Genomic DNA, 41,714 nt, shown 5'->3' on the forward strand with positions numbered 1-41,714 from the left:
CTCTGCCGGGTGGCATTTGCCTTGATGAAAAATCAGAGCGAATACCAGCCGAAGCCTATGTTGCAGGGTTGCCCTGCAACATAGAATCTCCCACATTGGGTTTTTGTGGTAGTTCAGGGTAAGTGGATCAAGGCTATGGCTTCTTGAACACGTAGAACAGATTCGGCTCGCTCACCAGATACAGGTTGCCATCATCGTCCATGGCGAGGCCTTCGGCCTGGGGCACGGTTTTTTGCAGGCCCTGGCGGCCCTTGCTCAACGACAGCGTGCTCAACGGCCGGCCGTCGATATCCAATTCGATAATCAACCGCGACTCCTCGGACAGCGCCAGCAAATGGCCGCTGCGTTCGTCGTATTGCAGGCTTGAGAGGTCGCGTACGAACAGCCCGGCATCGCGCTTGGGGTTGTTGATCACATGGACTGCGTAGGACTTTTCCGGATTGTGGTGAGGAAACCCATGCACTTCATAAATCAGCATCGGGTCGCGTTCCTTCGCCACGAACAGGCGTTTGCCCACCGAATCGTAGGCCAGTCCTTCGAAGCCCTTGTTGCCGCTCATGTGCACGCCCAGGGTCATCTGTTCGGCTTCGGCGGCGTCGAGGAATTGGGTGTCGTCTTCCAGGCGAATCTTGATCAGGCGCTGCTGGCGCTCATCGGTGATGACGTAGATGTCTTCGCTGATGAATTCCACCGCCTCCGGATCGCCAAAGCCGATCAGGGCGATACGCCGCAAAATCTTGCCGTCCAGCGACAACTCGACCAGCTCGGCATTTTTATTGGTGACGGTGAACAGGCTCTTGCGGATCGGATCGAACGTCAGCGCTGAAACGTCATCGTCCAGGCCGTCGATCACCTGCGCCTCGACCGTGACCCGGTATTGGTCCAGGGCGATGGCCTGTTCGCTGGTGGTTTGCCAGAGAGTGTTGAGGTTGAACCAGGCGCGTTCGAACAGGCGCAGGTGCTGGCCGGCGGCGATCAGGAAGATCAGCACCAGCGCCAGCAGTATCAGGATCAAGGGTTTTGGGCGGGCGAGTCGACGCATGTTGGGTGGCTCGAATAAGAACAGGTGCGTGGAATACCACGGCTGCCTGAACTGAAGCTTAATGGCTGTGTGCCACACCCTACAACGAAGGAAGATTTACCCTACAGAGTTAGTGCTGTCAGCGCTGTTTTTCGAAACGATAGAACAGATTCGGCTCGCTGACCATGTACAGATTGCCGGTCTCATCGACGGTGACGCCTTCGGCACGAGGGATTGTGTCTTTCAAGCCGTTGAAGCCGCCCAGCAAGGTCATGAAGCTGACCTGCTCGCCTTTTTCGTCCAGTTCCAGCAACAGATGCGAGTCGGCCGAAAGCACCAGCATGTGCCCGGTGCGCGGATCGATCGCCAGTGCCGATAGGTTGCGCAGGTCCAGTTCATTGCTGACATGGATCTGCTTGTCGCCCTTGAGCGACTGGCTGCCATCGCTTTTCCAGGTGAACAGCGCTGGCGGGCGTTCTTCTCCGAGCACCAGTTGCTGGTTGCGCGGATCCCAGACGATCGCTTCGAACCCTTTGTTCTGGTTCTTGGATGGGCCGAGATCATAGTGAGGGAAGTCGGCATTGTTCAGTTCGCGGGTATCGGCACCAACGTGGACGATGGTCAGCGTGTGATTGCGTTCGTCGGTGATGGCCAGCAGGCCGTTTTCCATATAAGCCACGCCCTCGGGGTTGCTCCAACCCACCAAGGGCATCTTGCGCAGCACGTCGCCTTGCAGGGTCAGTTCCACCAGGAACGGGTGCTTGCCCATGACGGCGAACAAGGTCTTGGTCTGCGGGTTGTAGGTCACATCGGACGCCTCGTCCTTCTCCATGCCGGGTAGTGGCTTGGCGTCGATCACGGCGTGGTAGTCCGGCAGCCAGATGCTCTCCTGGCGCTGGACTGGGCTCTGGAAGTGTTCCGATAGCCAAAGCAGGCCGCGGTCATCCCAATGCATCGCAAACGCCAGGCCATAGGCAGCGACCACCGCCAGCAGCGACCAGGCATACCAGGGCAGGGCGAAGCGGGAGCGGCGGGCAGGTTTGGTGGCAGGCAGTGCTTGGGTTTTGGCCATCGGGGAATGCGTTCCAGAAAATTCGGCTAGGGGAGTGGCTGGCTCAGATGCCGCATTCCCCGGAATTATCCGGATGGCATGTGAAAAAAACGGTAAATGATGGGGTAGAACTCAACCCATCCCCTGTGGGAGCCGAGCTTGCTCGCGATAGCGGTGTATCAGCCAACATCAATGCTGGATGTGATGGCCTCATCGCGAGCAAGCTCGCTCCCACAGGGGGGGGCGCAGGTGTAGCCGTTAACGAACGCTGCTTTCGAAGCGGCTCGCCCCCGGCAACTCCAGTACCAGTTCATCGCCTGCATTCAACGGCCCGACGCCCGCCGGGGTGCCGGTGAGGATCACGTCGCCGGCCTGCAGCGAGAAGCAGCCGGCCATGTACTGGATCATCGGCACGATGGGGTTGAGCATCAGGCTGCTGTTGCCGTCCTGGCGCACTTCACCGTTGATGGTCAGGCGAACGGGGATGTCGGTCAGGTCGGCAAAGGTGCCGCTCGACACGAACGGTGCGAGCACCGCTGCGCCGTCGAAGGACTTGGCAACCTCCCACGGCAGGCCCTTGGCCTTGAGTTCGGCCTGCTTGTCCCGCAGGGTCAGGTCCAGGGCCGGGGCGAAGCCGGAGATCGCGTCCAGTACTTCTTCAACGCTGGGCTTGGTGGACAGCGGCTTGCCGATCAGTACGGCGATTTCCGCCTCGTAGTGCACCGAGCCACGGTCGGCAGGAATGCTGAAACCGCCTTCCAGCGGCACCACGCAACTGCCCGGCTTGATGAACAGCAAGGGTTCGGTGGGCACCGGGTTATCCAGTTCCTTTGCATGTTCGGCGTAGTTACGGCCAATGCACACCACTTTCCCTACCGGGAAATGAATACGTGTACCGTCGACATACTGGTGCTGATAGCTCATTACCGACTCCTGCTTCTGGGATTCATCAGGTGTTTTTAGGCGTCAAACCGCGAAAATCTTGCCCGGGTTCATGATGCCGTTCGGGTCGAATACCGCCTTCACCGCTTTCATGTATTCGATTTCCACTGGCGAACGACTATAGGTCAGGTAGTCGCGCTTGGTCATGCCCACGCCGTGTTCGGCGGAAATCGAGCCGTTGTACTTCTCGACGGTTTCAAAGACCCATTTGTTCACGGTCGCGCACTTGGCGAAGAACTCATCCTTGCTCAGGTTTTCCGGCTTGAGAATGTTCAGGTGCAGGTTGCCGTCGCCGATGTGGCCGAACCAGACGATTTCGAAATCCGGGTAGTGTTCGCCGACGATCGCGTCGATTTCCCGCAAGAAGCCCGGAACCTTGGAGACGGTCACCGAGATGTCGTTCTTGTACGGCGTCCAGTGGGAGATGGTTTCGGAGATGTATTCGCGCAGCTTCCACAGGTTCTGCAGCTGGGTTTCGCTCTGGCTCATCACGCCGTCCAGCACCCAGCCTTGCTCCACGCAATGCTCGAAGGTTTCCAGGGCGTGGTTGGCGACTTCTTCAGTGGTGGCTTCGAATTCCAGCAGAGCGTAGAACGGGCACTCGGTTTCGAACGGTGCTGGCACGTCGCCGCGACCGAGGACCTTGGCCAGGGCCTTGTCGGAGAAAAACTCGAAGGCGGTCAGGTCCAGCTTGCCCTGGAAGGCGTGCAGCACTGGCATGATCGAATCGAAGTCCGGCGTGCCGAGCACCATGGCGGTGAGGTTTTTCGGCGCACGGTCCAGGCGCATGGTGGCTTCGACCACGAAGCCCAGGGTGCCCTCGGCGCCGATGAACAGCTGCCGCAAGTCGTAGCCGGTGGCGTTCTTGATCAGGTCCTTGTTCAGCTCCAGCAGGTCACCCTTGCCGGTGACGACCTTCATGCCCGCCACCCAGTTGCGGGTCATGCCGTAGCGAATGACCTTGATCCCGCCGGCATTGGTGCCGATGTTGCCGCCAATCTGGCTGGAACCGGCCGACGCGAAGTCTACCGGGTAGTACAGGCCATGTTCTTCGGCCTTGTTCTGCAGTTGTTCGGTGACCACGCCAGGCTGGCAGACCGCGGTGCGGTCGGTGAGGTTCACGTCGAGCACCTGGTTCATGTAGTCGAACGACACGACCACTTCGCCGTTGGCCGCCACGGCGGCGGCGGAAAGCCCGGTACGTCCGCCCGATGGCACCAGGGCGATTTTGTGCGCGTTGGCCCAGCGCACGATGGCCTGGACCTGTTCGGTAGTCTTGGGAAAGACGATGGCCGAAGGCGCAGGGGCAAAATGCTTGGTCCAATCCTTGCCGTAAGCGTTCAGGGAGTCGGCATCGGTCAAGACCTTGCCAGGCTCAACCAGGGTCTTCAGCTCATCTATCACGGCAGGATTGGTCATCGACAGAACTCTCGAACAATTCATGGTCATCCTGAGAACGCTTCACGTCGCAGGAATGAGTGTTTAGCGGGGTGCATATGCTAGCATACCGACCCCGCAGCGTAGTGCCCAACGGCTGTTCTGCGGCGACGGCTGTCACGCCGGTCGGGCCAGCATGCGCTGTCCGATTCCCTGCCATTTTTCTCCGGGACACAGGTTTACGCAGATGAGCAAGACTTCTCTCGATAAGAGCAAGATCAAGTTCCTTCTTCTCGAAGGCGTCCACCAATCGGCTGTCGACGTCCTCAAGTCGGCGGGCTATACCAGCATCGAGTACATCACCAGTTCTCTGCCGGAAGCCCAGCTCAAGGAAAAGATCGCCGATGCTCACTTCATCGGCATTCGCTCCCGTACCCAATTGACCGAAGAGATCTTCGACCACGCCAAGAAACTGGTGGCGGTCGGTTGCTTCTGCATCGGCACCAACCAGGTTGACCTCAACGCGGCGCGCGAGCGCGGTATCGCGGTGTTCAACGCGCCGTACTCCAACACCCGTTCCGTTGCCGAACTGGTGCTGGCCGAAGCGATCCTGCTGCTGCGCGGCATCCCTGAGAAGAACGCTTCCTGCCACCGTGGTGGCTGGATCAAGAGCGCGGCCAACTCCTTCGAAATCCGCGGCAAGAAGCTGGGTATCGTTGGCTACGGCTCGATCGGCACCCAGTTGTCGGTATTGGCTGAAGGCCTTGGCATGCAGGTGTTCTTCTACGACACCGTGACCAAGCTGCCCCTGGGCAACGCCACCCAGGTCAACAACCTGCACGAGTTGCTGGGCATGTCCGACATCGTGACCCTGCACGTGCCGGAAACCGCTGCCACCCAGTGGATGATCGGCGAGAAGGAAATCCGCGCCATCAAGAAGGGCGGGATCCTGATCAACGCCGCGCGTGGCACCGTGGTCAAGCTCGACGCCCTGGCCGACGCGATCAAGGACAAGCACCTGATCGGCGCCGCCATCGACGTGTTCCCGGTGGAGCCACGCTCCAACGACGACATCTTCGAAAGCCCGCTGCGTGGCCTGGACAACGTGATCCTGACTCCGCACATCGGCGGTTCAACCGCTGAAGCCCAGGCCAACATCGGTCTGGAAGTGGCGGAAAAACTGGTCAAGTACAGCGACAACGGTACTTCGGTATCGTCCGTGAACTTCCCGGAAGTGGCTTTGCCGGCACACCCTGGCAAGCACCGTTTGCTGCACATCCACGAAAACATCCCGGGTGTGATGAGCGAGATCAACAAGGTCTTCGCCGAAAACGGCATCAACATTTCCGGTCAGTTCCTGCAGACCAACGAGAAAGTCGGCTACGTCGTGATCGACGTCGACGCCGAATACTCGGACCTGGCGCAAGAGAAGCTGCAGCACATCAACGGCACCATTCGTTGCCGCGTGTTGTTCTAAGCAGGCCTGGCTTGCAATAAAAAAACGGGAGCCTCGCAAGAGGCTCCCGTTTTTTATTGCCTGACACTGGGGGCAACATGAAACCCTGTGGGAGCAAAGCTTGCTCGCGATAGCGGTCGTCCAGTTGGCATCCATGTTTGATGGAACACTGCTATCGCGAGCAAGCTTTGCTCCCACAGGTGTTTGTGTTGTATCAGCCGGTGCTGTTACTTCACATCCACCGTGATTTTCTCGGACACGATCGACGGATCGAACGGCATGTGGCCGCTGTCGCCCAGGATCAATTGCAGGGTGTGCTTGCCCGGGGCCAGTTTGATGGTGGTTTCGGTTTGTGCCTTGCCGAAGTGCATGTGATGCGCGTCGGTCGGAATCGGCGCGCCGGCGGCAGGCAGTTCATCGACATCGATGAGCAAATGGTGATGGCCAGTATTCTTGGTCACATCGCCCGCCGGAGCCAGGGCGATGTTCTTGACGCCGAACTTGACCTTGAACTCTTGGGCGACGGTGGCCCCGTCTGCCGGGGAAACGATGAACACTTCTGCACCTTTGGGCGCCGGGGTCGCGGCGGTTGCCAGCATCGAAGCGCCCAGTAACAGGCCGGCCAACGCAGCACGAGACATAAAGCTTTTCATTTTTTTCTCCAGTTTTTCCATGAAATCCGCCTGGCCATGACAACTTCATGACCAATCGTTGTCGAAGCCTGCAACAACCATAGCAAAGCGAGCCTGAAACGAGCGTCGCTTGTATAAATACAAAGGAGTGACCATGCGCTTTCTGCCTGGCCTGATTTGCCTGCTACCCCTTTTGAGTCCACTGGCTCATGCCGAACTGATCGATGACATCAATGACCGTGGCGAACTGCGCATTGCCCTCGAGGCCAACACCGCGCCCTTCAACTTCAAGGAAGACGGCAAACTCACTGGTTTCGAAGTGGAGCTGGGCGAAATGCTTGCCAGTGAACTCGATGTACGCCCCGACTTCGTGGTCACCGATGCCGGGGACCTGCTGAGCGGGGTGGAGAGCGGCAAGTACGACGTCGCCATCAACCACATAGCAATGACCCCGGAACTGGCGGAACGTTTCGACACCAGCGCCGTTTACAGCCAACCGGATGCACAACTGCTGGCGAGCAAGGATGAGACGCCACGCCCGTTGGTCATGGCGCAGTCATTCCAGCCAGAAAAAAAGATCGAGCCGGCGCCGAGCCTGGTGATTCCGTTCCAGAAGGGCAACCCGGCGTTCAAGGCCAGCCTGGACAACGCCCTGACGCGTATCAAGGATGACGGGCGGTTGGAGAAGTTGTCGCAGAAGTGGTTGGGTCGGTAGGAGCTGACGAGTGCAACGAGGCTGCGATCTTTCCAAGGACGCTTGAATCTCAAGCGAAAGATCGAAAGATCAAAAGATCGCAGGCTTCGCCAGCTCCTACGGGGATTGGTCTTCAAACCTTACGCCAGACACTCGCCAACCAAGGCTGTTGCTCCCGCGGCAGCCCAGCCGGTCGGTAGTAATGCTCCAGTTCCACGAAGCCTGCGTCGCCAAGCAGCGTGCGCCAGGCCGCGAGGTCGTGGTAGGCGCCGAAACGCTGGCCGTTCCAGCCCTCCTGGTTTTCGCCTCGCGGGTTTGAGCTGAACAACACGCCGCCGGGCTTGAGCGTGGCGTGCAGTTGCTTGAGCACCCGAGGCAGTTCCTGGACGGGCACATGAAACAGCACCGCGTTGGCGAAAATCCCGTCAAAACGCTCGGCCGGCAGGTCGAGTTCCAGGAAGTCCTGCTGCCACACCTCGCAGCCGCTGTCCTGGCGCGCCATCCGGGCAAACTCTTCTGAACCGTCGAGGCCGACCGCCACATGGCCCAGGCCGGTAAACGTGCGCAAGTCGCGCCCCGGGCCGCAGCCGAAATCCAGGATGTGCAACGGTGCCTGGCCCTGGATATGGCGCAGCAAGGCGTCGATGTTCTGGCTCACATCGTGATCGCGGGTGCCTTCGCGAAAGCTTTCTGCCACGGCGTTGTAATGGCCCAGGGTCGTGGCGGTGATGGCGTGCAGGTCTTCGGTGGTGTGCTTCATGATTGGGGGCTTGAGTGGGGAGCGTCAGGTGACTATACCGCAAGATCATTGGTCTACCTGTGGGAGCAAGCTTTGCTCCCACAGGTCACTGCTCCCCCGGGTCAGCGCTTGTTCAAGCCGCGCGCCAAGCGGTCGCCGCCCAACTGGATCACCGCCACCAACGCCACCAGCAACACGATCACCGTGAGCATGATCTGGCTGTCGAAACGCTGGTAGCCGTACCGATAGGCGATGTCGCCCAGGCCGCCAGCACCGATCGCTCCGGCCATGGCCGAAGAGTTGATCATGGTCACCAAGGTGATGGTAAAACCGCCGACGATGCCCGGCAGCGCTTCGGGCAGCAACACATGCCAGACAATGTGCCAGCGCCGGCAACCCATGGCCTGGGCCGCTTCGATCAGGCCATGGTCGACCTCCCGCAGGCTGACTTCGGCGATGCGGGCAAAGAACGGTGTGGCGGCGATGGTCAGCGGTACCACTGCGGCCCAGACGCCATAGGTGGTGCCGACGATCAGCCGGGTGAACGGGATCAATGCCACCATCAGAATCAGGAACGGTATCGAGCGGAACAGGTTCACGAACGCGCCCAGGGCTCGGTTCAAGACCGGCGCTTCATAGATCCCGCCCTTGTCGCTGGTCACCAGGATCACCGCCAGCGGGATGCCCGCCAACAACGCAATCAGCGACGACACGCCGACCATCAGGAACGTGTCGATGAAACCCTGCAACAACCGATCAAACCACATGACCCAGCACCTCTACCCGTTGCGCCCAATTGCCCGCCCGTTGCCGCAGTTCCTCGGCGCCCCACGACGAACCGCTCACCGCCAGCAGCAATTGCCCCAGCCCGTGGCCCTGAATTCGCTCGATGCCGCCGTGCAGCAGCCGCACCTGTCCACCGAGGGCGCTGAACAAGGCGGCGAGATCTGGCTCTTCACGATCGATGCCGGTGAATTGCAGCCGCAGCACGGTCGCCGCATTCGCCGACGCCGGCTGCACCTGCAAGCGGTTTTGCAGTTCTTCCGGGATGGCGTGTTGCAACGGCGCCAGCAGCGTCCGACTGACCTCGTGTTGCGGATTGCCAAAGACTTCCCAGACCGGCCCCTGTTCGACGATCCGCCCCTGTTCGAGCACCACCACCCGGTCGCAGACTTCGCGAATCACCGCCATTTCATGGGTGATCAACACGATGGTCAGGCCCAGCCGGTGGTTGATTTCGCGCAGCAGGCCGAGGATCGATTGAGTGGTCTCCGGGTCCAGGGCCGAGGTGGCTTCATCGCACAACAAAATCTGCGGGTCATGCACCAGCGCCCGGGCAATCCCCACCCGCTGTTTCTGCCCGCCCGAAAGTTGCGCCGGATAGGCCTTGTGCTTGCCTTGCAGGCCGACCAGTTCCAGCAGCTCGCGGACTTTGCGCTGGCGTTGCTCCTTGGGCACGCCGGCGACTTTCAGCGGCAGCTCGACGTTCTGCCACACGGTCTTGGCCGACATCAGGTTGAAGTGCTGGAAGATCATGCCGATGCGCCGGCGCAGTTCCACCAGGCGGTCTTCATCGAACTCGCCGATGTCTATCTGATCGATCAACACCCGGCCACTGGTGGGTTGTTCGAGGCGGTTGATGGTGCGGATCAGCGACGACTTGCCGGCGCCGCTGCGGCCGATGATGCCGAACACCTCGCCGCGCTGGATCGCCAGGTCGATGCCTTGCAGCGCGGCGACCGGACCCTGGGCGCCGTTGTAGGTCTTGCCCAGGCCGATGAAGCGCACATGGGCACGGTTGAGCTCCGGATGCAGTTCGGTGTGTTCGGCGCTCTGGGGCGTGGGGGCTTCGTGTCGGAATCGAGCGTTGACGGCGTTCATGTCAGCCTTCCCAACCGGCTTGGTAGAGCTTGCCGTGGGCCTTGTCCAGGGCGGCGCGCACGGCTGGCGAGTGTTGGTAGATGTCGACGAACTTGATCAGCCGCGGGTCGTTCTTGCTCTTGGGCTGGATCACGAACTGAATCACGTATTCCTTGTGATCGAGGCCGTCGAACAGCAAGGCGGAGCTGGCATCGAAGGTCTTGGCCAGGCGGATGTAGGCGGGATAACCCTGCACCAGGTCGGCGTCTTCATAAGCGCGCACCAACTGCACGGCTTCGACTTGCAGGATCTTGAGCTGCTTCGGGTTGGCGACGATGTCGTCTTCGGTGGCCTTGTAGCCGACGCCCGGCTTGAGGCTGATCAGCCCGGCCTTGGCCAACAGTTGCAGGCCGCGACCGCTGTTGATCGGGTCGTTGGCAATGGCGACGCTGGCGCCTTCTGGCAGTTCGTCGAAGCTTTTGTATTTTTTCGAATAGAGGCCGACGTTGTTGATGATCCCCGGCGCAAAGGGCACCAGGTCGAACCCGGCGGCGGCCTTGGCATTTTCCAGGAATGGAATGTGCTGGAAGTAATTCACGTCGATATCGCCGGAGGCCAGGCTGACGTTGGGCGCGATCCAGTCGCTGAACTCCACCAGCTCGACCTTCAAGCCTTGCTTGCCGGCTTCTTCGACGGCCGCCTCCAGGGGAATGGCGAACGCGGCGGTGGTGCCGATTTTCAACGGCGCATCGGCGGCAAACAGCGCCGAGCTGAACAGGCCGAGGGCCAGGGCCAGGGTTTTGACTGGCAGGGTCAGGAAGTGCTTGGTCATGTCGGGTATTCCAGTCATTGATTAATTGAGCCATGTGCCTTTGTGGCAAGGGAGCATGTCCCCTCCGCGCCTGTAGGAGCTGTGTAGGAGCTGTGTAGGAGCTATGTAGGAGCTGTCGAGTGCAACGAGGCTGCGATCTTCCCAAGAACACTTGAATCTCAAGCGAAAGATCAAAAGATCAAAAGATCAAAAGATCGCAGGCTTCGCCAGCTCCTACAGAACCAAGCACGAGCAAGCCCCCTCGCTACAGGGTCAGTGCCGGTAAGTCGAACCGATGTGTTGCTTGGGTAGATGGGCCTCTGCGTGAAACAGCTTTTCACGCAGGGTGCCGTTGTCGTATTCGGTCTTGTACGAGCCGCGTCTCTGCAACTCGGGGATCACCAGGTCGATGAAGTCCACGTAGCTTTGCGGCGTGACGATGCGGGTCAGGTTGAAGCCATCAAGGCCGGTTTCGCCGATCCAGGACTCCAGCTCGTCGGCCACCTGTTCGGGCGAGCCAACCACCGTGATGTAGCGACCGCCCAGGGCGTGTTGCTCAAGCAATTTGCGCCGGGTCCAGTCGTTGTTCTGCAAGGTCTTGGTGGCGGACTGGATGGCGTTGCTCTTCACGTACTGGATCGGCTCATCCAGTTCGTACTGGGAAAAATCGATCCCCGTCGACGCGGAAAAATGCGCCACCCCGGCCTCGGCGCTGGCGTAGCTCAGGTACTCGGCATGCTTGGCCCAGGCGGCCGCTTCGGTCTCGCCGACAATCACGTTCAGGCCCATGAACACCTTGATGTCCCCAGGGTTGCGCCCGGCCTCTACGGCGCTGGCGCGGACCTTGTCCAGCTGGGCCTTGGTCGCTGGTTTGTTCTGGCCGCTGATGAATACGCACTCGGCATGCCGCCCGGCGAACAACAGGCCGCGCTCGGAACTGCCGGCCTGGAACAGCACCGGCGTGCGCTGGGGCGAGGGTTCGCACAGGTGATAGCCCTCGACCTGGTAGAACTCGCCCTGGTGCCGGACCTTGTGCACTTTCTCCGGTCGGGCATAGATCCGCTGCTCGCGGTCGTTGAGCACCGCGTCGTTTTCCCAACTGCCCTCCCACAGTTTGTAGAGCACTTGCAGGTATTCGTCGGCCTGGTCGTAGCGGCGGTCATGCTCGACTTGCGCGGTCAGGCCCATGGCCTTGGCGGCGCTGTCCAGGTAGCCGGTGACGATGTTCCAGCCGACCCGACCACGGCTCAGGTGGTCGAGGGTGCTCATGCGTCGGGCGAACAGGTAGGGCGGTTCGTAGGTCAGGTTGGCGGTGAGGCCGAAGCCGAGGTTTTTCGTCACGGCGGCCATCGCGGACACCAGCAGCAACGGGTCGTTGACTGGTAGCTGGATCGACTCCTTGAGCGTGACATCCACCGACTGTTGGTACACGTCATAGACCCCGACGATGTCGGCGATGAACAGCCCGTCGAACAATCCGCGCTCGAGCAATTGCGCGAGGGCGGTCCAGTATTCGATCGTGTTGAACTGGGTCGAGGTGTCCTGGGGGTGGGTCCACAGGCCGTGATTGATGTGCCCGATGCAGTTCATGTTGAACGCGTTGAGCAGGATCTTTTTCTTGCCGGCCGCCATCAGATAGTCCCCCGCAGCGGCGGTTTTTCATCGTTGAGGTAGAAGTTGCCCACCGCGTGGTATTTCCAGCGCATCGGGTCATGCAGGGTGTGCACCCGGGCGTTGCGCCAATGGCGGTCAAGGCCATGTTCGGCCAGGGTCGCCTGGCTGCCGGCCAATTCGAACAGCGTGCTGCTGGCGGCCAGGGAAATTTCGGTGCTGATGGCACGGGCTTCGGCCACGGCCACCGAGGCAGCGGCGACTGTGTCGGCCCGGGTGTCGGCCTGGGCTCGGTCGAGAAACTCACCGGCGCGCTCCAGCAGGGCTTCGGCGGCGTGCAGGCGGATGCTCAGTTGGCCGAAACTCTTGAGGGTGTGCGGGTCTTCGGTGGCGACGTCGCTGGTGGCGTCGATCCAGGGGCGGGTTTTATTGCGGACAAAATGCAGGGCGTCTTCATAGGCGGCGCGAGCGATGCCGGTGTCGATGGCGGCGTGGAGAATCTGCGCCAGCGGCCCTACCGGTGTGGGGCGTTCGAAGGCGCTCTGGAAGGGCACGATGTCGGCGGCGGCGACATACACGTCTTCGAACACCACCGAACCACTGCCCGTGGTGCGTTGGCCAAAACCGCTCCAATCGTCGATCACCGTCAGGCCCTGGCTGTTGCGAGGAACGAACGCCAGTTGTTGCACGCCATTTTCATCCACCACCGATGTGGGGATGCGCTGGGCGTAGATCGCACCCGTGGCGTAGAACTTGCGACCGTTGATGCGATAGCCCTCGCCGTCGCGGCGCAGTTGGGTGATGCGGTCATGGGCAGTCTTGGTGCCAAGTTCGGCCAGGGCGTTACCAAAGCGCTGGCCGGCGAGCACTTCGGCATACAGGCGTTGTTTTTGCGCTTCGCTGCCGTTTACCCGCAGTACTTCCAGGGCGTAGAAATGATTTTGTGGGATCTGCCCCAGCGAGCCGTCGGCCTGAGAAATCAGTGCGATGACCTTGGCCAGGGTGACGTTGGAAACACCGGCACCGCCATAGACCTTGGGCACGCTGATGCCCCACAGGCCCGAGCGGGAGAAGGCCTCCAGTTCCGGGTATGGCAGACGGCGCTCGCTGTCGCGCAGGGCGCTGTCGCGCTTGAAGTCATCGGCCAGGTCGCTGGCCACGATCAGGGCTTGTTCATCGCTGGTGATCACCGCGACGTGTTGAGAAAACGTCATGTACTGCTCCAGAGCTCGGGTCGTCAGATCCAGGAATGCCGGGCCGGCAAGGTGTCGTTCAGGTGGTAGGCGCCTACCGCGTGATACTTCCAGCGCACCGGGTCGTGCAGGGTGTGGACCCGTGCGTTGCGCCAATGGCGATCGAGGTTGAATTCGGCGAGGGTGGCGCGGCTGCCGGCCAGCTCGAAGAGTTTTTCGCTGGCTTGCAGGGCGATCTCGGTGGTGAGCACTTTGGCCTCGGCCACGGCAATCGAGGCGCGGGCGGCCGATTGCGCCGTGATGGGGGCGGCACTGACCTGATCCAACACCTGTCCGGCCTTGCGCAGCAACGCTTCGGCGGCGTGCAGTTCGATTTTCAGTTTGCCGATGTCGGCGATCACGTAGAGGTCGTCACTGGCTCGGTCGACCTTGGCATCGATCCAGGGCCGGGCCCGTTCGCGAACGAAGGCGATGGCGTCGTCGATGGCACCACGGGCTATGCCTGCATCGATGGCGGCCTGGATCAGTTGGGAAATCGCGCCTTGCACGCCGGGTGTTTCGTTGATGCGCCAGTTATCCAGAACCAAGTCGGCATCCACCCGCACATTGTTCAGCAGCACGGTGCCGCTGGCGGTGGTGCGCTGGCCGAAGCCCGACCAGTCGTCGACGATCCGCAAGCCCGGGGTGCCGCGCCGCACGAACGCCAGCACCTGGCGGCCCTCGTCATTCAGCGCCTTGACCGCGACCCAGTGGGCAAACAGCGCGCCGGTGGAATAGAACTTCTGGCCATTGATGACAAACCCGTCACCGTCGGCGGTGATCCGAGCCTTCAGCTCAAGGGTATTGCGAGTGCCGCGTTCCGGCCCGGCGTTGCCGATGCGCCAGCCTTCGAGCACGCTCTGCAAGAGGATTTTTTTCTGCCGTTCGGTGCCGGTGCCGAGAATCAGCTGGAGTACGCCGAACTGGTTTTGCGGGATCTGCCCGAGGGCCGGGTCAGCGGCGGAAATGATCGCGAACACGTCGGCCAGGGTGACGAACGAAACCTGTGGACCGCCGTATGCCCGGGGAATGGCGATGCTGCCCAGTCCGCTGCGGGTGAATTGCTCGATTTCTGCCCAAGGCAGCTTGCGTTGCTGGTCACGCCGCGCGGCCTGCTGACGGGCGACCTGCGCCAGTTCATGGGCCGCTTTGATGGCCTCGGCATCGTTGCGCAACACCTTTGCGGGCAACAACAGCGGTGCGATATCCAGGTCGCTCTGGACTTTTGCTTGCGCCAGATCCGACATTACAGCCACTCCGTGGCTGCAGGCAGTGCCTGGGCATATTGCACTGGGGTGATTGTGTTTCGTTCCATACCCACCTCACATCTCAAGAAACGCCGCGATGAATGCGGCGAGCGAAAATCAAGAATGTCCGGTGGTCCGGTGCATATACCCTAAGCGTGTATAGATTATTTTTGAACTAACTTTTAGGAATATAAATAGAGGGCTTTTGCCGAGCGATGTTGTGGCGAGGGGATTTAGCGAAACGTCGCACCGCCCCTCGCCACAAAAGCTCCCCCATAGGGTTCACTTTCGGCGACTCGGTTCGGCCGCCATGAGACTCTCTGTCAATGGTTTTTTCAGGTACGGATTGGCGCAACCGATCTTCAATGTCCGTGGCGGTGCCCAGTGGGAGTTGTTGCCCACGCGGTCGAGGATGCAGTAGGTCACTTCCAGGCGCAGGTCTTCTCCTGCCTCCAGGATGATCTGCGGCGGGACCCAGATATTGATTGGCTGGCCGACTTCGCTGGCGGTGATCGCTGGCAAGTCCATGCGTACATCACCCCAGCGCAGGGTCACGGCATCGCCGGCGGCCATGTTCAGGTAGGGTTCGATGGTCAGCGGTACGCCGCGCTTGATCTGGTTGGGGTTCACGCCCTGGCGTCGGATAGTGCCGGGAATGCGCACTGGTGCCAGGCCCTGGTTTTCATCGCCGCTCAGGGCCGACGGCTGCCCGCCGGGGCAATCGAGCTTCGCGTGTACCCGTTGCTTGGCGGATAGCGCCGGCCCACGCCCGACCTGCATCACCCGATAGTGGATGCGCGAAGTCCCATCGACGATGAAACTCTCCGGGACTCGCAGGGTGACGCTGTCTTGTACATCGGCCTGCGACAGCAAGCGCGAGCCGACGTAGCAGTTGTCCCAGAACAGTTCGATCAGGTCACCTGCATCCATACCAGGGTAGGGCGCAATGGCAACCTTCAGGTGAGCGGCGTTGGCGATATTGATGCCGGTAGGGTGGGCGTTGGCCAGGGAGGGGGCGGCCAGTTCAGGACTCTTCGACTTACATGTCATGGTGTTCTCCTTGATGCTTGAAAACTAAGTCCGTTTCGGGAAGATCAACGGCGATGACTAATCGCGACCTATCTTATGTGTGCAGCCATATAGGCTAGGCTGCGCCTAGTCACTGTGCAGAAAATAAATAATGTGCATCGCCTGTTGGTCACTAGTGTCCTGTTTCGCAAATACGTTTCTTTTTTGGCGAGTGGCTGTTGTCGTCAGGCAAGGCGCCGCGACGAGTCATAGCCCGCTATGGCGAGGAGCGGCAACGCAGCATGACGACAACAGACGCCGTCAAAAAGGAACAGTATTTGTGATACAGGACACTAGATAAGGGCTCAATAGTTTCAGTGTCAATAGAGGCACTTGCTTAATAGTTCATTGTGAAAGGCTTCAGAAATATCCTACGCATTCATGTTAATAATGCGCGGCTTCACAAGCCCTTTTCCCAGGCCCGCAGGTTTCTGAAAAATGCTCGAAAGAGCGTCTTGAGACTAAGCAGGAAAGCGCTGGGCTGAAGGGGAGTGTTACGAGAGGTCTGTCCTTGCCGTACATAAAACGGTCGAGGATGTTGAGTGGGGCGCAAGTTGCAAGTTGTTTCGTTACAGCCAAGTTTATGGCGGCAGTGTCTTGAGTGTGTTGCAACGGCCTCACTTCCATCCCTGGAAGTGATGACGCTGTCCATAACTTACTGGGCGCCGTGTCCGGCGGAGAGGAACTTGCTGAGGAACTGTCGCGTGCGTTCTTCCTTGGGTGCTGCAAACAAGGCCTTGGCTTCGCCTTGTTCGACGATCACGCCTTTGTCGAAAAACACCACGCGGTTGGCCACGTCCCGGGCGAAGCCCATTTCGTGGGTCACGATGACCATGGTGCGTTTTTCTTCGGCCAAGCCGCGAATGGTTGCCAGCACCTCGCCCACCAGTTCCGGATCCAGGGCCGAGGTCGGCTCGTCGAACAGAATCACCGCCGGCTCCATCGCCAACGCCCGGGCAATCGCCACGCGCTGTTGCTGGCCGCCGGAAAGGCGCCGAGGGTAGGCGTCTTCCTTGCCGGCCAAGCCGACCTTGGCCAAGAGCTTGCGCCCCAGGGCTTCGGCTTCTGCGCGCGGAATCTTTTTCACCACCAGCGGGCCTTCGATCACGTTCTCCAGCGCGGTGCGATGGGGAAACAGATTGAAGTTCTGGAACACAAAGCCCACCTGCTGGCGCAAACGGCGCACCAGGTTCTGCTGTTGGTTCAGCGGGCGACTGCCATCGATCTCGATGTCGCCGACCTTGATCCGACCGCTGTTGGGCTCTTCGAGGAAGTTCAAGCAGCGCAGGAAGGTGGTCTTGCCCGAGCCGCTGGGGCCGATGATCGCAACCACTTCGCCTTCTTCGATCTTCAAGTCGATGCCGTTGAGCACCACCTGACCCTTGAACTGCTTTGTCAGTTTTTCCACGACAATCATGGGTCAGGACTCCTGGTCATGCCGATTGACCCGGGCTTCCAGGACGTTCTGCAGGTGCGAGAGCACGCTAGCCAGAACCCAATAGATCAGCGCGGCGGCAAGGTACATGGTGAAAATTTCGAAGGTTCGCGCGGTGATCAATTGCGCCTGGCGGAACAGCTCCGGTACCTGGATGGTCGCCGCCAGCGCGGTGTCCTTGACCAGGGAAATGAAGCTGTTGCCCAACGGTGGCAGGGCCGTGCGTGCGGCTTGCGGCAGGATGGCCCGGCGCAGGGTCTGGGCGCGGGTCATGCCGATGCTTGCCGCCGCTTCCCACTGGCCACGCTCGATGGAGCTGATGGCGGCCCGCAGGATTTCACACGCGTAGGCGGCCATGTTCAGCGAGAAACCGATCAGGGCCGCCGGTAGCGGATCCAGCTCGATGCCCAGTTGTGGCAACCCGTAATAGATCACGAACAGCTGCACCAGCAACGGCGTGCCGCGAAAGAACGACACGTAGATGCGGGCGATCCAGTTCACCAGTTTGAAGCGCGACAGACGCATCAGCGCCAGGCCGAACCCCAGCAGCAAGCCGAAAAACATGCCGCCCAGGCTGAGGATGACCGTGTAATACGCGCCCTTGAGCAGGAAGGGTGCGGAGTCCAGTGCGAGTTGAAGAGCTGCTTCCATTATTGGGTAACGTCAGCGCTGAAGTATTTTTCCGAAAGCTTTTTCAGCGTACCGTCGGCGCGCAGTTTTTCGATGGCCTTGTTTACGGCTGCCAGCAGCTCAGGCTCGCCTTTGCGCAGGGCAATACCGGACTCCTGGCGCGAAAAGGCTTCGCTGGTGACGGTGGTGTCCTTGGCTTTCTTGGCGTATTCCAGTGCGGCCAGGCGGTCGATCAGGATGGTGTCGATACGACCGACGCGCAGGTCCTGGAACTTGGTTGGGTCGTCATCGTAGGTTTTGACTTGGGCACCCGGTACTTCTGCCTTGACCCACTGTTCGTAGTTGGTGCCCAGGCCCACGCCGACTTTTTTACCGTCCAGGTCAGCGGCCTTCTTGATGTTCAGCTCGTCGGCTTTCTTGGTCAGTACCAGCGCTTGAATCCCGGAAATGGTGTACGGCTCGGAGAAATCGTACTTTTTCTTACGCTCCTCGGAGATGGTCACCTGGTTGACCACTGCGTCCAGACGCTTGGATTCCAAAGCCGCGAGGATGCCGGCCCATGGGGTCGTCTGCAGCTTGACCTTCACACCCAGCTCCCTGGCCAGGGCTTCGGAGAACTCCACTTCGAAGCCGGTCAGTTTGCCGCTCTCATCAACGAAACTGAACGGTGGATAAGTGCCTTCCAAGCCGATCTTGATTTCGCCGGCGTCCTTGATTTTCTGCAGTTGCTCACCGGCAACCGCTTGCCCCAACAAGCCGGCGCTCAATGCCAGGCCCAGCGAACCTACCAACAGGTTGCGACGTAATGCGGAAAAATTCATGACAAGCCCCTGTGTTTTCTTATGAAGAGGTTATTTTGGCTGAGATAAGGCGTAGCCGCGATCCGAAAAGATTGCCACATCCTGCCTTAAAGCCGCCTGTGCGTCTCGCGGCAAATGCGCCTGCGGCGAGACTATAGGATGGCTTTTATAGATTGGAAAATAATATTAAATTACCCACATATTCCAATATGTAATGGAATTCTTCTGTGGGAGCGAGCCTGCTCGCGATGGTCTGTCAGCCAAATTGATCTTGGCTGATCCACCGCTATCGCGAGCAGGCTCGCTCCCACATAGAGGTTCCCCCTACATCTCAGAACGCCGCGCTGTAGGCAAACAACGCCGGCGCGCCACCGGTGTGCAGGAAGATGATCGGCCCTTCGTCGAAACGGTCGCGACCCATGCCGTCGAGCAGGCCGGCCATGGCCTTGCCGGTGTAGACCGGATCGAGCAGCAGCCCTTCCTGGCTGGCCAGCAGCTTGACCGCCGCCAGTGTCCCGGCGTTGGGTTCACCATAGCGGGGGGCGAAATATTCGTCCCACAGGTTCACTTTGAACGCCTCTGGAAGGGCGACTTCGAGCAACGCTGCCGTGCGCTCGGCCAGGCCCTGGACCTTCGGAAACTGGTCCTCCTCGCTGCGCGAAACCGTGACACCGATGACAGGCAGCGCCGGCAGGGCTTCGCTCAGCGCCAGCGCCAGGCCGCTGTGGGTGCCGGCACTGCCCGAGGCCAGTACCACGGCGGCGAATTCAATCCCGGTGTCCTTGATCTGCTCGGCCAGTTCCAGACCGGCGCGCACATAACCCAGCGCGCCCAAGGCGTTCGAACCACCAATCGGCACCAGGTAGGGTTTTTTCCCGTTGCTGCGCAGGCGACCGGCCAGGGCCTGTAGCTGCTCATCGGCGTTGTCCAGGTTGTCCACCAGCTCGACCTTGGCGTCGAACAATTCCAGCAGCAGCCGGTTGCCGTTGCCCAGGTAATTGCTGTCTTCGGTGCCGATAGGGTTTTCCAGCAAGGCCACGCAGCCCAGGCCCAGCTTTGCGGCGAGGGCAGCGGTCTGGCGTACATGGTTGGACTGGATCGCCCCGGCGGTGATGAGGGTATCGGCGCCTTGGGCGATGGCATCGGCGGCCAGGTATTCGAGCTTGCGCAGTTTGTTGCCGCCCATGGCCAGGGGCGTCAGGTCGTCACGCTTGATATAGATGTCCCGGCCGAGCCAGGTGGAGAGGCGGTCGAGTTTTTCCAGCGGTGTCGGATGGCCGAGCAGGTCGAGACGGTTAAAGCGAGACAGCTGTTGTTTGATCATGGGTCCGTACTGGTTGTAGGCGATGCCTGGACTATAGGCACGCCGATATTCATGGGCAACCGGCATGTGGGAGCGAGCTTGCTCGCGATAGCGGTGTAGCAGGCTCATGAAGATGTTGAATGACGGGCCGCCATCGCGAGCAAGCTCGCTCCCACAGGGGCTTGGCGCCAGTGAACGAATGCTCTCCTGGCAACGTCATACCCTCTCGGAGGCTAGTGTAGGAAGCGTGCCGTCGAGCCCTGCGATTAGTCCTTAGCTAGCTATTTATGTTTAACTTGAACGTTCATTCAAGTTAAACCGTCGGTTTGCTGCCCGCTCACAACAGGAGGCTTGCCTTTGCCGAGTCCGTTTTCGACCACCCCGATTCTTTTTCCCGAGGAGCTTGTTTCATGAGTGCCTCGTCCCTTCCACCCAGCGGCCTGGTCCGCATGAACCCGCCGGTCTTTTACTTCGCCGCGACCTTTATCCTGCTGTTCGGCCTGGTGGTGATTGCCATGCCCGCGCAGGCCGGCGCCTGGTTGCTGGCCGCGCAGAACTGGGCGGCCAATACGGTCGGCTGGTACTACATGCTGGCGATGACGCTGTATCTGGTCTTCGTGGTGGTCACCGCCTTGTCCGGCTACGGCAAGATCAAGCTCGGTGCCGACCACGACGAACCCGAATTCAGTTATCTGTCCTGGGCCGGCATGCTGTTCGCCGCCGGCATCAGCATCACGCTGTTTTTCTTCTGCGTGTCCGAGCCGCTGACCCACATGGTGCAGCCGCCCCAGGGCGAGGCGGGTACCGCCGAGGCGGCGCGCCAGGCCATGCAGATCCTGTTCTTGCACTGGGGGCTGCACGGCTGGGGCGTTTTCGCATTCGTCGGCATGGCCCTGGCGTACTTCGCCTACCGGCACAATTTGCCGCTGGCCCTGCGTTCGGCGCTGTACCCGCTGATCGGCAAACGCATCAACGGCCCCATCGGCTACGCCGTGGACGGCTTCGGCATTATCGCCACGGTGTTCGGCCTTGGCGCGGACATGGGCTTTGGTGTGCTGCACCTCAATTCCGGGCTCGACTACCTGTTCGGCATCGCCCACACCCAGTGGATTCAGGTTGGCCTGATCGTGCTGATGATGGGCGCGGCGATCATCGTGGCGGTGGCCGGTGTCGACAAGGGCGTGCGGGTCATGTCCGACATCAACATGCTGCTGGCCTGCGCGTTGTTGCTGTTCGTGCTGTTCGCCGGGCCCACCCAGCATTTGCTCAACACCTTGATCCAGAACATCGGCGATTATCTCGGCGCCCTGCCGATGAAGAGCTTCGACCTGTACGCCTACAACGAACCTAGCGACTGGCTGGGCGGCTGGACGGTGTTCTATTGGGCCTGGTGGATCGCGTGGTCGCCGTTCGTGGGGCTGTTCATCGCACGGATTTCCCGTGGCCGCACCATCCGCGAATTCGTGTTTGGCGTGCTGCTGATTCCCCTGGGTTTCACCCTGGCGTGGATGTCGATCTTCGGCAACAGCGCCATTGACCAAGTGTTGAACCACGGCATGAGTGCCCTGGGCATGTCGGCCTTGGAAAACCCATCGATGAGCCTTTACCTGCTGCTGGAAACCTACCCCTGGAGCAAGACCGTCATCGCCGTCACGGTGTTCATCAGCTTCGTGTTCTTCGTCACCTCCGCCGACTCAGGCACAGTGGTGCTGTCGACGTTGTCGGCCAAGGGCGGCAACCCCGATGAGGACGGGCCGAAATGGCTGCGGGTGTTCTGGGGGGCGATGACCGCCCTGGTGACCAGCGCGTTGCTGTTCTCCGGCAGCATCGATGCCTTGAAGTCGGCGGTGGTGCTGACGTCCTTGCCGTTCTCGTTGATTCTGCTGCTGATGATGTGGGGCCTGCACAAGGCGTTCTACCTGGAGTCGCAGAAGCAGATCGCGCAATTGCACTCCCTGGCGCCGGTGTCGGGTTCACGTCGGGGCACGGGCGGCTGGCGCCAACGCTTGAGCCAGGCGGTGCATTTTCCGTCCCGTGATGAGGTGTACCGTTTCCTCGACACCACGGTGCGCCCGGCCATTGAAGAAGTGACCGCGGTGTTCGTCGAGAAGGGCCTGACAGTGGTGGCCCAGCCCGATCCGGCCAACGACAGCGTCAGCCTGGAGATCGGTCACGGCGAGCAGCATCCGTTCATCTACCAGGTGCAGATGCGCGGCTACTTCACGCCGTCCTTCGCCCGCGGCGGCATGGGCTCCAAGGAACTCAACAACCGTCGTTACTACCGTGCCGAGGTGCACTTGAGCGAAGGCAGCCAGGATTACGACCTGGTGGGCTACACCAAGGAGCAAGTCATCAACGACATCCTCGACCAGTACGAGCGCCACCTGCAGTTCCTGCATTTGGTGCGCTGACCAACGTCCGGTTTTCCATCTGCCACCGTGTCGATCCCATCGCGAGCAGGCTCGCTCCCACAGGGTCTAGTGATTGCCTTGTGGGAGCGAGCCTGCTCCGGGCGGCGATCCGACGATGGCGGTTTGGTAGGCAGTGGAGCGCAACGCCTCAGACCAGCCCACCGTTGGCCCGCAGGATCTGCCCGTTCACCCAGCCAGCGGCCGGGCTCACCAGGAACGCGATGATGCTGGCAATGTCTTGCGGCTGGCCGAGGCGTTCCAGGGGCGGCATCTTGGCGTAGTGCTGCACCTGTTCTTCACTCTTGCCGTGCATGAACAGTTCGGTGGCGACTGGGCCGGGGGCCACGGCATTGACCGTGATCTGCCGACCGCGCAGTTCCTTGGCGAACACCTGGGTCAGGGATTCCACTGCGGCCTTGCTGGCGATATACACCGAGTAGCCGGGCAGGTTCAGGCCCACGGTGCTGCTGGAAAAATTCACGATCCGGCCACCGTCATTCAAACGGGTCGCGGCTTCGCGCAGGGTATTGAAGGTGCCACGGGTGTTGATGGCGAACGTCTGGTCGAACAACTCGTCGCTGTGCTGCGCCAGGGGCATCACCTGGAGGATGCCGGCGTTGTTGATCAATACATCGACCTTGCCCAGCTGCGCTTCGGTTTCATCGAACATCCTGCGGACATCGGCGGCAGAGGACACGTCTGCCTTCACCGCTATGGCTTGGTGGCCGGCCTGGCGCAATTGCACCACCAACTTGGACGCCTCGCTGGCGCTGTTGGCGTAGTTGATGACGACGGCGAAACCTTCGCTGGCCAGTTGCTTGGCGATTTCGGCGCCGATGCCGCGGGAAGCACCGGTGATGATGGCAACTTTGGATGTTTGAGTCGGCATGCTTGAGTCCTCTTGAAGTGGGTGAGGCCAGGTTCACATGTTTACTCTTGGCGATAAATGCCCGAAAGTTGCCTTGACTGTTCAACAATCACTAACAATAAAGGCGCCGGATTCAGATGGATCAAGTCAAAGCGATGAAGGTGTTCGTGCGCATCTATGAGCGAAGCAGTTTCACCCTCGCCGCTGAAGACTTGAACATGCCACGGGCCACGCTGACCCACACCCTCAATCAATTCGAAACCTGGCTGGGCGTTCGCTTGTTGGAGCGCAGTACTCGCAAGGTGCGCCCGACCCTCGATGGCGAAGCCTATTACCCACGCTGCGTGCAATTGCTGGCGGAACTTGAAGAAGCCGAACTGGCGTTTCGCGGCGTGGCGCCCAAAGGCAAGTTGAGGGTGGACTTGCACGGAACCCAGGCACGGTACTTCGTGATTCCGGCGTTGCCGCAATTCATGGCCCGCTATCCCGAAATAGAACTGTTCATCAGCGAGGCCGATCGTTTCGTCGATCTGATCGCCGAAGGCGTCGATTGCGTGCTGCGCTCCGGTGAGCTGGCGGATTCGTCATTGATCGGCCGGCGTGTCGCCAATCTTCGACAGATCACCTGCGCCAGTCCCGGTTACTTGCGCCAGTACGGCGAGCCGAAGTGCCTCGATGACTTGAAACATCACAAGGCGGTGAATTACGTCTCGCGGACCACCGCCAAACTGTATCCGTTTGAGTTCATGGTCGATGGCGAGCTCAAGGAGGTCCCGATCGGGGGCTCGCTGTCGGTGTCGGGCGCCGAAATCTATGCCGCCTCGGCCATCGCCGGCCTGGGCCTGATCCAATGCCCGCATTACCGGATGGAAGAGCCGATCCGGCAGGGCCTGATGCAGGAAGTCCTCACCGCCACCCCACCACCGTCCATGCCGGTGTCGGTGCTCTATCCGCACAACCGACTCATGTCGCCGCGGGTGCGCGTGTTTGTGGATTGGGTGGCGGAGGTGTTTGCGCAGGCGCGTTAGTGTGCCCCGTAGTTATCGTTGTCCTTGTGAGCGAGCTTGCTCGCGATGAGGCCTTGCCAAGCGATATTTTCATTGGCTGATCCACCGCTATCGCGAGCAAGCCCGCTCCCACACCTGATATGCGAACTTTCAACCTGACCGATGCGTCTGTGAAGTGTTAGCTTCTGCCACCAGCGTCCGAACAGAGAGCCTTTCGATGACCTACACCGCTGCGCAAAACCGCTACGAGTCCATTCCTTACCGCCGCGTCGGTCGCAGCGGGCTGGTGCTGCCGGCGCTGTCGCTGGGGTTGTGGCACAACTTTGGCGACAGTACGCCCATCGATACCCAGCGTGCCTTGCTGCGCACGGCGTTTGACCTGGGCATCAACCACTTCGATCTGGCAAACAACTACGGCCCGCCCTACGGCAGCGCCGAGATCAATTTCGGCCGGTTGCTGCGTGAAGATTTCAAGCAGTACCGCGATGAGTTGATCATCTCCAGCAAGGCCGGTTGGGACATGTGGCCGGGCCCATACGGCCAGGGTGGTGGCTCGCGCAAATACGTGCTCGCCAGCCTCGACCAGAGCCTGCAACGCCTGGGGCTGGACTATGTGGATATCTTCTATTCCCACCGCTTCGACCCCGACACCCCACTGGAAGAAACCGCCAGCGCACTGGCCACTGCGGTACAGCAGGGCAAGGCGTTGTACATCGGCATTTCCTCGTATTCCGGGGTGAAGACCCGGGAAATGGCGGCGCTGCTCAAAGAGTGGAAAGTCCCGCTGCTGATTCACCAGCCGGCCTACAACCTGCTCAACCGCTGGGTGGAAAAGGACCTGCTGGATGCCACCGACGAACTGGGTACCGGTGTGATCGCTTTCACGCCACTGGCCCAGGGCCTGTTGACCGACAAGTATCTCAAGGGTATTCCGGCCGATGCGCGGGTGAACCGTCCGGGCGGCGGCTCGTTGCAGGCTTCGCATCTGTCGGAGGAAAACATCGCCCATGTACGCGCCCTCAATGAGATCGCCCTGCGGCGCGGCCAGAGCCTGGCGCAAATGGCCCTGGCCTGGACCCTGCGCGATCCCCGCGTGACCAGCGCGCTGATCGGCGCCAGCCGGCCGGAGCAGATTATCGAGAACGTCGGGGCGTTGAAGAACCTGAGCTTCAGTGCTGAAGAACTGGCGCAGATCGATCGGTTTGCCCTGGAGGGCGGGATCAATCTTTGGGAGAAGCCTTCGTCGGCTGAGTAACGAATCGGCTGATCTGCAATGATCGGCTGAATACACAATCCTGTGGCGAGGGGATTTATCCCCGCTGGGCTGCGCAGCAGCCCCAAATCCTGTCACCCCGGTGTGTCAGGCCGATCGCATTTAGATGTATTGGGGCCGCTTCGCAGCCCCGCGGGGATAAATCCCCTCGCCACAAGAGCAATTCAGACTCGGTGCCTCACCTGAAAAACGGCACATCCCCCAACACCGTCGCCCGGTGCATCACCCGGCGGGCGGGGCGGTAGTCATCCACGGCAAAGTGCTGGGTGACGCGGTTGTCCCAGAACGCCACGTCGTTGACCTGCCAGCGCCAGCGCAGGGTGAACTCCGGGCGGGTGGCGTGGGCGAAGAGCAGTTTCAGGATCACCTCGCTTTCGGTTTCCGACAGCTCGTTGATCCGTGTCGTGAAGCCTTCATTGACGAACAGCGACCGTCGCCCGCTCACCGGATGAGTGCGGATCACCGGATGGGACAGTGGCGGGTTTTTCCGCCGTGCGGCTTCCCAGCGCGCCAGGTCTTCGGCGGTGTTGCCAAACCGTTCCAATGGAAAGGACCGGGTGAAATCGTGGGTCGCTGTCAGGCCTTCCAGCAAACGTTTCAAAGGGGCTGACAGCGCTTCGTAGGCCGCGATGCCGCTGGCCCACAACGTGTCGCCGCCAAACGCCGGCAGTAGCTTGGCGCTGAGCACCGCGCCCATGGCCGGCGTCGGTAAAAAAGTCACGTCGGTGTGCCACACGGCGTTGTCGCGGACATCGGTGACGGCGGTGTCGAGCACCAATACTTCGGGCTGCTCCGGTACGTTGGGGTAGATCGGGTGAATGTGCAGGTCGCCAAAATACGCGGCGAAACGCGCTTGTTGCGTCGGGTCGATCAGCTGGTCGCGAAAGAACACCACCTGATGCTTGAGCAAGGCCTGCTCGATGGCCTCGCGATGTTCCGGGCTCAGCGGCTGGCTGATATCGATCCCACTGATCTGCGCGCCGAGGGCTGTGCTCAAGGGAGTAATGGTCGGGCGGTTCATCGTCGAGTTCTCGGATTGGGCGCCGAATGGTCGGCGTAGTCATTGGGTATCAATGGGCCTGGCCGTGCCACGGCACCAGTTTGCGTTGCAGGGCGCGCAGGCCCATTTCCATGGCGAAGGCGATCAGTGCGATCACCAGGATCCCCAGTACCACCACGTCGGTGACCAGGAACTGCGCCGCTGACTGCACCATGAACCCCAGGCCGCTGGTGGCGGCGATCAGCTCGGCGGCCACCAGCGTCGACCAACCCACGCCCAGGCCAATGCGAATGCCGGTGAGGATGTCCGGCAAGGCACTGGGCACGATCACATGGCGAATCAACTGGGCCCGCGTGGCGCCCAACGATTGCGCAGCGCGTAGCTTGGCCCGGTCCACAGTGCGCACACCGGTGGCGGTGGCGATGGCAATCGGGGCGAAGATCGCCAGGTAGATCAACAGCACCTTTGACAACTCGCCGATGCCGCACCAGATCACGATCAACGGCAAGTAAGCCAACGGCGGAATCGGCCGGTAGAACTCGATCAACGGGTCGAGCACGCCGCGAGCGATGCGGTTGGCGCCAATGGCGATGCCCACCGGCACCGCCGTCAGCACGGCGAACAACAGGCCCAGGCCGATGCGTTCAAGGCTGGCGGCCAGGTGCTGCCAGAGGGTCGAGTCCATGTAGCCGCTGGTCGCCAGCAGCCAACCTTTTTGCAGTACGGCAGACGGCGAGGGCAGGAACAGCGGTTCGATCAGGCCGCTGGCGGTGACGGCCCACCAGACCGCCAGCAGTGCGATCAGGGTCAAGCCGCTGATCCAGCGCGTACTCAGGCTGGGCCTCAAGCCGCCGGCCGGGCGCTTGCTCGTCGTTTCACTGACAGCGGCTGGAATTTCGTAGCTGCTCATGCGCGCTCCTGTGGCCGAGTGGCGCTGCGTTGGGAGAACACCTTGGCGAGCACATGCTCGCGGGTTTCGATAAAGCGCGGGTCGGACTTGATCGACCGCGCCGATTCCCCGGCCCCGTAGCGCTGGCCGAAATCCAGGCTCAGGCGCTCGACGATCTGCCCTGGGTTCGGTGCCAACAGAATCAAGTCAGTGGCGAGGAACACGGCTTCTTCAATGTCATGGGTGATCAGGAACACCGGCTTGGCGGTGCGCTGCCAGACCTGCAGCAACAGTTCCTGCATCTGCTCGCGGGTGAAGGCGTCCAGCGCCCCGAAAGGTTCGTCCATCAACAGCACGCGCGGGTCGGCCGCCAGTGCCCGGGCCAGGCCGACGCGTTGCTTCTGGCCGCCGGAGAGCTGCCAGACACGGCGCTGCTCGAAACCGGCCAGGTCCACCAAAGCAAGCATTTCCCGGGCCCGGGCTTCACGCTTTTGCTTGCCGACCCCAGCCAGTTCCAGGCCGAACCCAACGTTGGCCAGCACGTCCTGCCAAGGCAGCAGCGCATCGTCCTGGAACACCACGCCGCGCTCGGCGCCAGGGCCCTTGACCGGCGTGCCGTCGAGGGTGATCTGCCCGGCGCTGGGCTCGACGAACCCGGCAATCAGGTTCAACAGCGATGTCTTGCCACTGCCGGACGGGCCGAGGGCAACCAGCAATTGCTGGGGCCCCAGGGTCAGGGAAATATCCGCCAGCACCGGTTCCGCCGCGCCGGGGTACTGTGCGCTGATGCGCTCCAGCTGTAGCAAGGCCATCGCGTGTCTCCCTTTTCCTGCTCAACGAGTGATGTATTTGGCGCTGACGTAAGGCGCGTAGTCCGGCAGCACGGCTTCGACCTTGCCTTGCTCCTTGAGGAACGCTGCGGTGTCGGTGATGGCTTGGGTGGTCGGTGCGCCGAGGCTCACGACCTGATCGGCCGCGAGGGGAAAGACGTTGCCTTGCAGCAACAGCGGGATATCGCTGGCCTTGGCGCCGGAGAGTTTCACCAGTTTGTCGACGTTGGACGTATCGGCCAGCCAGGCTTGTGGGTCCTTGCGGTACTGGGCGTAGGCATCCAGGGTCACTTTGGCGAAGGCTGTGACAATTTCAGGATGCTTCTGGGCGAAGTCCTTGCGCACGATCCAGGCGTCGAAGGTCGGGGCGCCGAACTTCGCCAGTTCCGCGGAGGTGATCAGCACCTTGCCGTTTTCCTTGGCCACGCCCAGGGCCGGGTCCCAGACGTAGGTGGCGTCGATGTCGCCGCGCTTCCAGGCGGCAATGATGGCCGGTGGCGCCAGGTTGAGTACGGTGACTTTCGACGGGTCGATGTTCCAGTGCTTCAACGCGGCGAGCAGGCTGTAGTGCCCGGTGGACACGAATGGCACGGCGATTTTCTTGCCGATCAGGTCTTGTGGGGCGTTGATGCCCGAACCATCACGAACCACCAGGGCTTCGGCGGCGCCGATCTGGGTGGCGATGAGGAAGGTTTCCACCGGGACCTTGCGGGTGATGGCTGCGGTCAACGGGCTGGAACCGAGGTAGCCGATCTGCACGTCGCCCGAGGCGATGGCGGTGATGACATCGGCGCCGTTGTCGAACTTGCGCCAGTCGATCTTGGCCTGGGTGGCTTTTTCGTAGGCACCATCGGCCTGGGCGACTTTGGCCGGGTCGACGGTGGTCTGGTAAGCGACGGTCAGGTCGGTCGCCTGGGCAAAAAGACTCGTTGCAGCCAGGGAGGCGGCCGCGAGAAGGCGGAGGGGGAAACTCAAAGACATGGCAAAGCTCCTCAACAGGCCGCCGGTTATTCGGCGTTGAAGGAGACTAAATGATCTAAGAATTGGAAAATAAATAACTTTTTCGAATGAGCTTATTTTCGAAAAAATCTATAAGACACGACTGAGAACCCTTGTGGCGAGGGATCTTGCTCCCGCTCGGCTGTAGGAACTGTGTAGGAGCTGTGTAGGAGCTGTGTAGGAGCTGTCGAGTGCAACGAGGCTGCGATCTTTCCCCAGACACTTGAATCTCAAGCGAAAGATCAAAAGTCGCAGCCTTCGGCAGCTCCTACAGTGCAGTCCAGCGAAGCGTCCTCGTCAAAGAGGGGTCAGTTGCTGATCGCCAGGATGCTCGCCTGATACGAACCCACGAACACGTCGAAATCTCCCACCTCGTTCTGCTCCAGCTCAGTTTGTTGAACCAGGGATTCACGGGCGGTTTCTTCGAATGCAGCCTGTTCCTGGGCAGGCAAAGGCTCGGCGCGGAAGAATTCGGCGTGGGCCTTGCTTTGGCGCAGGGAGAACTGGGCGAAGCTTTCCTGATGTTCGGCCATGGCGGCCAGCACCTGGGCGGAGGGCGTCAGGGATGGGTCGCGGACTTTCGCCAATTGCGCGTCCAGTGCCTGGCGGTGGGCATCGCCACCTTGGCTCTGGTCGAGCAGCGAGGCCAACGGCGCGATTTTTTCCAGCAATTCGACGGCCCAGGCCTGCATGTCCACCGATTGACCCTGGCGCTGCAATTGCAGGCCAGGCTTGCGGCCTTTCTTGACCACGGTCAGGAAATTGCTGGTGGCGTTACTGCATTCGTTGTTTTCCAGCTGCGGGCTGTCATTGAGGCCGCAATACAGCAGGAAAGCATCGAGGAATCGCGACTCGGTGAGGTCGATGCCCATCGGCAGGAACGGGTTGATGTCCAGGCAACGCACTTCGACGTACTGGATACCCCGGGCCATCAAGGCCTGGATCGGCCGCTCGCCGGTGTAGGTCACGCGTTTGGGGCGGATGTTGGAGTAGTACTCGTTTTCGATCTGCAGGATGTTGGTGTTGAGCTGCACCCACTCGCCGTTCTGGTGGGTGCCGACTTCGACGTACGGCGCATAAGGCGTCGCCACGGCTTTGCGCAGGCTGTCGGTGTAGCTGGCCAGGTCGTTGTAGCAAGGCGTGAGGCCGGCCTGGGCGTTGCTCTGGTAACCCAGGTCGCTCATGCGCAGGCTGGTGGCGTAGGGCAGGTACAAGGTGTCCGGGTCCAGTTGCTCCAACTGGTGCGGGCGACCCCGCAGGAAACCGGCGTCCAGGGCCGGCGAGGCACCGAACAGGTACATCAGCAACCAGCTGTAGCGGCGGAAATTGCGGATCAGCGCGATGTAGGCCGACGACTGGAAGTCACGGTCGCTGGCCTCGACGCCTTCGGCCTGCCGGAGCAGGGGCCAGAGCTTTTCCGGCAGGGAAAAGTTGTAGTGGATCCCGGCAATGCATTGCATGGTCTTGCCGTAGCGCAGGGCCAGGCCCTTGCGATAGACGTACTTGAGCCGACCGATGTTCGAGGTGCCGTAATACGCGATCGGGATGTCCTCTTCCGCCGGCAGTGGGCACGGCATCGAAGGGCTCCACAGGTACTCGTCGCCAAGTTTGCTGTAGGCAAACCGGTGGATCCTGTCGAGGCTGCGCAGGGTATCGGCCGGGTTGGCCAGGGCCGGCGTGATGAACTCCAGCAGCGACTCGGAATAGTCGGTAGTGATCTGTTCGTTGGTCAACGCCGAACCCAGGGCCTTGGGATGCGGGGTCTGCGCCAAGTGCCCATCGCCAGTGACGCGCAGGCATTCACGCTCGATGCCGTGCAGGCACTGTTCGAGCAGGGAGAGGTTGGCGCGCTCGCCGAGCAGGGCCAGGCGGCGGTTTAAAAGGTCGCTCAAGTTGAATTCCTTCACGCGTCAGTCGCCCCAATATGGGGGTGGGCAAGACGGTCTACAAGGGTGAAGTTAAAACTGGCGTTTTCGCCTGGTTTTCATGCTGCCAAAGACAATCATCACACCCCCTGTGGGAGCGAGCCTGCTCGCGATAGCGGTCTGTCAGTCAACTTTTATATTGACTGGTCCACCGCTATCGCGAGCAGGCTCGCTCCCACAAGGGGTTTCGGCGCGGCATTCGTGGCATCGAAATTAACTCAAATCGATGACAGGGAGCTATAGGACAGCGAACGTGCCTTGCGCTTTTGCGACCAGTTTGTCGCCTTGCATCACCTCGGCCTCGACCACCAGCGTGCGCCGGCCCGGGTGGATGACCCGGGCGGTGCACAACACGTCGCCGTCGGACACGGCGCGAATATAGTTGATCTTGCATTCGATGGTCGCGCTCTGCTGGTCAAAGCCATGGACACTGGAGCAAGCCAGTCCCATGGCGATGTCCACCAGGCTGAACAGCGCGCCGCCGTGCAGCTTGCCGCCGCGATTGCGCAGCGGCGGCTCAAGGCTCAGGGCGACTTGCGCCACCCCGTCCCCAAGGCTGTGCAGACGGCAGCCGAGCAGCTTGAAAAACGCGCTTTCCACCAACCCGGCTGGCACGTCCATCAGCGTTTCTTCAACTGCTTGGCGTTGGCGAACAACGAGGCCATGGCGTTGTTGGACGGAGCCGCGGTGGTGGTCTCCTTGCGTGGCGCGGTGTTCTGCGACTGACGAGGCGTCGAGCCAGGACGCGCACCACGGGCACCGTCGACTTTCTCGCCCGGTGTGTCGCTCATGCGCATCGACAGGCCGACGCGTTTGCGCGGGATGTCGACTTCCATGACCTTCACTTTCACCACATCACCGGCCTTCACCGCTTCGCGGGGGTCCTTGATGAACTTCTCGGACAAGGCCGAGATGTGCACCAGACCGTCCTGGTGCACGCCGATGTCGACGAAGGCACCGAAGTTGGTGACGTTGGTCACCACGCCTTCGAGGATCATGCCCGGTTGCAGGTCCTTGAGGTCTTCGACGCCGTCCTGGAACTCGGCGGTCTTGAACTCGGGGCGCGGGTCGCGGCCCGGTTTCTCCAGTTCCTGGAGGATGTCGGTGACGGTGGGCAGGCCGAAGGTTTCGTCGGTGAATTTCTTCGGATCCAGGCGCTTGAGGAACCCGGCATCACCGATCAGCGAACGAATGTCGCGGTCGGTCTGGGCGGCGATGCGTTGCACCAGCGGGTAGGCTTCAGGGTGGACAGCGGAGGAGTCCAGCGGGTTATCGCCGTTCATTACCCGCAGGAAGCCGGCGGCCTGTTCGAAGGTCTTTTCACCCAGGCGCGGGACTTTCTTCAACGCGGCGCGGGTCTTGAACGCGCCGTGTTCGTCACGGTGGGTGACGATGTTCTGCGCCAGGGTGGCGTTCAGGCCGGAGATACGCGCCAACAGCGCCACCGAAGCGGTGTTCACGTCAACACCCACGGCGTTCACGCAATCTTCCACCACCGCGTCCAGGCCTCGCGCCAGTTTCAGTTGGGAAACGTCGTGCTGGTACTGGCCGACACCGATGGATTTCGGGTCGATCTTCACCAGTTCCGCCAGTGGATCCTGCAGGCGACGGGCGATGGATACCGCGCCACGGATCGACACGTCCAGGTCCGGGAATTCCTTGGAAGCCAGTTCCGACGCCGAGTAAACCGAAGCGCCGGCCTCGGAGACCATGACCTTGGTCATCTTCATGGCTGGGTATTTCTTGATCAGCTCGGCGGCCAGCTTGTCGGTCTCGCGGCTGGCGGTGCCGTTGCCGATGGCGATCAGGTCCACCGAATGCTTGGCGCACAGGGCGGCGAGCACGGCGAGGGTCTGGTCCCACTTGTTGTGCGGCACGTGCGGGTAGACCGTGGCGTGGTCCAGCAGCTTGCCGGTGGAATCCACCACGGCCACCTTGCAACCGGTGCGCAGGCCCGGGTCCAGGCCCAGGGTGGCGCGTGGGCCGGCCGGTGCGGCCAGCAGCAGGTCGTGCAGGTTGTGGGCGAACACGTTGATCGCCTCGGTCTCGGCGTTATCGCGCAACTCGCCCAGCAGGTCGGTTTCCAGGTGGGTGTAGAGCTTGACCTTCCAGGTCCAGCGCACCACTTCGGCCAGCCATTTGTCGGCGGCGCGACTCTGGTTCTGGATGCCGAACTGCTGGCCGATCATGCCTTCGCACGGGTGCATGGTGCCGGGCAATTCTTCACCGACTTTCAGTGCGGAGCTGAGAATGCCTTCGTTGCGACCACGGAAAATCGCCAGGGCGCGGTGGGACGGCATGCTCTTGAGCGGTTCGTCGTGTTCGAAGTAGTCGCGGAACTTCGCGCCTTCCTCTTCCTTGCCGGCGATCACCCGGGCGCTAAGGGTGGCTTCCTGCTTGAGGTAGTTACGCAGTTTTTCCAGCAGGTTGGCGTCTTCGGCGAAACGCTCCATGAGGATGTACTTGGCGCCTTCCAGCGCCGCTTTCACGTCCGCCACGCCTTTTTCGGCATCGACGAAGCGCGCGGCTTCGGCTTCCGGGGCCAGGGTCGGGTCGTTGAACAGGCCGTCGGCCAGCTCGCCGAGGCCGGCTTCCAGGGCGATCTGGCCCTTGGTGCGGCGCTTTTGCTTGTAGGGCAGGTACAAGTCTTCGAGGCGGGTCTTGGTGTCGGCCAGCTTGATGTCGCGCTCAAGTTGCGGGGTCAGCTTGCCCTGCTCCTGAATGCTGGCCAGGATGCTGATGCGCCGTTCGTCGAGTTCTCGCAGGTAGCGCAGGCGTTCTTCCAGATGCCGCAATTGGGTGTCATCGAGGCTGCCGGTCACTTCTTTCCGGTAACGGGCGATGAAAGGCACCGTGGAGCCTTCATCGAGTAGCGCGACGGCCGCTTCGACCTGTTGTGGGCGTACACCGAGTTCCTCGGCGATGCGGCTGTTGATGCTGTCCATAAAACCACCTGACAAATTGTGAAATCAGGCTCGCCACCGCAGAAACAGCGCTCGGCGAGACTGGTTGAGCGGCCTGGCATGCGCCGCTGCCTGGGTCAAAAGGCTGCCTGTTGACCCGCGAAATTCAAAAAGTGCTGCCTGGCCAAGGGGAAAAAAATGGCACGCCGGGTCACGATCCGGCATTCCCTGGCACAAAAGGCCGCGCATTATAACCAGCGTTCCGTCCTGAGGGGGGGACATGGTCTGTAGGCTTGATGCCCGGTTTTGTGGTGATAGAGGAAAAATCTGCTAACAATGCACACGGTGCGTATAACGGCAGCTAGGCCATAATGCGCGCCGAGATCAAAGGAGCTTCCTATGAGCAGCACTGCACAAACTGCTGAAGGCGAAAAAATTCTTATTGTTGACGACGATCCGGGGCTGAGCAGCTTGCTGGAACGCTTTTTCGTCAGCAAGGGCTACCGCGCCCGTACCGTACCGAACACCGAGCAAATGGATCGACTGCTGGCCCGTGAAGTTTTCAACCTGGTGGTGCTCGACCTGATGCTGCCCGGTGAAGACGGCCTGACAGCCTGCCGCCGCCTGCGCGGCGCCAACAATCAGATCCCGATCATCATGCTCACCGCCAAGGGCGACGAGTTGAGCCGTATCAAGGGCCTTGAACTGGGCGCCGACGATTACCTGGCCAAGCCGTTCAACCCCGACGAGCTGATGGCCCGGGTCAAGGCGGTGCTGCGTCGTCAGTCGGCGCCGGTACCTGGCGCGCCGGGTAGCGAAGATGAAAGCGTGACCTTCGGCGACTATGAGCTGTCCCTGGCCACTCGCGAGCTCAAGCGCGGCGATGAGGTCCACATGCTCACCACCGGCGAGTTCGCCGTGCTCAAGGCCCTGGTGATGAACGCTCGCCAGCCGCTGACCCGGGACAAACTGATGAACCTGGCCCGTGGTCGTGAGTGGGATGCGCTGGAGCGCTCCATCGACGTGCAGATTTCCCGTCTGCGCCGGATGATCGAACCCGATCCTTCCAAGCCGCGGTACATCCAGACCGTCTGGGGCGTGGGTTATGTGTTCGTACCGGATGGCGCCGCCAGCAAGTGATCGGCGATTTGTAGGAGCGGGTGGCCTGGCCGGTTGAAATGTCTTCTTCCAGGCGACTCGCGGTCTGTCATTGTGCGAGCATCGCTCGCTCCTGCAAGTGTGTAGCGGTTATTCATGAAAACCCCCGTTTGGTTCCCCCAGAGTTTCTTCTCCCGCACCCTCTGGCTGGTGCTGATCGTCGTGCTCTTCTCCAAGGCACTGACGCTGGTGTACCTGCTGATGAACGAAGACGTTCTCGTGGACCGGCAGTACAGCCACGGTGTTGCCTTGACCCTGCGGGCCTATTGGGCGGCGGACGAAACCAACCGAGCGAAAATTGCCGAGGCGGCGACGCTGATCCGCGTCGTCGGTGCCGGCGTGCCGGAGGGCGAGCAGCACTGGCCCTACAGCGAGATCTATCAACGCCAGATGCAGGCCGAACTGGGTGCCGATACCGAGGTGCGATTACGCATGCACTCGCCGCCGGCGCTGTGGGTACGAGCCCCGAGCCTGGGGGACGGCTGGCTGAAAGTGCCGTTGTACCCGCATCCGCTGCGCGGCCAGAAAATCTGGAACGTGCTCGGCTGGTTCCTGGCCATCGGCCTGCTGTCGACGGCGTCGGCGTGGATCTTCGTCAGCCAGCTCAACCAACCGTTGAAACGCCTGGTCTACGCCGCCCGCCAACTGGGCCAGGGGCGTAGCGTGCGGCTGCCCATCAGCGATACGCCCAGCGAGATGACCGAGGTCTACCGTGCCTTCAACCAGATGGCCGAGGATGTCGAACAGGCCGGGCGCGAGCGCGAACTGATGCTCGCTGGTGTCTCCCATGACCTGCGCACGCCGCTGACCCGGCTGCGGTTGTCGCTGGAGTTGATGGGCGAGCACACCGACCTGACCGACGAGATGGTCCGCGACATCGAGGACATGGACGCGATTCTTGACCAGTTCCTGGCGTTCATTCGCGACGGTCGTGACGAGTCTGTGGAAGAGGTGGACCTCAGTGAATTGGTGCGGGAGGTGGCCGCGCCCTATAACCAGAACGATGAGAAAGTGCACCTGCGCCTGGAGCCGATCCAACCGTTCCCGTTGCGCCGGGTGTCGATGAAGCGTTTGCTGAACAACCTGATCGGCAATGCGCTGAACCATGCTGGCACCGGCGTCGAAGTCGCGGCTTATGTCTCCGGTGATACCAGCGCGCCTTATGTGGTGCTGAGCGTCATGGACCGTGGCGCCGGCATCGATCCTTCTGAGCTGGAAGCCATTTTCAACCCCTTCACTCGCGGTGATCGCGCCCGGGGCGGGAAGGGTACGGGGCTGGGCCTGGCCATCGTCAAGCGCATCGCCTCGATGCACGGCGGCAACGTCGAGCTGCGTAACCGCGTCGGTGGTGGGCTGGAAGCTCGGGTGCGCTTGCCGTTGGGCTTGATGCTGCCTCGGGATGCAGTATAGGAGACAGCAGCAAGCCGCGAGCTTCAAGCTGCAAGTTGGAAGCAGCTTGGCTTGCAGCTTGAAACTTGCTGCTTGCAGCTGCTCCTCAACCTTTACCCTTGGTCCGGGTCATGTTCGGCCCGCCATTCTTTTCCAAATGCTCAATGATGATCCCGGCCACGTTCTTGCTCGTGGTGGTCTCGATCCCTTCCAGGCCTGGCGAGGAGTTGACTTCCATCACCAGCGGTCCGTGGTTGGAGCGCAGGATGTCCACGCCCGCCACGGCCAGGCCCATGACTTTCGCGGCCCGCAGGGCGGTCATGCGTTCTTCCGGGGTGATCTTGATCAGGCTGGCACTGCCGCCGCGATGCAGGTTGGAGCGGAACTCTCCGGGCTTGGCCTGGCGTTTCATCGAGGCAATCACCTTGTCGCCGACGACGAAGCAGCGAATGTCCGCGCCACCGGCTTCCTTGATGTACTCCTGGACCATGATGTTTTGCTTAAGGCCCATGAACGCCTCGATCACCGATTCCGCCGCCGTCGCGGTTTCACACAGGACCACGCCGATGCCCTGGGTGCCTTCCAGCACCTTGATCACCAGCGGTGCGCCGTTGACCATCGCAATCAGGTCGGGAATGTCGTCGGGGGAGTGGGCAAAACCGGTTACCGGCAGGCCGATCCCGCGCCGTGACAGCAACTGCAGCGAGCGCAGCTTGTCCCGGGAGCGGGCGATGGCCACCGACTCGTTGAGGGGAAACACCCCCATCATTTCGAACTGACGCAACACGGCGCAGCCATAGAACGTCACCGATGCGCCGATGCGCGGGATCACCGCATCGAACCCTTCCAGCGGCTTGCCACGGTAATGGATCTGCGGCTTGTGGCTGGCGATGTTCATGTAGGCGCGCAGGGTATCGATCACCACCATTTCATGGCCTCGTTCGGTCCCGGCTTCAACCAGACGACGAGTGGAATACAGACGCGGATTACGCGACAGCACAGCGATCTTCATGCAACACCTGTGGCAGAGGTAGTGGACACCGGGAATGCCGGCTTGTCTTGAACGTATTTGATACCCGGATTGACCACCAGTTGGCCGTCGATCAAGGCTTTGGAACCCAGTAACAGGCGGTATCGCATGGACTTGCGGCAGGCAAGGGTGAACTCGACCCGCCAGATTCGATCACCCAGTGCCAACGTGGTGCTGATCACGTAGCGGACCTGAGCGTGGCCGTTGGAACTCTTTATGGTCTTGCGGGCCACCAGTGGCGCTTCGCAGCGGCGATGGCGCAACTGCACCACCGTGCCGAGGTGCGCAGTGAAGCGCACCCACTTTTCGCCATCGCGCTCGAATGGCTCGATGTCGGTGGCATGCAGGCTGGAGGTGCTGGCACCGGTGTCGATTTTTGCCCGCAGGCCCACGACTCCCAGATCCGGGAGCGCCACCCACTCGCGCAGACCGACAACGGTCAAATGGTCAAAAGTCTTCAATAAAAAAACCTGCGATCAGTACATCGGATCGTGGACTCCGCGAATCGCGGTATTCACGCAGAATAATCACAAAATGGCGACAGTTATCTACGCGCTTGTTTGTGCTTGTAACCGATTTCGAGCCAAGCCATGCATGTGGAGGCGATTTGGCGGGCATTCTATCCGTCGGGCCGGATTCGTGCGCCCGACAAAAACGGTAGTACAGTTCCGGCTATTGGCAGAAAAGAGGAATGGCAGTGGCACAAAAAAAGGAAGAGGACGACAAGGTCCGTCTCGATAAATGGTTGTGGGCGGCGCGATTCTACAAGACGCGGGCGCTGGCCAAGACCGCCATCGAAAGCGGCAAGGTTCATCACCGCGGAGAACGTTGCAAGCCGGGCAAAGAGCCACGCGTTGGCGATGAGTTTGTCATCCGCACCGGCTTCGATGAAAAGACCGTGGTGGTCGAAGCCTTGTCGATCGTGCGTCGCGGCGCGCCTGAAGCCCAGGCGCTATATCGCGAAACCGAAGCCAGCATCGCCAGGCGCGAAACCGCCGCCGCGCAACGCAAGGCCGGCGCCCTGGGGGTCAGCACCGACGGCAAGCCGAGCAAGAAGCAGCGCCGGGACCTGTTCAAGTTTCATGGCAGCAATAGCGAATAAAGCGCCGGTCATCCCGCTGGGCGCTGTAGGAGCTGGCGAAGCCTGCGATCTTTTGATCTTTCGCTTGAGATTCAATTGTCTGGGGAAAGATCGCAGCCTCGTTGCACTCGACAGCTCCTACGCCAGTACCTCCGATCCAGCGGGAGCAAGCTTCAGCGCCTTCCCGTCAGGCAAACCCAAGCCTTGCTTGGAACCCACCCTGAATGCCCATAAAATGCCCGCCATCATTTGTCATCACCTCAGATACCAGACCCTATGACTGATTTACCGGATACCGACTACACCCAACGTTTCATCTTCGATGACAGCGACGCCCGTGGCGAGCTGGTGGCGTTGGAGCGTAGCTACGCCGAAGTCCTTGCCAAGCACGCCTATCCGGAGCCGGTCGCACAACTGCTCGGCGAGCTGATGGCGGCTGCGGCGTTGTTGGTGGGCACCTTGAAGTTCGATGGCTTGCTGATTCTCCAGGCGCGCTCCGAAGGTCCGGTGCCGCTGCTGATGATCGAGTGCTCCAGCGAACGTGAGATCCGGGGCCTGGCCCGTTATCACGCCGAACAGATCGCGCCCGACGCGACCCTGGCCGACATGATGCCCGACGGCGTGCTGGCCCTGACGGTCGACCCGACCCATGGCAAGCGCTACCAGGGCATCGTCGATCTCGACGGCGCGACCCTGGCTGAATGCTTCACCAACTACTTCGTCATGTCCCAGCAGACCAATACCCGCTTCTGGCTCTACGCCGACGGGCGGCGTGCCCGCGGTTTGCTGCTGCAACAACTGCCTGCCGATCGCCTTCGCGACGCGGAAGAACGTGATGCCAGCTGGCAGCACATCACCGCTCTGGCCAGCACCTTGAGCGCCGATGAGCTGTTGAGCCTGGACAACGAAACCGTGCTGCATCGCCTCTATCACGAGGAGCAGGTACGCTTGTTCGACGGACAGCCGTTGCGCTTCCAATGCAGTTGCTCTCGTGAACGTTCCGCCAATGCGCTGGTCAGTCTGGGTCTGGAAGATGCGCAGCAACTGGTGATCGAACATGGCGGTGCCATCGAGATCGATTGCCAGTTTTGCAACGAGCGCTACCTGTTCGACGCGGCGGACATCGCGCAATTGTTCGCCGGTGCGGGTGTCGACACACCGTCAGATACTCGTCACTAAAACGATTCAGCGCAGGTAAATCTCCTGGCAAACGCCGGATTTACGCCGTACTGACGGGAGGGCCCTACTCTTTTTGGGGTTTTCTGGCATAATCCGGCCCACTTTTTTCGGGTAGTAGTGCGCGACTTCCTACTACAAAACGTTTGGAGCACTCGGCCACGGGCCGACGGGGAATCTCATGACGCAAGCCAATAACGCCGTGTACACCGATCTGAGTGTCGATGATCTGGTCAAAGAAGCCCTGAATCGCGGTGAAGGCGAGCTTGCCGATACTGGCGCGCTGGTTGTTCGTACCGGTCATCGTACCGGTCGCTCGCCAGTCGACCGTTTCATCGTAGAAGAGCCAACCACCCAGGACGCCATCGCCTGGGGCCCGATCAACCGCAAGTTCCCGGCCGACAAGTTCGATGCCCTGTGGAACCGCCTCGAAGCCTACCTGGGCGAGCGCGAGCGTTTCGTATCCCACGTGCATGTAGGCTCCGATCCTGCGCACTACCTGCCAGTCAAGATGACCACCGAGACCGCGTGGCACAACCTGTTTGGCCGTTGCCTGTTCATCAACCCCGAGCAATACAACGCCGGCGGCAAGGATGAATGGCAGATCATCAACGCACCGAACTTCGTCTGCGAGCCTGAGCGCGACGGCACCAACTCCGATGGCACCGTGATCATCAACTTCGCGGCCAAAAAAGTGCTGATCGCCGGCATGCGCTACGCCGGTGAAATGAAGAAAGCCCTGTTCTCCGTGCAGAACTTCCTGCTGCCGGCTGTTGACGTGCTGCCGATGCACTGCGCCGCCAACATGGGCGAAGAGGGCGATGTGACCCTGTTCTTCGGTCTGTCGGGTACCGGCAAGACCACCCTGTCCGCCGACGAAAGCCGTTACCTGATCGGTGACGACGAGCACGGCTGGGGCGTGGGCGTGGTCTTCAACATCGAAGGCGGCTGCTACGCCAAGTGCATCGACCTGTCCGAGAAGAACGAGCCTGTTATCTGGAAAGCCATTCAGCACGGCGCCGTACTGGAAAACGTCGTCCTGGACCCGGTCACCAAGAAAGCCGACTACGCCGACGACAGCCTGACCCAGAACAGCCGCGCCGCTTACCCGCGTGAGCTGATCGAAAAACGCGCACCGAAAAACCTCGGTGGCGAGCCAAACGCCGTGATCTTCCTGACCTGCGACCTGACCGGTGTACTGCCGCCTGTGTCGATCCTCAGCGAAGAACAAGCCGCCTACCACTTCCTGTCCGGCTACACCGCACTGGTGGGCTCGACTGAAATGGGTTCGGGCAGCGGCATCAAGTCGACCTTCTCCACCTGCTTCGGCGCCCCATTCTTCCCGCGTCCGGCTGGTGAATACGCTGAGCTGCTGATCAAGCGCATCCGTGGTTTCGGTTCCAAGGTCTACCTGGTCAACACTGGCTGGACCGGCGGCGGCTACGGCGTTGGCAAGCGTTTCAACATCCCGACCACCCGTGCGGTGATCGCAGCGATCCAGAGCGGCGCGCTGATCGGTGCTGAAACCGAACACCTGGACATCATCAACCTGGACGTGCCGCTGGCTGTTCCAGGCGTCGAGACTGGCCTGTTGAACCCACGCAACACCTGGGCCGACAAAGCTGCCTACGACGAAGCGGCCAAGGCATTGGCCGGTCTGTTCACCGAGAACTTCAAGAAGTTCGACGTGAGCGACGCGATCAAGGCGGCGGGTCCGCAGCTGTAAGGCTTGGTTAGCGAATGAAAAAGCCGCCCTTCATGGGCGGTTTTTTTATGGGTGCGCCAGGCATGGCGCGTTGCGCGTTAGCGCAACCAGTTTGGCTGTGGTGGCCATGCTGGTGACTTGGAGGTGAAAGTCCTTTACAC

General features: G+C 61.0%; 37 protein-coding genes. 10 read left to right on the top strand and 27 right to left on the bottom strand.

From position 1 onward, the window contains the following. Positions 1-133: 133 nt before the first annotated feature. The 4 genes from ASC85_RS21240 to ASC85_RS21255 form a co-directional block, all read right to left on the bottom strand. Positions 134-1,042 (bottom strand): SdiA-regulated domain-containing protein, encoded by a 909-nt coding sequence (locus ASC85_RS21240; protein WP_057451183.1) that lies wholly within the window; start codon positions 1,040-1,042, stop codon positions 134-136. A gap of 118 nt (positions 1,043-1,160) precedes the next feature. Further along, entirely contained in the window at positions 1,161-2,093 is a 933-nt protein-coding gene (locus tag ASC85_RS21245) for an SdiA-regulated domain-containing protein (RefSeq protein WP_057451184.1), read from the bottom strand. Between the two features lie 237 nt (positions 2,094-2,330). Continuing rightward, the gene (locus ASC85_RS21250) at positions 2,331-2,996 is read right to left on the bottom strand and encodes a fumarylacetoacetate hydrolase family protein (protein WP_003196639.1); all 666 of its coding nucleotides are present in this window, start codon (positions 2,994-2,996) and stop codon (positions 2,331-2,333) included. 42 nt (positions 2,997-3,038) lie between these two features. After that, entirely contained in the window at positions 3,039-4,433 is a 1,395-nt protein-coding gene (locus tag ASC85_RS21255) for an FAD-binding oxidoreductase (protein ID WP_041475654.1), read from the bottom strand. Positions 4,434-4,638: 205 nt separating this feature from the next. Between ASC85_RS21255 and serA the strand changes: the two genes are divergently transcribed. After that, positions 4,639-5,868 (top strand): phosphoglycerate dehydrogenase, encoded by a 1,230-nt coding sequence (gene serA, locus ASC85_RS21260; RefSeq protein WP_003186856.1) that lies wholly within the window; start codon positions 4,639-4,641, stop codon positions 5,866-5,868. A gap of 206 nt (positions 5,869-6,074) precedes the next feature. On the opposite strand, the gene ASC85_RS21265 is transcribed toward serA, so the two are convergent. Continuing rightward, positions 6,075-6,500: a DUF4399 domain-containing protein gene (locus tag ASC85_RS21265; protein WP_057451206.1), complete on the bottom strand. Its 426-nt coding sequence runs from the start codon at positions 6,498-6,500 to the stop codon at positions 6,075-6,077. A 133-nt stretch (positions 6,501-6,633) separates the two neighbouring features. On the opposite strand from ASC85_RS21265, the gene ASC85_RS21270 reads away from it, so the two are divergent. Then, on the top strand, positions 6,634-7,194 hold the full coding sequence (locus ASC85_RS21270) for a transporter substrate-binding domain-containing protein (protein ID WP_057451185.1): 561 nt from the start codon (positions 6,634-6,636) through the stop codon (positions 7,192-7,194). A gap of 112 nt (positions 7,195-7,306) precedes the next feature. Here the strand turns inward: ASC85_RS21270 and ASC85_RS21275 are convergent, their stop codons facing one another. The 12 genes from ASC85_RS21275 to ASC85_RS21330 all read right to left on the bottom strand — a co-directional run bounded on the left by ASC85_RS21275 (position 7,307) and on the right by ASC85_RS21330 (position 19,930). Further along, positions 7,307-7,933 carry a class I SAM-dependent methyltransferase gene (locus ASC85_RS21275; RefSeq protein ID WP_057451186.1) on the bottom strand — a complete coding sequence of 209 codons (627 nt, stop codon included), beginning with the start codon at positions 7,931-7,933 and terminating at the stop codon, positions 7,307-7,309. Positions 7,934-8,034: 101 nt separating this feature from the next. After that, positions 8,035-8,679, bottom strand: a complete 645-nt coding sequence (locus tag ASC85_RS21280; protein WP_057451187.1) for a methionine ABC transporter permease — start codon at positions 8,677-8,679, stop codon at positions 8,035-8,037. Next, positions 8,669-9,793, bottom strand: coding sequence for a methionine ABC transporter ATP-binding protein (locus tag ASC85_RS21285; protein WP_057451188.1), 1,125 nt, complete (start codon positions 9,791-9,793; stop codon positions 8,669-8,671). The genes ASC85_RS21280 and ASC85_RS21285 overlap by 11 nt, the downstream gene beginning before the upstream one ends. A gap of 1 nt (position 9,794) precedes the next feature. Continuing rightward, the gene (locus tag ASC85_RS21290) at positions 9,795-10,604 is read right to left on the bottom strand and encodes a MetQ/NlpA family ABC transporter substrate-binding protein (protein WP_057451189.1); all 810 of its coding nucleotides are present in this window, start codon (positions 10,602-10,604) and stop codon (positions 9,795-9,797) included. A gap of 252 nt (positions 10,605-10,856) precedes the next feature. Next, positions 10,857-12,215 (bottom strand): LLM class flavin-dependent oxidoreductase, encoded by a 1,359-nt coding sequence (locus tag ASC85_RS21295; protein ID WP_057451190.1) that lies wholly within the window; start codon positions 12,213-12,215, stop codon positions 10,857-10,859. Beyond that, positions 12,215-13,408 (bottom strand): SfnB family sulfur acquisition oxidoreductase, encoded by a 1,194-nt coding sequence (locus ASC85_RS21300; RefSeq protein WP_057451191.1) that lies wholly within the window; start codon positions 13,406-13,408, stop codon positions 12,215-12,217. Before ASC85_RS21300 ends, ASC85_RS21295 begins: the two co-directional genes overlap by 1 nt. A 23-nt stretch (positions 13,409-13,431) precedes the next feature. Further along, positions 13,432-14,673, bottom strand: coding sequence for an SfnB family sulfur acquisition oxidoreductase (locus ASC85_RS21305; RefSeq protein ID WP_057451192.1), 1,242 nt, complete (start codon positions 14,671-14,673; stop codon positions 13,432-13,434). A 282-nt stretch (positions 14,674-14,955) separates the two neighbouring features. Next, positions 14,956-15,723 carry a hypothetical protein gene (locus ASC85_RS21310; RefSeq protein ID WP_057451193.1) on the bottom strand — a complete coding sequence of 256 codons (768 nt, stop codon included), beginning with the start codon at positions 15,721-15,723 and terminating at the stop codon, positions 14,956-14,958. 673 nt (positions 15,724-16,396) lie between these two features. Then, positions 16,397-17,158, bottom strand: a complete 762-nt coding sequence (gene tcyN / locus ASC85_RS21315; protein WP_057451194.1) for an L-cystine ABC transporter ATP-binding protein TcyN — start codon at positions 17,156-17,158, stop codon at positions 16,397-16,399. Positions 17,159-17,161: 3 nt separating this feature from the next. Further along, positions 17,162-17,827, bottom strand: coding sequence for a cystine ABC transporter permease (tcyL, locus tag ASC85_RS21320; RefSeq protein ID WP_014336021.1), 666 nt, complete (start codon positions 17,825-17,827; stop codon positions 17,162-17,164). Next, complete coding sequence (tcyJ, locus tag ASC85_RS21325) at positions 17,827-18,627, bottom strand: cystine ABC transporter substrate-binding protein (RefSeq protein ID WP_057451195.1); 801 nt, start codon at positions 18,625-18,627, stop codon at positions 17,827-17,829. The genes tcyL and tcyJ overlap by 1 nt, the downstream gene beginning before the upstream one ends. Positions 18,628-18,937: 310 nt before the next feature. Further along, positions 18,938-19,930 carry a D-cysteine desulfhydrase gene (locus ASC85_RS21330; RefSeq protein ID WP_057451207.1) on the bottom strand — a complete coding sequence of 331 codons (993 nt, stop codon included), beginning with the start codon at positions 19,928-19,930 and terminating at the stop codon, positions 18,938-18,940. 428 nt (positions 19,931-20,358) lie between these two features. On the opposite strand from ASC85_RS21330, the gene betT reads away from it, so the two are divergent. Beyond that, on the top strand, positions 20,359-22,320 hold the full coding sequence (gene betT / locus ASC85_RS21335; protein WP_164488493.1) for a choline transporter BetT: 1,962 nt from the start codon (positions 20,359-20,361) through the stop codon (positions 22,318-22,320). 148 nt (positions 22,321-22,468) lie between these two features. Here betT and ASC85_RS21340 read toward each other — a convergent pair whose 3' ends face one another. Beyond that, complete coding sequence (locus ASC85_RS21340) at positions 22,469-23,209, bottom strand: SDR family oxidoreductase (RefSeq protein WP_003196671.1); 741 nt, start codon at positions 23,207-23,209, stop codon at positions 22,469-22,471. A gap of 116 nt (positions 23,210-23,325) precedes the next feature. Between ASC85_RS21340 and ASC85_RS21345 the strand changes: the two genes are divergently transcribed. Together ASC85_RS21345 and mgrA are read left to right on the top strand one after the other, a co-directional pair. Beyond that, on the top strand, positions 23,326-24,216 hold the full coding sequence (locus ASC85_RS21345; protein WP_057451197.1) for a LysR family transcriptional regulator: 891 nt from the start codon (positions 23,326-23,328) through the stop codon (positions 24,214-24,216). Positions 24,217-24,412: 196 nt separating this feature from the next. Beyond that, positions 24,413-25,450, top strand: a complete 1,038-nt coding sequence (mgrA, locus tag ASC85_RS21350) for an L-glyceraldehyde 3-phosphate reductase (protein ID WP_057451198.1) — start codon at positions 24,413-24,415, stop codon at positions 25,448-25,450. A 196-nt stretch (positions 25,451-25,646) separates the two neighbouring features. On the opposite strand, the gene tauD is transcribed toward mgrA, so the two are convergent. From tauD to ASC85_RS21385, 7 genes are all read right to left on the bottom strand, one after another. Continuing rightward, complete coding sequence (gene tauD, locus ASC85_RS21355; protein ID WP_057451199.1) at positions 25,647-26,489, bottom strand: taurine dioxygenase; 843 nt, start codon at positions 26,487-26,489, stop codon at positions 25,647-25,649. Positions 26,490-26,538: 49 nt separating this feature from the next. Next, complete coding sequence (gene tauC / locus ASC85_RS21360; RefSeq protein ID WP_014336029.1) at positions 26,539-27,378, bottom strand: taurine ABC transporter permease TauC; 840 nt, start codon at positions 27,376-27,378, stop codon at positions 26,539-26,541. Continuing rightward, the gene (gene tauB / locus ASC85_RS21365) at positions 27,375-28,169 is read right to left on the bottom strand and encodes a taurine ABC transporter ATP-binding subunit (protein ID WP_057451200.1); all 795 of its coding nucleotides are present in this window, start codon (positions 28,167-28,169) and stop codon (positions 27,375-27,377) included. Before tauB ends, tauC begins: the two co-directional genes overlap by 4 nt. A 21-nt stretch (positions 28,170-28,190) precedes the next feature. Further along, entirely contained in the window at positions 28,191-29,168 is a 978-nt protein-coding gene (tauA, locus tag ASC85_RS21370; protein WP_057451201.1) for a taurine ABC transporter substrate-binding protein, read from the bottom strand. A 326-nt stretch (positions 29,169-29,494) separates the two neighbouring features. Next, positions 29,495-31,078 (bottom strand): glutamate--cysteine ligase, encoded by a 1,584-nt coding sequence (gene gshA / locus ASC85_RS21375; protein WP_057451202.1) that lies wholly within the window; start codon positions 31,076-31,078, stop codon positions 29,495-29,497. A gap of 270 nt (positions 31,079-31,348) precedes the next feature. Next, positions 31,349-31,732 (bottom strand): PaaI family thioesterase, encoded by a 384-nt coding sequence (locus ASC85_RS21380; protein ID WP_014336033.1) that lies wholly within the window; start codon positions 31,730-31,732, stop codon positions 31,349-31,351. After that, positions 31,732-34,056: a Tex family protein gene (locus ASC85_RS21385; RefSeq protein ID WP_057451203.1), complete on the bottom strand. Its 2,325-nt coding sequence runs from the start codon at positions 34,054-34,056 to the stop codon at positions 31,732-31,734. The genes ASC85_RS21380 and ASC85_RS21385 overlap by 1 nt, the downstream gene beginning before the upstream one ends. A gap of 357 nt (positions 34,057-34,413) precedes the next feature. Between ASC85_RS21385 and ompR the strand changes: the two genes are divergently transcribed. Then, entirely contained in the window at positions 34,414-35,154 is a 741-nt protein-coding gene (ompR, locus tag ASC85_RS21390) for an osmolarity response regulator transcription factor OmpR (protein WP_003196691.1), read from the top strand. A gap of 114 nt (positions 35,155-35,268) precedes the next feature. Next, positions 35,269-36,582, top strand: a complete 1,314-nt coding sequence (locus ASC85_RS21395) for an ATP-binding protein (protein ID WP_003196694.1) — start codon at positions 35,269-35,271, stop codon at positions 36,580-36,582. 85 nt (positions 36,583-36,667) lie between these two features. On the opposite strand, the gene rimK is transcribed toward ASC85_RS21395, so the two are convergent. Both rimK and rimB read right to left on the bottom strand, forming a co-directional pair. After that, positions 36,668-37,573 (bottom strand): 30S ribosomal protein S6--L-glutamate ligase, encoded by a 906-nt coding sequence (gene rimK / locus ASC85_RS21400; RefSeq protein ID WP_003196697.1) that lies wholly within the window; start codon positions 37,571-37,573, stop codon positions 36,668-36,670. Next, positions 37,570-38,052: a retropepsin-like aspartic endopeptidase RimB gene (gene rimB, locus ASC85_RS21405; RefSeq protein WP_003196699.1), complete on the bottom strand. Its 483-nt coding sequence runs from the start codon at positions 38,050-38,052 to the stop codon at positions 37,570-37,572. The genes rimK and rimB overlap by 4 nt, the downstream gene beginning before the upstream one ends. Positions 38,053-38,288: 236 nt before the next feature. On the opposite strand from rimB, the gene ASC85_RS21410 reads away from it, so the two are divergent. The 3 genes from ASC85_RS21410 to ASC85_RS21420 all read left to right on the top strand — a co-directional run bounded on the left by ASC85_RS21410 (position 38,289) and on the right by ASC85_RS21420 (position 41,574). After that, positions 38,289-38,693 (top strand): RNA-binding S4 domain-containing protein, encoded by a 405-nt coding sequence (locus ASC85_RS21410; protein WP_057451208.1) that lies wholly within the window; start codon positions 38,289-38,291, stop codon positions 38,691-38,693. Between the two features lie 255 nt (positions 38,694-38,948). Continuing rightward, positions 38,949-39,851: an Hsp33 family molecular chaperone HslO gene (gene hslO, locus ASC85_RS21415; protein ID WP_057451204.1), complete on the top strand. Its 903-nt coding sequence runs from the start codon at positions 38,949-38,951 to the stop codon at positions 39,849-39,851. A gap of 178 nt (positions 39,852-40,029) precedes the next feature. Beyond that, positions 40,030-41,574: a phosphoenolpyruvate carboxykinase gene (locus ASC85_RS21420; RefSeq protein WP_057451205.1), complete on the top strand. Its 1,545-nt coding sequence runs from the start codon at positions 40,030-40,032 to the stop codon at positions 41,572-41,574. Positions 41,575-41,714: the final 140 nt, after the last annotated feature.

Origin of the sequence: Pseudomonas sp. Root401 (assembly GCF_001425105.1) — a bacterium.
GTDB classification, from domain to species: domain Bacteria; phylum Pseudomonadota; class Gammaproteobacteria; order Pseudomonadales; family Pseudomonadaceae; genus Aquipseudomonas; species Aquipseudomonas brassicacearum.

Coding starts and splice junctions, on each gene's coding strand:
- ASC85_RS21240 (WP_057451183.1), bottom strand. CDS start 1,042: ATGCGTCGACTCGCCCGCCCAAAACCCTTGATCCTGATACTGCTGGCG.
- ASC85_RS21245 (WP_057451184.1), bottom strand. CDS start 2,093: ATGGCCAAAACCCAAGCACTGCCTGCCACCAAACCTGCCCGCCGCTCC.
- ASC85_RS21250 (WP_003196639.1), bottom strand. CDS start 2,996: ATGAGCTATCAGCACCAGTATGTCGACGGTACACGTATTCATTTCCCG.
- ASC85_RS21255 (WP_041475654.1), bottom strand. CDS start 4,433: ATGACCAATCCTGCCGTGATAGATGAGCTGAAGACCCTGGTTGAGCCT.
- serA (WP_003186856.1), top strand. CDS start 4,639: ATGAGCAAGACTTCTCTCGATAAGAGCAAGATCAAGTTCCTTCTTCTC.
- ASC85_RS21265 (WP_057451206.1), bottom strand. CDS start 6,500: ATGAAAAGCTTTATGTCTCGTGCTGCGTTGGCCGGCCTGTTACTGGGC.
- ASC85_RS21270 (WP_057451185.1), top strand. CDS start 6,634: ATGCGCTTTCTGCCTGGCCTGATTTGCCTGCTACCCCTTTTGAGTCCA.
- ASC85_RS21275 (WP_057451186.1), bottom strand. CDS start 7,933: ATGAAGCACACCACCGAAGACCTGCACGCCATCACCGCCACGACCCTG.
- ASC85_RS21280 (WP_057451187.1), bottom strand. CDS start 8,679: ATGTGGTTTGATCGGTTGTTGCAGGGTTTCATCGACACGTTCCTGATG.
- ASC85_RS21285 (WP_057451188.1), bottom strand. CDS start 9,793: ATGAACGCCGTCAACGCTCGATTCCGACACGAAGCCCCCACGCCCCAG.
- ASC85_RS21290 (WP_057451189.1), bottom strand. CDS start 10,604: ATGACCAAGCACTTCCTGACCCTGCCAGTCAAAACCCTGGCCCTGGCC.
- ASC85_RS21295 (WP_057451190.1), bottom strand. CDS start 12,215: ATGGCGGCCGGCAAGAAAAAGATCCTGCTCAACGCGTTCAACATGAAC.
- ASC85_RS21300 (WP_057451191.1), bottom strand. CDS start 13,408: ATGACGTTTTCTCAACACGTCGCGGTGATCACCAGCGATGAACAAGCC.
- ASC85_RS21305 (WP_057451192.1), bottom strand. CDS start 14,673: ATGTCGGATCTGGCGCAAGCAAAAGTCCAGAGCGACCTGGATATCGCA.
- ASC85_RS21310 (WP_057451193.1), bottom strand. CDS start 15,723: ATGACATGTAAGTCGAAGAGTCCTGAACTGGCCGCCCCCTCCCTGGCC.
- tcyN (WP_057451194.1), bottom strand. CDS start 17,158: ATGATTGTCGTGGAAAAACTGACAAAGCAGTTCAAGGGTCAGGTGGTG.
- tcyL (WP_014336021.1), bottom strand. CDS start 17,827: ATGGAAGCAGCTCTTCAACTCGCACTGGACTCCGCACCCTTCCTGCTC.
- tcyJ (WP_057451195.1), bottom strand. CDS start 18,627: ATGAATTTTTCCGCATTACGTCGCAACCTGTTGGTAGGTTCGCTGGGC.
- ASC85_RS21330 (WP_057451207.1), bottom strand. CDS start 19,930: ATGATCAAACAACAGCTGTCTCGCTTTAACCGTCTCGACCTGCTCGGC.
- betT (WP_164488493.1), top strand. CDS start 20,359: ATGAACCCGCCGGTCTTTTACTTCGCCGCGACCTTTATCCTGCTGTTC.
- ASC85_RS21340 (WP_003196671.1), bottom strand. CDS start 23,209: ATGCCGACTCAAACATCCAAAGTTGCCATCATCACCGGTGCTTCCCGC.
- ASC85_RS21345 (WP_057451197.1), top strand. CDS start 23,326: ATGGATCAAGTCAAAGCGATGAAGGTGTTCGTGCGCATCTATGAGCGA.
- mgrA (WP_057451198.1), top strand. CDS start 24,413: ATGACCTACACCGCTGCGCAAAACCGCTACGAGTCCATTCCTTACCGC.
- tauD (WP_057451199.1), bottom strand. CDS start 26,489: ATGAACCGCCCGACCATTACTCCCTTGAGCACAGCCCTCGGCGCGCAG.
- tauC (WP_014336029.1), bottom strand. CDS start 27,378: ATGAGCAGCTACGAAATTCCAGCCGCTGTCAGTGAAACGACGAGCAAG.
- tauB (WP_057451200.1), bottom strand. CDS start 28,169: ATGGCCTTGCTACAGCTGGAGCGCATCAGCGCACAGTACCCCGGCGCG.
- tauA (WP_057451201.1), bottom strand. CDS start 29,168: ATGTCTTTGAGTTTCCCCCTCCGCCTTCTCGCGGCCGCCTCCCTGGCT.
- ASC85_RS21380 (WP_014336033.1), bottom strand. CDS start 31,732: ATGGACGTGCCAGCCGGGTTGGTGGAAAGCGCGTTTTTCAAGCTGCTC.
- ASC85_RS21385 (WP_057451203.1), bottom strand. CDS start 34,056: ATGGACAGCATCAACAGCCGCATCGCCGAGGAACTCGGTGTACGCCCA.
- ompR (WP_003196691.1), top strand. CDS start 34,414: ATGAGCAGCACTGCACAAACTGCTGAAGGCGAAAAAATTCTTATTGTT.
- ASC85_RS21395 (WP_003196694.1), top strand. CDS start 35,269: ATGAAAACCCCCGTTTGGTTCCCCCAGAGTTTCTTCTCCCGCACCCTC.
- rimK (WP_003196697.1), bottom strand. CDS start 37,573: ATGAAGATCGCTGTGCTGTCGCGTAATCCGCGTCTGTATTCCACTCGT.
- hslO (WP_057451204.1), top strand. CDS start 38,949: ATGACTGATTTACCGGATACCGACTACACCCAACGTTTCATCTTCGAT.
- ASC85_RS21420 (WP_057451205.1), top strand. CDS start 40,030: ATGACGCAAGCCAATAACGCCGTGTACACCGATCTGAGTGTCGATGAT.